The sequence below is a fragment of the Novosphingobium sp. genome, from assembly GCF_030696665.1.
Taxonomy (GTDB): domain Bacteria; phylum Pseudomonadota; class Alphaproteobacteria; order Sphingomonadales; family Sphingomonadaceae; genus Novosphingobium.
The window spans coordinates 1-57,671 of sequence record NZ_JAUYRV010000039.1; the positions used below are offsets into that span (position 1 = coordinate 1).

The following is a 57,671-nucleotide window of genomic DNA, read 5'->3' on the forward strand; positions in this document are numbered from 1 at the left end:
CGTCTCGAAATCGGCGGGGACTGGTTCGGGGCCGAATATCTCGGCATTCGCTGCATCTGCTCCAAGACGCCCTGCGGGTGCTGCCAGCGTCCATGCCAGCACGGTGCGGGCAATTGGCGAACTCAGATCGAGCGCCTTGAACACTTGCGGGACCGCCTCGATGGGCTGCGTGAGCGGTGCGAGCAGTGCAAGGCCACTCGTCTTTCCGGGATGGCTGAGCGCCATTGCCAAGGCAATGGCACCACCGAGCGAATGGCCCACCACCAACGGCCGGTCCAGCCCAAGTTGGTCCATCAACTCGACAATCATCGCCGCCTGCGCGGCAAGACCACGATTTCCGTCGCCTGCGTAGGTCGAATATCCCGAGCCTGGCCGGTCGACCAGGATAAGCCGGTGTTGCGGCGATAGAAGCTCACTCAAGGCATACGTGAAGTTGCGCAACTGACCGCCAAGACCATGAACCAGAACGATCGGCGCTCCTTCACCAATGTCGAGGTAGTGCAGACGACCACCCTTCACATCGGCAAATTGCCCTTCGGGCGGCACCAATTGTTCGGCGCGCTTGCCGTTCCATGCGGTGAACGCCGCCAGTCCTGCGGTCGCTACAAGCGCGGTGGCGCCACTGCCCATAATGGTCTTGAGAAGCCCCACCATTGTTTCGCCGTCCTTCCGATTGCCCAAGGCTAACTACATCTCATGCCCATGCCATTTTGACGGTGGATTACAAGGCACATGGCCTCGGTACGAAAGCCCGCAAGTGCTCATTCCATCCGAAAACGCTTCAATGGTTTGACAACGCTGAAAGTCTCGGTCGAAAGTTTCCCTTCAAGCGCTGGCAGTTCCACTATCTCTTCAGCAACGTTATGGTCTGGTATGCTGTCCAGAAGATCGCGGATCAATGTCAGGCGACCCACCTTCTGATCGTTGAAATCCACCAACGTCCATGGCGCGCCGGGCCTGTGCGTTGCTGCGAGCATGACCTCACGTGCCTGCGTATAGGCATCGTACTGTTCGCGCGCCTTCACGTCGATCGGTGACAGCTTCCAACCTTTCAGGGGATCTTTGTGCCGTTCGGCAAATCGCTCTTCCTGCTTGGCCTGATCACAGCACAGCCAGTACTTGAGCAGAATAATGCCATCATCAACCAACATCTTCTCAAAGCTGGGCACCGCTTCGAGGAAAGCATCGACCTGATCTTGGGAGGCATAGCCCATGACCTGTTCGACCCCGGCGCGATTGTACCAACTGCGATCAAACAGCACGATTTCGCCAGCGGTCGGAAGGTGTTCCACATATCGCTGAAAATACCACTGGCCGGCCTCACGCTCGGTCGGCTTCGCCAACGCAACCGTGCGAACCTGGCGCGGGTTGAGATGCTGGCGAATAGCGGCGATCGCCCCGCCTTTGCCAGCACTGTCACGGCCTTCCACAATAACCACCAGTCGTTTCTTTTCGGCAACGATCCACCGCGCAAGCCCGACCAGTTCGCGCTGCAAAGGCTCCAGTTCAGCCTCATATTCCTTACGCTTCAACCTGCTCACCGCTATCTCCTGTGACCTGTCCCCCGGCAGTCCCTCGATCGTATTGAGAGTCTTGCGGTTGAGTATTCCGGCACGTTCGCCTGCACAAGCGCGTCGGACGTGATGCTATCATCCTGGCCGCCCTCAAATGGGCAACCTTACCACTGGCCGGTTTTTACTCCGCCACGCTCAGCACAATACCGGCGTTCCAGTCGCTTATTTCATCACCGCCGTGCACACTCTGCCGCAGGACAGAGGCGCATCCTACGGACGGTCTCTTGCCCAACGGATCGGCTTTGCGTTTTTCTGCATCTCACAAGGGTAGTGCTATCCAAGGCTGCCTTTGCGACAAATCTTGTTCAAATGCCGTGATATCAGCATCAAAACCAAGAGTGAGGCCAATCTCGTCCAATCCCTTAAGCAAGCATTCTTTGCGAAAAGGATCGACGTGAAATTCCACGTTCTCGTCGCCGAAAGTAATCGTTTGGGAAAGTAAGCTGATCGCAATTGCGCCTACCTGCGCCCAATCCAGTAGCCGCACAATGTTGTGGCGCGGCTGAGTAATCGTCACCATTCCATTCTTGAAGGCATTGCCTGAAAAAATGTCGGAATAGCTCTCCGCGATGACAGCCAGAATGCCCAGATCCATCATAGCCCAGACGGCATGCTCCCGACTGGAACCGCAGCCGAAATTCTGACCGGCGATCACGATAGGCGCGCCTTTCCAGACCGGATTTTCGAAAATATTTCCTGGCTCGGCCCGGATCGATTCAAAGGCAGCACTCGCCAGCCCGCTACGTGTAATGGTCTTGAGGAAGCGCCCAGGTAGAATGATGTCCGTATCGACATTATCCCGACCCAGCGGATAAGCACGCCCAAAAACTTCCTTGACCGGTTTCATCAAACCACTCCCATCCAGTCGCGCACATCGGCAAGGCGGCCCGTGACGGCAGCGGCGGCGGCCATGATCGGCGACATCAAATGGGTGCGCGATCCCGGCCCCTGCCGCCCGACGAAGTTTCTGTTGGAAGTCGAGGCGCACCGTTCTCCCGGCGGCACTTTGTCGGGGTTCATCGCCAGACACATCGAACAGCCCGGCTCGCGCCATTCAAGGCCGGCCTCGATAAAGATCAGGTCAAGCCCTTCTGCCTCCGCCTGACGCTTGACCAACCCCGAACCCGGCACAACAATCGCCTGGCGGATCTCTGGCGCGATATGCCTGCCCCGGACAACCTGCGCGGCAGCGCGCAGATCCTCGATCCGACTGTTGGTGCAACTTCCGATAAAGATGTTCTGCACAGCAATGTCCTGCATCCGCTGACCCGCCGCTAACCCCATATAGCCGATAGCCTTGCGCATCGATTCTCGCCGTGCCGGATCGGCCATGCTTTCAGGATCGGGCACGCAGCCGGTGATCGGCACAACATCATCGAGGCTCGTGCCCCAGGTCACGGTGGGGGCGATAGCTCCGGCATCGAAGATTTCCACTTTGTCATAGCTCGCCCCGGCATCGGTTGCCAGCGCGCACCATGCCGAAACGGCGCGCTCCCAATCCGCGCCCTTGGGAGCAAAACGACGGCCCTTGAGATAGGCAAATGTCGTTTCATCGGGCGCGAAGACTCCGGCCCGCGCGCCGGCCTCGATCGACATATTGGCGATCGTCAGGCGGCCCTCGACCGACATGGAGCGGCAGGTCGATCCGGTGTATTCAATGACATGGCCAGTTCCGGCACCCGCACCCATTCGCCCGATCACGGCCAGAATGATATCCTTGGGGGTGACCCCATAGCCAAGACTGCCATCAATGCGCACTTCCATCGTCTTGGAAGGGGTAAGCTGGAGCGTCTGCGTGGCCAGCACATGTTCGACCTCGGATGTGCCAATGCCAAAGGCCAGAGCGCCAATGCCGCCATGCGCCGAGGTATGGCTATCGCCGCACACAATCGTGGTGCCGGGCAAGGAAAAGCCTTGCTCGGGGCCGACGACATGGACGATTCCCTGCTCCGGCGCTGTCGCGCCAAAATAGCGGATGCCGAATTCGGGCGCATTGCGCTCCAGCGCTTCGAGCTGCGCCGCCGAATCCATGTCGGCAATAGTCATGCGCGCTCCGCTGCCGTCAACGCGCGGCGTTGTCGGCAGATTGTGGTCTGGCACCGCAAGGGTAAGGTCGGGGCGCCGCACCGACCGTCCATTAGCGCGCAGCCCGTCAAACGCCTGCGCGCTGGTCACCTCATGGATAAGGTGGCGGTCGATGTAGAGCAGGCATGTCCCGTCATCCCTGCGATGAACAACGTGGGAATCCCAGATTTTTTCATAAAGCGTACGTAGGCCAGACACGGCGAAGTCTCCACAGAGAGGCGTGGGCAAGTGGATGCTAGGCGCAGGCGTCCATCTGGGCGCAAGCCATGGCGATCAGCGCGGGCAGCGCTTTGACGCGCTCGCTGGCATTATTCGAAGCCGCAGTGCCGCGGATAACCCGGCCTTTGATCCCATGAAAAATGGCCGCCAGCCGAAACAGATTGAAGGCAAGCGCGAAATCAAAGCCAGCGATGTCGGTCCGGCCCGTGCGGCGGCAATAGGCCTCGATATAGTCGGCCTCCGAGGGAATGCCTAAAACTGACAAATCCGCCCTTGCCAGCCCTGCCACGATGTCGGGCGGCATGCGATACATCATGGCATGATAGGCAAAGTCGGCCAATGGATGGCCAAGCGTAGACAATTCCCAATCGAGCACCGCCAACACGTGCGGCTCGCTAGGATGGAAAATTAGATTATCGCAGCGGAAATCGCCATGCACAACGCTCGTCTCGTCGCCCGCCGGGATGGCGGTGGGTAGCCATGCGATCAAACGATCCATACCTTCATCGTGCCCGGCATCGGCATCTTCATGGTATTGCCGCGACCAGCGTGCGATTTGGCGGGCATAATAATTGCCCGACTTGCCATAGTCGCTCAGGCCCGCCACTTTATAATCGACATTGTGCAAGGCAGCGATCGTGGCGTTCATCGCGTCAAAATAAGCGGCGCGATCCTGACGCGGCACATCGGGAAAAGTCGCGTCCCAAAAGATGCGGCCTTCGACCATCTCCATCACGTAAAACCAACTGCCGATGATGCTGTCGTCGGTGCAAAGCCCATAGACTTTCGCCACGGGCACACCCGTGTCCGCCAAAGCCGACAAGACCTGCGCCTCGCGCTCGATAGCGTGGGCACCTTTGAGCAGATCGCCCGGCGGCTTGCGGCGCAAAACATAGGTTCTGGCGGGGGTCACCAATTTGTAGGTCGGGTTGGATTGTCCGCCCTTGAACTGTTCAACCGCCAGCGGGCCTGCGTAGCCCTCGACATGCGCCCCCATCCAGCGGGCCAACGCATCCTCGTCAAAGCTGAAACTCTCGCGCACAGCAGAGGTGCCAAGATTACTGATCTGATCGACTGCGGAGTGCGCCTCTGTCATTGCGCAGCTTTCCAGTCACGCTTGATCTTCTTGGCAAGCGACCATTTGTGGACCTCGGTCGGCCCGTCATAGATGCGGAATGCACGCACTTCGCGGAACACCTGCTCGACGATTGTCTTGTCGGTTACACCGGTCCCGCCCATAACTTGCACGCATTTGTCAGCAATGCGCATCAGGGATTCTGATACCGCAACCTTGGTCATGGAGCTTTCAACCGTGCCAAGGCTGCCTGAATCAAGCACACCAGCGCACCAATCGATGGTCAGTTCTGCTTGGCGAATGTCGATCAGGTTCTCTGCCAGCATAAAACCTACGCCCTCGTGATCGATAAGGTGTTTGCCAAAGGCCGTGCGGCGATTGGCATAATCTACAGCTATTTCGTTGGCACGGATGCAGGCGCCCAGCCAACGCATGCAATGCGATAGGCGGGCCGGTGAAAGGCGGATCTGTGCATACTTGAAGCCTTCACCCGCCTCGCCCAACATCTGGTCTACCGGGATGCGCAAGTTGTCGATGGAGACCGTGGCGTGACCGCCCGGCATCGAAGTGTCGATGGTGTTGGGCACATCCGTGATCCGGATTGCCGGATCGGGCAAATCGACAAGGAACATGCAAGCCCCGCCCAGACTGTCCGGGTCTTCCGACTTGGCCATGACGATGCCCACTTTTGCGCCATCTACACCGGTAATGAAGCACTTTTTGCCGTTGACGACCCAGTGGTTGCCGTCCCTACGACAAGTCGTGATCATCATTGAGGGATCGGAACCCGCGCCGTTCAATTCAGCCGGCTCGGTCATGAAGAACGCCGAACGCGCGCGCCCCTCGATCATCGGCTTGAGGAATCGCTCTTTCAGAGCGGCATCGGCGACGTGACCGATAAGGTACATGTTGCCTTCGTCGGGTGCCATCGTGTTGCAGGCAAGTGGGCCAAGCGGCGAAAGACCCGACGCAATCAACACCAGTGCTGTTTCGCGCTGACTCAGGTGTTCACCCGAAGGACGAATGTGCGGGGTCAAGACTCCCGCCTCCCGCGCCTTGGTCCTCATCTCCATCACCAGCGCATCAGTTGGCCCGCCATGATGATCGCGCCTGGGATCAGACTCGTAAGGGATCACGATATTGCGAACAAACGTTTCTACCTTATCGGCGATTTTCGATGTGCGAGCGTGCCCAACACCCTGAATCTGACCACTCACGATCTCTCTGGTCCATTGGCGCGAAGAAGCGCCCGGATCGTCCCTGATACGAAGTTCACGCAGGTCCCTTTCGTCCATATGCTATTTTGTCGTGGTCGCATCGGCAGCGCTGGCGCCCGCTAAAACCAAGTGACGCTGATTCTCGGGAGCGTCGGATCGCCCAACGACGAAACCGGTTAGCGGATTTCAAAGTCGTCAAAGATAGGATCGCGCAGCCGGGCGAAAATCTCGGCCCCGCGCCACGGCGTGTTAATGAACGAGCGGCCCTGCGCGGTCAGGTAGTAGAAGCCCTGACCGAATTTTTCCCATACCAACTCGCTGGTCTTGGCATCGACCTCACGATTGAACGCATCGAATGCCTCGCGGCGGACCTCCACGGCGCGGCCATTTTGCTCGATTGTCCTGACGATCATTTTCAGGGTGAAGCGGGTCCAGGATTCGGCCATCGAATAGAACGATCCCGAACGCCCTTGCGAATTGGGGCCGAAGAACATGAAAAAGTTGGGAAAGCCCGGCGCAGTCAGCCCAAGATAGGCGCGTGGGCCATCGGCCTCCCACAATTCGTCGAATGTAGCTCCATCGCGCCCGGTATAGTGCGCGGGCCACAGATAGCGCGTGGTCGAAAACCCGGTGGCACAGACCAGCACATCGGCCTCGTGGAGGGTACCGTCGGCAGAGACGAGACCGGCCGGGGTCGCGTGATCTATGGGATCGGTGACCAGCGTCACATGGTCGGCCTTGAGCGCGGCGTACCAACCGTTGTCCACGGTCGGGCGGCGGGCCATCGGCGGGAACTTGGGTGTGACTTTCTCGATCAGATCGGGGCGGTCGGCCAGTACTTCATTGATGTATCCGAGTGCCGTATCGCGCAGGCTGTCATTGCGTTCGTTGACCACCCCGCCCCGGCTTTGCCATTCCGGGTCCTGTTCCTGCAGCAGTTCAAGCTGGGCATTCAGGAAGTGCATCCCGTAGCTGTGCCAGTGCCAGTAAAGCGGGTAATTCTCGAACATCCACTGCAGGTCCGCCGGGAAGCTTTCGCGATAGCCCTCCATCGGCAGGACATAGTTGGCCGAACGCTGGAACACCGTCACGCTTTTCGCAGTGCGCGCAAGATAGGGCATGAACTGGACGCCGCTGGCACCGGTGCCAATCTGGGCGATCCGCTTGCCCGCCAGGACGATGTCCGAGTTCCAGTTAGTCGAAAAGATCACGTCGCCGGCAAATGTATCGATCCCTGCGATATCGGGTAGCTTGGGCGTGCTGAACATCCCGCCCGCGCTGATAACGAACGCGCCGTCCATGGTGCGCAAGGCGTCATCACTGCCGCGCAACGTCAACTGCCACTTGCCCGAAACTTCGTCCCAAGCCCCTTTCTCAACCGTGGTGTTGAACACGATCTTGTCGGCAACATTGTATTTGTGGGCGCAATATTCGAGATACTTCAGCGTCTCACCAGCTGAAGCAAAGAACTCGGACCATGGGTATTTTTTCTCGAACTTGTACTGGTAGATCAGACTGGTCGAATCTACCCGGGCTTCGGGGTAGTTGTTGAAATGCCAGGTTCCACCCAACCCCGATCGGCGCTCGATGATGGTATAGCGCATCCCCAGCTGCTCAAGATGAATCGCGGCGCAAAGACCGCTCAACCCCGCACCGACAATGATCACGTGATAGCGGTCAAGTACCTCCGGCGCGGGCTTCTCCGTCCACCTCACCTCACGCGGGAAAGCATCAAACGCGGCCTCTTCGTAACCCATCAGGAATTCAGGCTCAGACAGCGGGCCGTGGCCGAACAGTTCCATTGTCGGTCGCACGCTGGCGGGAGACTTGAACGCGTCCTCGTCAACGGTCCCCCAGTTCCGGGTGAGGTATTCGAACGCCAGTTCGCGTACCTCGTCATGGTACTCAGGCGCCAGCGTATACGTAAATAGCGCGCCGGCCCAAAGCGGCGTACCAGCCACCTGCATTTCAGCCAACCGGGGATTACCGGTCAACTGGTGCAACGTCAGGCGCAGCAAATTGGGATCAGCCACGGCAATCGCAGCGCGAATGCGGGCATCGTCAGGCCTTCCTTTTTGCGAACCGACCAGACCGCCTGCTTCAAGCTCTGACATTTACATCCTCTCCAGATCGCTCCGGCCCGTTTTCGCGGGCTGCAGGTACCCCGCATAGCGGCGGTGCCGACCGCTTCGCTGCAGAGTTGTATGCATAGCAGTCCGTACAGGCAACAATATTTGCTCTCTAAAGCAAATTGAGGCCCATTTCAGCCGCACCTAGACCATGATTGCATACATAAATCGATTATGGCATTGCGGAGCGATGGCGTTGCGTGATACCTCGGCGGTTATACAAAACACCCGACATTCCGGCGTAATTCGGGTTGGCGGCAAAACGACCGGCTTAACCCAGTAAGCCTGATGGAGAGTTTTTCATGAACGATCTGGCTCCGGTAACATCCATTCCCCAGCTGGAAGCGGACCCATTCGACCTAGCCAATATCCTCGACCCCTACGATTTTCACGAGCAGTTGCGCGAAACCGGCGCTGTCGTTTATGTCGAAAAGTACGATACTTACGCAGTGGGCCGCCACGCCGAAGTGCGATCAGTGCTTAGCGACTGGGAAACATTCACGTCAACCGCAGGGGCTGGCCTCAGCGACATCCGCAAGCCGGGCGGCTGGCGTGAGCCCGGTCCGCTGGTCGAAGCCGATCCCCCTTTGCACACCTCACGTCGCGGCGTTGTCAGCAAGATCATCTCGCCCAAGATCATCAAGAGCTGGCAACGGACTTACGCTGCGGGGGCGGCCGATCTTGTGGCCCGGCTGTGCGACCAGCAGGATGTGGATGGCGCACGCGACATCGCCGAAGCTTTCGTTATCGAAAACTTCCCCGCCTCGCTTGGGCTGGAGCCCCACCGCGAAAACATGGTGATCGTCGGCAATTTCAACTTCAACGCACTTGGCCCCAAGAACGCGCTGTTCGAACAGTCGGCCCGGCAACTTGAATCCATCTCGGAATGGTTCAACGCCGTCCAAGGACGCGAAGGTATCACGCCGGGCAGCTTCAGTGAACAAGTCTATGACGCAGAAGACGCAGGCGAGCTTGAAGAAGGTGTGGCGCGCGGGCTGGTCCGCACGGTCCTGCGCGGCGGCATGGACACGACCATCAGCGGCATTGCCAGCACGATCAGGATCATGTCGGAGCGCCCCGAATTCTGGGCAAAGCTGCGGCAGGACCGCTCAAAGCTCAAGCTGATCTTCGATGAGGTGATCCGCCTCGAAACGCCGATCCAGAGCTGGTACCGCACGACGACGCGCGAAGTCACGCTGGGCGACTTCAGGCTCGAAGCGGACAAAAAGATCCAAGTCTTCGCTGGCTCTGCCAACCGCGACCCGCGGCGCTGGGAACGGCCTGATGAATTCGACATCACCCGCTCGGCGGCGGGGCATCTCGCGTTTGGCCAAGGCATTCATTTATGCATCGGGCAGTTGATCGCGCGGATGGAAGCCGAAAGCGTGCTCAATGCGCTGCTTGACCGGATCGAGCGGATAGAACCGGCGGGCGTGCCGACCTACCGCCCGCTCAACACCATGCGCACGCTGCAAACCCTGCCGTTGCGGTTAATTCCCGCCTAAGCTGCCCCGCGGGCCGATCACAGCCAGTAAACATGGATACGCCAATGAACGCGGTTTCGGCCGAATGGGTACACGTCGCCTACCGTGAAACCAGCGCCATGCGCGAAGTATACGGGTTTCAGGGCACGCAGGGCTTCGTCAATCTCGAAGGCATCCTGTTCAAGCCTGCAAAGATCCCGTCGCGTACGCTGCTGATTTACATGCACCCGGCGTCCACGCTCCAGTTGCTGCCTGTGCCACGCGCCATGGCAGCCGCCGGAATGCACGTGCTGTGCGCTGGCAGCCGCTACGCTCGCAACGACACGCCGCTGATCATGGAAAAGATCCTCCTCGATTATGCCGCTTACGTCCGGCACGCCAAGGAGGTCTGGGGCTACGAGAAGATCATTGTCGCGGGCTGGTCGGGCGGCGGATCGCTGTCTGCCTTCTACCAGGCGCAGGCCGAGCGGCCCACGGTAACGCAAACCCCCTCGGGCGAACCGGTCGACCTTAGCGGGCTGATACCGGGCGATGCGATGATCTGGCAGGCCGCGCACCTTTCGCGCGCCGACGTACTCGCCGATTTCATCGATCCGTCGGTGCTCGATGAGCATGATCCCACGCTGCGCGATCCCGAACTGGACCTCTACGACCCGCGCAATCCGCACAAGCCCCCCTATGACCAGACCTATCTCGACCATTTCCGCGCCGCGCAACTTACCCGCATCCGGCGGCGCACTGTGCTGGTCAAGGAACTGCTCGACGATCTCAAGTCGGGCCGCACCGGCGAGATCGAACGCGGCCTGCTGACGCACCGCACGATGGCGGATCCGCGCTGGCTCGATGCCACCATCGACCGGAATGATCGCAAGACCAGCTGGTGCTTCATGGGCGATCCACAAGCATCAAACAGCAGCCCCGCTGGTGTCGCGCGGTTCTCGACCTTGCGCGCGTGGCTGTCACAATGGTCGTTCGACGATACCCAGGCAAAGGCGCTGGACAACGCGCCTCAGATCACCGTGCCATTGCTAGCGATCGAAAACTCCGCTGACGACGCGGTTCCGCAGCCCCATACCCGGCTGTTCCACGACGCGGTATCAAGCGTGGACAAACAGTTCGGAATGATCCACGGGGCCAACCACTATTACTCGGATCAGTCTGCCGAACTCGGGCAGGCGGTCACCATGGTGCAAAGCTGGCTGCGCGCGCGCAACTTGCTGGAATGAAAGATTGGCGGCTTAGCCAAGCCGCCAGCTGGGCAGATAGTCCATCCTGTCGAACTCTTCCCACAGCCCACAACTCGTAAGCGCACCCTCGCTGTGCCCGAGCGCGGCCGCAAGGCTTGACGGCACGGGCATTGCGGCCAGCCGCACCATGCCCTCGCGGCGGACGTTGGCGTCTGGCCAGCTCACGATGATCATGGCCGCCGGCAACGGTCCGAACACCAGATCGCAGACGTTAACCCCAATCGCTCCGGCATCGGCAAAGATGTCGGTGGCCGCGCCGCTTAACGCCTGTCGAAACGCAGCGCCCTGCCCGATTGGCAGTTGAGGATGCCAGGCGCTCTCGCATGCATCCTGCGCGGCAGGAAACGCAAATGCGCGGTCCGGCCACGGCGCAACCAGAGTCAGGTCGGTGCGGGTGACAAACTCCTCGCCAGTCTCCAGCGCGCGCGCGGCGTAGAAATGCGGGTAGAAATTCGCCCACAGCGCCTGCCGCGCATCGAAGCTCGGCCACTCGATCAGCCAAGTCAGAAGCGAGCTCCCGTCGCGGTCCTCCCAGATGGCGATGGGCAACGGAATACCGTGCTGAGCGAACATCGGCAGCAGCATTTGCTGCATCCGATGGTGCATCCTGTCCATCTGCCCGCGGGCGATAGAATAGCGGCGCCGTTCAACGATCAAGGCGACCTCCCGTGTTTACAGATAGCGCCAGTCCGGCGTCAGTCTTTCGCAGCACTTCCACGGCGCGCCGGTGCGGCACTGCCATGTGCTTCAGCCGCCTGCGCGGTTTCGTCCAATCGTCCGGCCTTCACCAGTTGTTCCCGGATCTGTTCGGCTGCATTGGCAATATGACCGCGCATGATCGTCTCGGCGCGATAACCCTCACCGTTGCAAATCGCCTTGTAAATCGCGTGATGCTGAGCGTGGAAAGCACGCAGCGAATACAGCCCATCGGGGTCGTCCTCGCGGAACCAGTGCGCCACCCGGCTTGACGAATAGGGAATGTTGGTCGCGGTCTGCAAGGCCTGCGTCAGCACTTCGTTGTCCGCAGTCTGAAAGATCAGCTGATGAAACCGGTGATTGTTCTCGCGCAGCGCAGGCTTGTATTCATCCTTGAGGCCGCCTTGCGACAGTATCCTGTCCGCATCGATTAGCAGCGCCTTCATTTCGGCGCGAACGTCCTCACTAGGTCCTTTTTCGGCGGCGAGCCGGCACGCCACACTTTCGATGGCCTCGCGCGTTATGTACGCATCCAGTACATATTTAATCGTAAATTCGCGTACCGAATACCCCCGGTTTAGCCGGTATTCAACAAGGCCCTCTTCAGACAAGACGATCAGCGCTTCGCGAATGGGCGTCCGCGACACCCCCATCCTTTCACTCATCGAAACTTCAGTAAGCTTTTCCCCGGCTCCCAACTCCCCAGCAAGAATCATCTCGCGTATCTGGTTCACCACCATCTGTTGACGAACGAGATTGGATTGCTGCTCCTGCACCCGGTCAACAGTCAACGACGGCGATCGATCGCCGTCGAAAGACGTCCTGGACTGCACCTTGGAACTGGTCATTCGGCCCTCTTGTTTCTCACGCCTGCCTGGATTGCATAGACCCTGCCAAAAAGGCTGGGACAATGCACGGAAATTGGTCAGGCTGCGTCTGTCACGTCAAGCGCACCGGACATTCCGGGCAAACCCGGAACATCATAGCGCTGTAGCCCGTCTTTTTCGGTGAACGCCATCCACACCGGGCCGGGTGCATCGCTGGTGACGATAGTAGCCACCGAGCGTGCAATGAAGGCAGGGTCTTCCTGATGAACCACTTCGCGTACGTCGGGCGCGGTCAGGCTGGTATCGATCGCGCCCGGACAGATCACGTCGATCCGGATGCCGCGTGCCGCCAGCGGCTTTTCCAGTGCCAAAGACAGCCCCAGCACGGCATACTTGGTCGCCGTATAGCACGGATCGATATCGAGCGGCAGCAACGCGGCGCCCGATGCGGTCACGATAATCCGGCTCAGCCCCGGCACCGCCATCCCCGCTATGATCCCGAACGCCACCCCGTCAAGATTTACGCTGCGCACCTTGCAGAATGTTTCGGGCGTAAACCACGCCAGCGGGTCATCCATGATCGCCGCGCCCTTCGGCCGCATCATCACGCCTGCGTTAAGGTGCAACACGTCCAGCCGCCCGAGGCGATCGATAATCGCGCCCACGATTGCGTGCCATGCCGCCGCATCGCGCACATCAAGCATGCGGAATTCATGCGGTGCGCCAAGCTCCGCGAACAGCGCCTCGCCCGCCGCTCGATCGATATCGGCACCCACAACCGTGAAGCCACGCGCGACAAATTCGCGCGCAGTCGCCGCGCCGATCCCGGTCGCTGCCCCAGTTATCAGAATGACTTTTTCTGCCGCTGACCCGTTCATCACCAAACTCCCGATTATCGTTTTGCGCCCTTTGGCATTTTGCAAATCAATCCGGCCCCGCTGCCTGTCAGGCAAAGGCCCGGCGCAGTGCATCGTCGCGGTCCGCCAGCATCCGCTTTGCCTGATGGCCGTCCGGATTGTGCACGTCGAACCCATGATGCACCGCCGGGTACATGTGGAACTCGGTCGGCACGTCCGCTGCCAGCAGGCGCTGGGCATAGGCAAGATTCTCGTCAACAAACAGGTCAAGCTCGCCTGTCAGGATCGTCGCCGGAGCCAGCCCGCCAAGGTCTGATGCCCGCGCAGGAGCCGCAAAAGGCGAAACCTCGTCGGTGCCATAGGCCGCGCCCAGATAGGCCTGCCAGGCAAGGATATTGTTGCTGCGGTTCCACAGTTCCGGATCGGTCACCAGATGGCTCGACCGTGTGGCGTTACGATCGTCCAGCATGGGATATATCAGCAACTGGTGGCGCAACGGCAAACCTTCGTCGCGGGCGCGCAGGGCAACCGAGGCTGCTGCGCCGCCGCCTGAACTTGCCCCGCCAACCACGATCCGCCCGGCATCCACCCCCAATGTCGCCGCATTGGCAACCATCCACCGCAGCGCTGCAAAGCAATCATCATGTGCCGCGGGGAACGGATGTTCGGGCGCGCGCCGCCAGATCACAGACGCCACGACGCATTGCAGATCATGTGCAATGCGCTCGCACCACACATCGTCCGGATTGGCCGACGTCAGAACATATCCGCCGCCCTGAATCCACACCAACCCCGGCAGGTCCCCTGTCACGCCACGCGGTCTGAATAGGCGCATCAGGGCATCAGGCGCGCCGGGCGCGTTGGGAATCGCATGATCGGAACGATCCACACCAGGGTGCGGATCGGGCGTTCCGGCCATCGCGAATACTGCCTGCAATGCGGTTCGAGCCGCTGCAATATCGGCAAGGTCTATCGGCGGCACCAGCTTAATCACCGGCAGGTATTCGGCATCCACGCGATCCAGTACGGACACTTCTCGGCTCCATCACAATAAGGGGGGCGATACTCAGGAAAAGATCATGTCGCCCTGATTTTGCTCGCGCAGCATTTTCCACAACTCACTGGGGCCAAACGGACACATGACCGAAGACCGACGGTAATTGTTCATAAAGAAATTCTGCGCGCGATCATCGGTGTAGATCTTAAGCCGCTCGCGCTGGTCCAGCTTTGCGTTGTACGCATCGAACGCAATCTGGCTAACCTCTACAGATTTCTGGCCAGTCAGGATCAGGTTGGCAAAGCATTCGAGCGCAAACCGCGTGACCATTTCCTCGTGGTTTACGATCCCGCCGCCCTGCGCCGGGTTGGTGTTGGGGCCATAGATCACGAACATGTTGGGAAACCCCGGCATCGTGCTGCCCGCCACATGCGCGCGGCATCCGTCCTTGGCCCACAATTGCTCAACCGTCAGGCCGTCGCGGCCAGTGATTTCCATCGGCCACAACAGGTCGTTGGCGCGGAATCCTGTAGCCTTGACGATGATGTCGGCGGCATACTCCTGCCCCGCAACCACCAAGCCATCTTGTGTGATGCGGTCAACCGAACCGCTGGCCAGCGTCACCTTGTCGCCCAGCAGCGCATCATAGATGTTGTATCCGGCATCGACCAGGATTGGCCGTGCCGAAAATGGCGGATGCGGCGGCGTCATCGCCGCGGCAAGATCGGGCCGCCCAGCAAACTTTTCCGTGATGTAAGCCTTTCGCCCAGCAATCACGTCGGCATTCAGGGCGCTGCGACTGATGCCGTCGTCGCTCGTCCACGCCGGGTCCAGGTTGAACACCTCACCATAAACATGCTCGCCGGTCAGCCAGTTGGTGCGGAACCGCATGAAGTTGATATGATACGGCAGGTTGCGATCAAGCCAGGTCACTTCGGGGTTGAGCGGTGCCAGATAGCCCGGAACCTCGAATATCCACTGTGGCTTGCGCTGCACCATCACCACATGTTCTGCCTCTCGCGCCATTTCCGGCACCATCTGGTAGCCGGTCGCGCCCGTTCCGATTACGGCCACGCGCTTACCCGTGTAATCTAGGTCGCGCGGCCAGCGGGCTGTGTGGAAAATCGGTCCTTTGAACGCTTCCTCGCCTGGGAATTCGGCGATGTTGGGCCGCGCCAGCAAGCCCGTTGCCGAAATCACCCCATTCGCGCGCCAAGTGCGCGGACCATCCGGGGTCACCGCCTCAATGATCCAAAGCGCCTCGCTCTCGCTCCACGTCATGCTGCGTACTTCGGTCCTGAATTCGACCTTGCGGCGCAAGTCGTGCGTATCGGCGACCCAGCGGAAATAGTCTTCGTTTTGGTCCTGCGGCGAAAACGGGTAGTCAAACACGTAATCCGCGCCAAAAATGTGGGTGTAGGCCCGGCTCGGCGTATCGACGCGCGCGCCGGGATAGCGGTTTTCGAACCACGTCCCGCCAACATCGTCGTTCTTTTCAAGGATGACGAACGGGATGCCCGCGCGTTGCAACTGCACCGCTGCACCAAGTCCGCCCATCCCCGCCCCAATCACTGCCACGGAAAAACCGTTCAACGCCTCGGGCGATGGCGTGGCCGGCCAGACCAGCGACCGTGCCCACGCATCGATCGCCGTCTCTTCGATCCACATGTCCAGTTCATCGGGATTGAGCGCTTGGCCCGCCGCCAGCGCAAGGCTCTTCGCCAGACGGTCCTCCGGGCCGGGGCCAATCGGCAGCGCGCCTTCGTCGCGGTAGCGCTTGAGGAACGCAGCGGCACGCGTAAAGATCGCCTCGGCGTCTGCGGCCGTAGCCGGAATCGCGGCCTCGGCCATGAATATCCGCTGCCGCACTGTGTCCAGGCTGGCCAGCGCCTCGTCGCCCGTGAGCTGGTAGATCAGCCCACGCAAGGCCATGGCATCCGACGTTCGTACTGCAGCATCGATCTGCTCATCGGATGCTCCAAGTAATTCCTCCCGCACCCGCCCTTGATCGATAGCCTTTGCTGACGGGCGATCCATTGCCTTCGTTCCCACACCCAAACTCCCAAACCGCCGGTCGCACAGAAAGCCTGTGCGCCAGAATGAACATTTCTCCCAACCTTCGCGACTGCCGAAACTTGCCGAAGATTGCACACCGAAGTAGGAAACCTCACGATTCGCCGCCTTTTGGTTTTCCCTTGTCGCGATTCCTGCAGCTGTCGAATGGTCAGTTTTTCCCATCCAGCACCCGCAAGAACTGTGGGTTTTCCGCCACTTTCCTTCACATTCCAAAATGGTTGCCCAACCATCGGCTTCGCACCCTACCGATAGGCGCTTGGACCGTGGAACAATTCAGTTGTGTCTCTGGCAAACATTGCATACAACTTTGCAAGCAGCAAGAACTGTGTCGTACTGGCGTGGAACATACACGCCGGACAGGGAGAGGGAATCGAGATGAAACGCATTAAACTGCACTTGTTATTGACTGCAGGCGCGGCGCTCGCCGCGGCAACCCCAGCGTTTGCGCAGCAAGGTTCGGATGCACAGGCCACAGCAGAAAACGCCGCGGAGGCCTCCGACGGCACAGCACAGATCGCCGACATCGTCGTAACCGCCAACCGCCGCAGCGAAAAGCTGCAGGATGTCCCGATCGCCATCTCCGCATTCGGCGCAGCCGATCTCAACGCCACCGGCACCGCCAATGCGCAAGATCTGGCTTCAGTGACCCCGGGCTTGATGATGGCCAACCAGTCTGCCGCGCTTACCCCGTTCATCCGCGGCGTCGGCGCCACTGACAACACCGTCGGGCAAGAAGCCGCTGTCGCCACTTACGTTGACGGCGTCTACATCAGCTCAGTCTACGGATCGCTGTTTTCCTTCAACAATATTGAACGTGTTGAAGTACTCAAGGGTCCTCAGGGTACCCTGTTCGGGCGCAATGCCACAGGGGGCCTGATCCACATCATCACGCGCGATCCCAGCCACGACACCAAAATCGAAGGCGGCGTTTCCTATGGCAGTTATAACACCGTCGGTGCCAGGCTTTATGGAACCACCGGCCTTGGCGACAACGCTGCTGCCGATATCGCGGTAATCTACAAACATCAGTCCGATGGCTGGGGCCGCAACATCAACCTTAACCGTGACATCGGTTTTGGCGGGAATGACTTCGCTGCCCGCAGCAAGTTCGTGTTCACCCCCACCGATGCAACCACGATCAAGCTCAGCGCCGATTACAGCCAGACAAAGGGCATCGACATCGGTTCGGTCAAGAATATCCTGCCAGGTGCCATCGGTGCCGATGGCAAAGGTCCGACTGCAGGATTTTACAACAACCGTTCCGGCTACGACGAATACGTGAACACCAAGCAGGGCGGCGGCTCGCTCAACATCATGCACGATTTCGGCGCGTTTAGCGTGAATTCGATCACTGCCTATCGCAAGACCCAGGTCGTGCAGGCGTTTGACAACGACACGACCCCGGTCCGCCAGATCGATGTACTGATCGACAACCAGACCTATCGCACCTTCACGCAGGAATTGCAGCTGCTTTCCCCATCCTCCAGCCCGATCGGCTGGATTGTCGGCGCGTTCTATATGCGCGACAAGTCCGGCTTCGACGGTCCCGTCGGACTCGGCCTCTACGGTGCCGACGTGGGCGGCACGGGCGTGCTTATCAAGGGTGACATCGTAACCCAGTCTTATTCGGTCTTTGGTGAAGTGACCGTGCCACTGGGTGAAGCCACCAAACTGACCGGTGGTATCCGTTACACGCATGACAAGCGCACCATCACCGGCAGCACCGATCTGGTCGGCACCAGCGATCCGGGCGACAACAACGTCATCCTCAACCTCGCGCCACGGACGACTTATCCGTCGTTCTCTGAAGGCAAACCCACCTGGCGGGTGAGCCTTGCGCACAATTTCACTTCCGACGTCATGGCATATGCATCGTACAATCGCGGGTTCAAGAGCGGAAACTTCAATACAACAGCACCATTTGCCCCGCCTTTCCGTTCGGAATCGATCGATGCCTATGAAGTCGGCTTCAAGATCGAAGCTCTCGATCGCCGCCTCCGTCTGAACGGTGCCGGGTTCATCTATAAGTACAAGAACATCCAGCTGACCAAACTTTCGGGCAGTTCCTTGTTCATCACCAACGCGACCAGCGCCGACGTGAAGGGCATAGATATCGACGGCGAACTGGTCGCCACCGACTGGCTGCGGTTGCGCTTTGGCGCGGCCTTCCTCGACACCAAGTATAACGAGTTCACCGGGGCGCAGTTTTCGGTCCGCAATCCCAACGGCACCACCAGCATCCTGCAGGGCGGTACACTGACCGGAAACGACCTGACCCGGTCGCCGCACACGACGTTGAATGTCGGCGCTTTCATGTCGCACCCGATGGCTGGTGGCAAGGTTAACGCCAATGCCAACTACGTGCACAATTCCGGGTTCTTCTGGGAGCCAGACAACCGGCTCAAGCAGCCTTCCTACGGGTTGCTCAATGCGCAGCTCGGCTGGTCTGCCGAGGATGACCGCTGGGGGATCAACCTGTTCGCCAAGAACCTGACCAAAACCAAGTATTCGGTCTGGCAGGTGGCGACCACCAACGGCGATCAGTATGCTCCTGCTGCACCGCGCACATGGGGCGCTGAGTTGACCTTCAAGTACTGATCCAGCACTCCTCTCCGGGGGCGATGTTGCCCCCGGAGACAATGCTGCAAACCCGTTTGGGCCAGTTGCCTTGCAGCATCGTCAGCTTTGCCAAAGGAGTTCCCCACCATGACCGATCAATTAGCCGTCGCCGGTGATGGCATTCCTGAAAGACTTCGCCAGATCGAGGACCGCCTCGCCATCCAAGACGTGATATGCGCGGTTACGATCAATTCTGACCTCAATGAACCAGCTGCCGCACTGGCATGCTTCACCGATGATGCTGTGATCGATTACAGCTCGGTCATGGGGCCAGGATCAGCAGGCGTGCCCGTAAAAGAGCACCGCGAACGCCTTGCCACTTTCTTGCCCGGCTTCGACAAGCGGCAGCATCAGGTCACCAATTTCCAGGTCAGCCTTCAGGGTGATGAAGCCAGTTGCATTTCGCAGTCACGCGCCGTCCATTTTCTGAACAGCGAAGTGTGGGAAGCATGGGGCACCTATCATCACAGGCTCCGGCGCACCGACTTGGGCTGGAAAATCACTTATCAGCGCGCCGACCTGCTGCATCAGATCGGCCAGCACCTTGTCCCGCTGGCCACCGAAGTCGTTGCCAATCGAAGCGCCTGAACTCAGTCGGGTGAAAGCCCCAGTTCCCCCAGGATGTCGGCGGTATCGGCACCCAGCATTGGCGCATGGCTGCGGATCGAGGCCGGCGTTTCGCTGAAGCGTACCGGGTGGCGTGGCTGGCGATAGCCACCGGTCGCAGGATGGTCGAAGTCTTCCAGAATGCCCGCCTCTGCAATCGCTCGGTCTTGCAGCAGGTCATCGGGCGAATTGACGGGCGCAAACACCGCATCGGCAGCTTCAAGCAACGGCACCCATTCCGCCGTCGTCCGTGAAAGGAACGCGGTCGACAAAATGCGGTTTACGTCAGCGATGTTCTCCAGCCGATCTTTGAGCGTCCGAAAGCGAGGCTCGTCGATCAGTTCGGACATGCCGGTGACATTGCACAGCGCGGCCCATTCGTCCGGCCCGAAGAACCCAACCACGATGTGCGTGTCTTTCGTTGGATGGATGAACTTGATCTCCGCAGGCGAGGCCAGCTTGATCACTCCGTCCCCTGTGAATGTAATGCCCGTCATCGCGTCAGGCCACAAAAACGCCAACGCCGCATCAAGCATACTAACCTGAACATGTTGACCGAGCCCGGTCCGCTCCCGGTGCAGCAAGGCCGCAGTGACCCCTTGCCAGACATTGAGCGCGGTAATCTTGTCAGTGACGGCATTGTTTACCAGTGCGGGCACACCCGTTGCGATCGGAGCCTGCGTGGCGGCGAAGCCGGACATCGCCTGGATGACAATATCATACACGCGCCGCTTTGCCGCCGTGCCTGCCGTCCCCATTCCGTCGATCGAAACGTAGACGATATTAGGCCTTAGCGCCTTGATCGCTTCATAGCCGATGCCCAACCGGTCGGCGACCCCAGGCCGGTAGTTCTGGATGACGACATCGCACGTCGCAGCCAGCGCGCTCACTGCTGCAAGCCCATCGGCCGCCTTGAGATCGACCACAATCGAACGCTTGTTGCGGTTGACATTCATGAAATACGACGAAATCCCCGCAACGCCGGAACGCAGGCTGCCGGCACCACGGGTTTGATCGCCGCCTGCGGTTTCCACCTTGATCACGTCTGCGCCCTGATCGCCAAGCAGCATCGCGGCAAACGGGGCCGAGACATTGGTGCCGAATTCGAGCACGCGGTATCCCGCTAGCGGTCCATTCGCTGTCGCTGGCGCCAAGTCGATCAATTCAGGTTCCTCTTCCCAGCAAATTCGCAGCCCAAGACATACGCGACGGGCCGTGGCAGGCGTCATCGCGGTTGGAATCCACCCGTCCGATTGTCAGTCTGCACAATTGCATGCAATTTTGCAATGAAAGTCGACCGCACGCGCCCGATTAAATACAAACTTCTCGACCCACGGACCATGTCCGCCTGACATCGCCACCTCAGGTTCTGCGCGAGGTCGCCTACGTCATCTCACCTGATATTGTTTTAAAAAGATTTTTTATACGATTAATTGATATGCGTCCTGCCTTCTCCCCGATATAGTTCACCCATTTAATGCATACATTTTCCAACAAATAGCGAGGCGACGATGACCAGGTTGCACGGACGGACCGCGATTGTTACCGGCGCAGCACGCGGCCTTGGCGCGGGGATCGCACAGGCGCTGGCGGAAGATGGCGCGGCGGTTGTGCTGGCCGACGTTCTGCCACAGGTCAATGACACCGCCGCAGCACTGGCAAGCGCGGGCCACCGTACGCTCGCGGTGCATCTCGACGTTACTAGCGAAGAAAATTGGCATCTTGCCCTCACAACTGCCGTCCAAAGCTTTGGCGAAGTGTCAATTCTGGTCAATAACGCCGGGATCACGATCAACAAGGATTTCGAATCCGTTTCGATCGATGAGTTCCGCAAGATCCTCGACGTCAACCTGCTCGGCGCCTTTCGCGGCATGCAGGCCGTGCTGCCTTCGATGAAGCGCGCGGGCGGCGGGGCGATCATCAATGTCGCCTCGACCACCACCGATCAGATCCTCTCGATCGCACCGTGCTATGGCGCGTCAAAATCCGCGCTCGCCAATCTGACCAAAAGCGCGGCGCTGCACTGCGCCGAGCAGGGCTACGGCATACGGGTAAACAGTGTTCATCCAGGCACCCACGCTACGCCGATGGTCATGGGTGATGGCATGGCAACCGAACATCCCGCAGCGCGCGCCATCATTGAAGCCATCCCGATGAAGCGTATGGGCCAGCCGTTGGAACTCGGCCGCGTCGTGGCATTCCTCGCGTCGCAAGACGCCAGCTACATGACCGGCGCGGAAGTGTTCAGCGACGGGGGAGCCGTCATTACTTAGATCAATCCTGCACGCAGGAGGCCGGGGCATAGGGCTGCCAGCCCCTCGCACCCGTTCAGCCAACCATCGTCAATCCGCCGGAAACACTTATGATCTGGCCTTGCACGTAGGACGCATCGTCCGTGGCCAGGAATGTGATCATCCGCGCCACTTCGCCCGGCTCGCCAATGCGGCGCAGCGGGATCTGGCGTTCGTTCTTGGCATCGAACTGTTCGGGGTCATCGCGACTGTACTTCACATTGTCATAGCCCGCCGTGCGAGTGGCGCCAGGACTGACCACATTGCAGAGGATATTGTGGCGTGAATGTTCGCGCGCCAGTGCCTTGGTAAAAGTGATCACAGCGCCCTTGCAGCCCGAATAGACCGCTTCGTGTGCTGCACCAAGGCGGCCCGCGTCCGAGGCGACGTTGATCACGCGGCCTCCGCGTCCAGCCGCCACCATCAACTTTAGAACCACCCAACACATGTTGAGCACGCCCTTGTAATTGATAGCGATGAGCTTGTCCCAGAACTCGGGCTGGGTATCGAGGAACCAGAACGCCTGGTCCCAGCCAACGTTGTTGACCAGGATGTCGGGCGATCCGCCAGCATCCTCAACGAACTGGGCCACGGCTTGCTGCACGTTGGCCGTATCGGCTACGTCAACCTTGTAGGCAAAGACCTTGGTCGTGCCGCTGCCGATGATCTGCAAGGTTTCTTGCGCGCCTTCCAGATTGATGTCGAAAATCGCCACGGCCGCGCATTCTTCTTCAGCAAATTGCTTGCAGATCTCGCGTCCGATCCCTGATCCGCCGCCTGTGACGATTGCGATCTTGCCTGCCAGTTTTCCCACGAAGCACTCTCCCAATGTTCTTGTTACAATGATTGTATGCAGCATACCCAAACGCGGCTGCGCCGCACAAACCCAAAGGCGCGCGCTTTACAGGCCGCTGACCAGATGCCCGCCATCGACCACGATCACCGATCCGGTCATGTAGCGCGAAGCATCTGACGCCAGCAGCAGCAAAGGCCCGTCAAGGTCCGGCAAATGGCCCAGCCGCCGCTGCGGAATGCGCCGCACCAGCGCCTTGCCAGGTTCCGATTCCCAGAATTCGGAATTGATCTCGGTCGCAAAATACCCGGGCGCAATCGCGTTTACGCGGATGCCGTACCGGGCAAGTTCAAGCGCCATAACCTTAGTGAACTGGATTACGCCGGCTTTCGACACCGCATATGGCAGCACCCCGCCGCCCTGCCGGATGCCAAGGATCGAGGCGATATTGATGATCGAGCCACCCACGCCGCGCGCCTTCATCGCCCGCGCTGTCGCCTGTGCCAGCAGGAACAGGCCTTTCAGGTTGGTATCCACTACGCAGTCCCAGTCGGCCTCTGACTGATCCAGTGCATTGGCTTCGCGCACGACGCCGGCGTTGTTGACGAGAATGTCGATGGTGCCCAACGTCGGGGTGATTGCCGCAATGCTGTTCGGGTCGGCAACGTCAAGCTGCACCGCATCCGCCTGCCCGCCGCAGGCCGTGATCGTTTCGGCCAGTGTGGACAAAGCGCCGATCCGCCGCGCGGCAAGCACGACCTGCACTCCTTCGCCTGCCAGTACGCGCGCGAAATGCGCGCCAAGCCCGGATGATGCGCCGGTGATGAGCGCGCGGCGACCAGCAAGATCTCCCATGACGATCAGATATCTCCATCAGCTAAAGCGGCAAGGATGGCATTACCCATATCCGCCGTCGATGCGCTGCCGCCTAGGTCGCGGGTGCGCAAACCGTTGTCGAGCACCCGGCCAACCGCCGCCTCGATGCTCGCGGCAAGGCCTCCGGCATCAAGGCTGTGGCGGAACGCCATGGCAAGGCTGAGCACGCTGGCACACGGATTGGCGATCCCCTGTCCTGCAATATCCGGGGCTGAGCCATGAATCGGTTCATACAGGCCGGGCCGGCCTGCGTCGCCGATCGCGGCCGACGGAAGCATCCCGATCGATCCGGTGAGCATCGCCGCCGTGTCCGAAAGCAGGTCGCCAAACAGGTTGTCAGTCAGGATAACGTCAAACTGGCGGGGGTTCTTGACCAGTTGCATCGAACAGTTGTCGGCCAGCATGTGCGACAGTTCGACATCGCCATATTCGGCTGCGTGCAGCGCGGTCACTTCCTCGCGCCATAGCAGCCCTGCCTCCATCACGTTGCCCTTCTCGACCGAACAGACCCGACCCTGCCGTGTCCGTGCGCTCGCAAATGCAATCCGGGCGACGCGGCGGATTTCGTCGGTGGTATAGACATGCGTGTTCACCCCTCGCCGCTGCCCGTCAGCCAGCGTCTCGATCCCGCGCGGCTCGCCGAAATAAACCCCGCCGGTCAGTTCACGAACGAACAGGATGTCGAGCCCGGCAACCACTTCGGGCTTGAGCGTCGATGCCCCCGCCAGCGGTGCAAAGCAGATCGCCGGACGCAGGTTTGCATACACTTCCATTTCCGCACGCAACCGCAGCAGCCCCGCTTCGGGCCTGCGGTCGTAGGGCATGGTCGCCCAGCGCGGCCCACCGACCGCGCCCAGCAACACCGCATCGGCGGCTTTTGCTGCGGCAACGGTCACATCGGTCAGCGGCTCGCCGGTTGCGTCAATCTGCGCGCCACCAAACAGAGCGCTGGCGATCTCAACGTCGATTCGCCCGGACTCTCGCGCCCACTGCGCGATCTGGGCGCTCACTTGCGTAACTTCGGGGCCGATCCCGTCGCCGGGCAACAAAAGAAGCGTTTTAGCCATGTTCAAACCCCCAACAGTCGGAGCGGTTGCAGGCGGGACTGTAGCCCGCGCAGCGCACGTTTAGGCTGGCGTAGTGTGAGAGTACATTGTATGCAATGTTCAATTGATGCGGCCGCAAAAATTTCCGCGCAATGGCAATGCATGGTTTAAGGAGAGGTGCTGATGACCCGAGACGCTTGGCGCAACCAGGTGGGCGAAGATGCCATCGAGCCCGCCCTGCCGATCATCGACGCGCATCACCACGTCTGGGAAAACGAGCCGTTTCCCCCATTCGATCCCTATGACGAAAATGGCCTTTTCGCCGACAAGACCGCCAGCGGCCACCGCATCATCGGCACGATCTACGTCGATTCGCACACCAGTTATCGCACGACCGGGCCGGACCATCTGCGTGTGGTTGGCGAAACCGATTATGCAGAACGCGTCGCGCAGGTCGGGATGGGGCGCGGCGGTGCCTTTGCTGGGGTCTGCTGTGCGATCGCCCCTCGCGCAGACCTGACGCTGGGCGCGCGGGTCGGGGAAGTGCTCGATGCCCACGCGCAGGCATCATCCCGGTTTCGCGGCGTACGGCACATGACCGCCCATGATGGCGATGTGCCCGCGAGCGCGGCAACCGGCGCCGGCGTGATGATGCACAGCGCCTTCCGCGAAGGCTTTGCCGAACTGGGGCGGCGCGGGCTCAGCTTCGATGCGTGGTTGCTGCAACCGCAATTGCCCGAAGTGATCGATCTGGCGCGCCACTTTCCCGATACGCCGATCATCCTCAACCACCTCGGCGGCCCGCTTGCGATCGGTCGCTTCGCCGATCGTCGGGATGAAGCCTACGCAAGCTGGCGCGCTGACATGGCCACGCTTGCCACTTGCGAAAATGTCCGGGTGAAGCTGGGCGGCCTCAACATGGGGATGGCAGGCGTCGATGCGCTGGCACGCGACGTCCCCTTCACATCGCAGGAAATGGCCGCGGCGCAGAAGCACTTCATCCTCACAGCCATCGACCTGTTCGGCCCTGCCCGCGCGATGTTCGAAAGCAACACACCGATCGATACTTACGGCGCGGGCTATGGCGTGATCTGGAACGCGTTCAAGCGCATCACCGCAGACTTCACCCCGAACGAACGCGCGCTGCTATTCTGCGGCACGGCAACAAAAACCTACCGCATCGACCCGACGCAGCTTCAGTAGGCCGGCTGGCTGCCCGCCTCGTGCAGCGCGCGCAGGGCTTTCTTGTCGATCTTCCCGGTCGCGCCAATCGGAATTGTGCCGATAATTTCGACCTCGTCTGGCACCCACCACCGCGCGATCCGCGCGGCCAGATAATCGCGGAAAACCTGCGCCAGATCGCGGCCATCGCCCTCGTCCAATGATGGGCGAAGCTGGACGTATAATTTGGGCCGCTCGCCCCACTTGTCGTGCGCAATCCCGATCACGGCTGCCAGCGCGACATCGGGATGGGTCAGCAAGGCGTTCTCGACATCGACCGAACTGATCCACTCGCCGCCGGATTTGATGATGTCCTTGGCTCGGTCGGTTATGCGCACATAGCCGTGCCGGTCAATCGAAGCGATATCGCCGGTATCGAACCAGCCGTCGTCTGATAGCGCGGAATGTGCATGTCCGACATAGCGTTCGATCACTCCTGGCCCGCGCACTTCCAGATGACCGACGGCAGACCCGTCGCGCGAAAGTGCGCGACCTGATTCATCGACAATCCGGGCATCAATGCCGATCGGACGCCCTTGCTTAAGCGCTTGTTCGCGCTGTTCGTCCGTGCTCAGCGCCAACACCGATGGTGTCGGCGTTGCCACCAAGCCAACCGGTGAAAGCTCGGTCATGCCCCAAGCGTGGATCACCGTTGTCCCCAACGCTTCCAGCGCCGCGATCAACGACGCCGGGCAAGCGGAGCCGCCGACCACCACCCTTTGCATCGATGTGCGCGCGATACCGCGTTCTCGCAGATGATCGACATAGCCCTGCCACACCGTCGGCACGCCCGCCGCAAACGTCACACCTTCGGCCTCGATCAAGGCGTGAAGTGAGCCTCCATCAAGCTGCGGGCCGGGCATCACCAGCTTGGCGCCCACCGCCGGACCGCTGAACGCCAGCCCCCACGTATTGGCATGGTACATCGGAACCACCGGCATGATCACATCGCGCGCCGACAACGCAAAAGCATCGGGCGCCATCGTGTTCATCGCGTGCAGCGTGTTTGACCGGTGGGTATAGGCCACGCCCTTGGGATCGCCGGTTGTGCCCGAAGTATAGCACAGCCCGGCAGTCAGGCGTTCGTCAAAACCTCCCCACGCGCAGTCCGCCCCATCGCAACCAACGATGAACTCGTCCAGATGCGGATATTCGCCAAAGCCGCCACTGCGGGGATCGTTGATGGTCACGATGGTGCCGATCCCCGGCGCGCGCGCGGCTATCCGACCAGCCTGCGCTACCAGCATGCCATCGGCAAACAGCCAGCGGTCGCCGGCATGGTTGGCGATATAGGCAAGCTGGTCGTCATGCAGGCGCGGGTTCAGCGTATGGCACACAGCGCCAATGCCCATCACGCCGTACCACACCGCCAGATGATCCAAACTGTTCGATGCGAGCGTTGCGATGACATCGCCTTGGCCTACACCTGCCTTGCGCAACGCCTGCGACACGAGCCGCGCCCGCAACGCAAGGTCGGCATAGCTTGACCGGAACACGGAACCATCGGGATACCGGGTTACGATTTCGGTAGCGCCATGCCACTGCGCCGCGCCGTCAAGCAACCGGTCCACGGTCAGCGGCCAGTCCTGCATCCTTCCACCCATCGGCAACATCGCGACACCTGCTCCCCGATTGCGCCCATTGCCCCCGCTTCTTTCACGATGACAACGCATTGATCATCGCGACAATTGCACACAATGGTGAGTCTTGTCCATATCCGCGCATATGCCCGCGCTGCAGCACGCCCACCCCGGAGAAACCACAAGCCCGCACCAGAAAACATCATTATAGTATTGTTTTATATATGTTTTTAGTGTCACCTCTACCATCTCGACACTCATTTCCAGCCCCAACCCCATCTCACTACAGCAAAACGACAATCATTATTGTGTGCAATGTATGTTTCGGTATAGTAGTCACGATGACAGCGCATTTACAGCCAACTGATCGGGGTCTTCCTGTCGGAGAACTGCACATAATGCGCCAAAATGTCGTGGGGAGTATCAATCTTGAGCCAGGAAGAACGACGATCCGCCGCGCAAGGCAGCCCTGCCGGAACCGTCTATCAGTCCGGCTTTGCCAACCAGTTTGCCACCGAAGCGGTCGCTGGTGCGCTACCGTCAGGGCAGAACAGCCCGCAGCGCCCACCATTGGGCCTGGTTTCCGAACTTGTATCGGGCACCGCGTTTGCAGCGCCGCGCGCCTCTAACCGCCGCAGCTACCTGTTCCGGGTCCGGCCGTCGACGCACAACTCGCCGTGGAAGGAAACTCGGATTCCCCGCTTCCTCACACCGCCCCTCGATTTCGGCCACTATCCCGGCCCACTTCGCTGGTCGTCGATGCGTGACGACGCGGTTCCCGGCAATTTCCTAGATGGCATTCAGACCATCAGCGGTAACGGCTCGCCAACGGCACAATCGGGTATGGCAATCCATATCTACAACGCCACCGCGCCGATGTCAGGCAAGGCGTTTGCCAACAACGATGCCGAAATGCTACTGGTTCCTCAAACAGGCACGCTGCTGGTCACTACAGAGCTTGGCATCCTGTCTATAAGCCCCGGCGAATTTGCCGTCTTGCCCCGGGGCCTTAAGTTGCGTGTCGATCCGGTGGAAGGGCCATCCTACGGCTTCCTGTGCGAAAACTTCGGCCTGTCGTTCGAGCTCCCGGAACTCGGCCTGATCGGATCGCATGGCCTTGCCAACACGGCCGATTTCCAAACGCCGGTCGCCGCCTTCGGCAATATCGACGACTCTGTCGAACTAGTCCTGAAATCCTGCGGCCGGTTCTGGTCGACCCACCTCGATCACGGCGTTTTCGATGTTGTTGCATGGCGCGGCAACTGGGCACCGTACAAGTTCGACATGATGAAGTTCAATACCATCGGGTCACTGTCCTACGATCACCCGGATCCGTCGATCTTCTGTGCGCTCACTTCTCCGTCCAGCGCAGTTGCGGGCGGAAATATCGATTTCATGATCCTGCCTCCGCGCTGGGTTGTGTCTGAACACAGCTTCCGCCCGCCGGGGTTTCATCGCAATTCCGTAGCCGAATTTCTCGCGCTGGTCCAAGGCTCGCACGATTCTCGCAATTCTGCATTCCCCCCCGGATCGTTCAGCCTGCACAATTGCTGGACGCCGCACGGTCCCGATACCCAGACGCTGGAGATCGGGCGCAAAGCCGAACTGGTTCCGCAAAAGATCGATGATACGATGGTGTTCATGCTGGAAACGCGCTTTCCGCTGGAAATGGCCAGTGGCGCGATGGCTGCGCCACAGCGCCAGATCAATTGCGCCGATGGCTGGGCGGGATTTGTAAAACGTTTCCCCGATGGCGAATAACGCGCCGCATATGCCGGCTCACAGGAGAATTTGGTCATGACGCGCGTTGCATTGGTCATCGGCGGTGCCAGCGGGATCGGCGCGGCATCGGCCCGCCTGCTGGCTACAGACGGGCTCACCGTGGCCGTCGCCGATCTTGCGTTGCCTGCGGCCGCACAAGTCGCAACGTCGCTTGACGGCAACGGCCATGTAGGATTTGCTGTCGATGTCGCCAACGCAGAAAGCATCGCAGCGCTGTTCGATGCCGCTGAAAACCTGCTCGGCCCGGTGTCGGTGGTGGTGATCTCGGCCGGCACCAACGGCTATGTCGACGGCAAGCGGCCAACTTTGCGCCAGACCAGCCTTGAAAGCTGGAACCGCGTGCAGGCGATCAATGCCACCGGGCCATTTTTGGTGATTGGTGAAATGCTGCGGCGGCGCGAAGCCTTGCCCGTCCAGCATGGCCGCATCATCCTGATCGCGTCGATGTCCTCGCAGAATGCTGCGGTGAACAGTCCGGCCTCCTACATCGCATCCAAGGGTGCTGTCACAGCGCTGACCAAAGCGGCGGCGGGCGAAGGCGCACAATTCGGGTTGACGGTAAACGCCGTGGCCCCCGGCGCGATCGATACGCCGATGCTGCGCGCTGTAATGCCGCCAGAACGTGACGCCGCCTACTTCTCCACCACCGTCGCAGGGCGTGCCGGATCGCCCCACGAAATTGCCGCAGCGGTGGCCTTCCTCGCTTCGCCCGGTGCATCCTATGTCAACGGTGCCTGCATCGATGTGAACGGCGGAATGTTGATGCGCTAAACCGTCCCAGCTCCTGCACGATACCTACGGAGGCCTTGTGCAACGATACTTACTGACCACCGACACGATCGCCCCTGCCGATTTCGAAGCCTATGTTGCGCACCAGCGCCAGACCTTTGCCAGCCCGCCGGACAGTTGCATTGCAGCTTGGCTGCCCAAATTTGGCACGCCCAACCAGATGACGCTGGTGCAGGATATCACCGACCTCCCCGATCTTCCCGCCGTGCTGCCGCTTCCGCCAGGCGCCCGCCTGCTGGCGCGGGCGCGCGAAGCTGTCGATGTCATCCGGCCCTTTCCGGTAGCCCTTGGCGACCGTAAGCTGTGCGAACTGCGCACCTATCGCATCACGCCCGCGTTACGCGACGAATTCCTGGCATTGAAGACCGCGATATTGCCACTGCGCGAGAGTTATTCCCCCAGCTACGGCGTGTTCACCCCGGTCACCGGCGATACCAGCCTTGTGATGCACTTGTGGGGGTACGCCAGCCTCGATGATCGTGATGCGGTGCGTGCGCGGCTGAAAGGCGATGCCGCGTGGAGCGAATACATCAGCCTCATCCTACCGATGATCGTCGAGATGCAATCGAGCCTGATCATGCCCATTCTCGCCGGCTAACCTGTCGGCTGCCGGCGCCGGGGCCTCAGCCGGGCAGGAACACTGCCTTCCCGCCCGTCTGCCGGTCAAACCGTTCGAACGCCTGCTGCGCGCTGGCAAGCGGCCAGCGATCGGTGAACAACGCATCAAGATCCAGCCCATGCTCGATCACGAAGTCGGCGCAATCCTTTTGCCCGATGCTTGACATCGTCCACGATGTCAGGACCGTCAGTTGCTTGCGCAGCCGGGCATAGACATCGAAGTCCACACGCGCGCCTACGCCGACGAAGCACACCGTCGCCCATGTCCCGGCAATCTCCAGCGCAGCGTCTGCAGCCGGTTGGCTCCCCGATGTCTCAAGCACCATCGGCGCACCTTGGCCTGCGGTCAGGTCGCGAATCTGCGCCATCGCGCCGGGATCGCCTGCATTCAGCGCGTGCCACGCCCCGGCAGCCCGGGCCGCCTCCAGCCGCGCGGGCTGCACATCCAGCGCGATCACGCGCGCGCCTTGCGCCGCTGCCAGCATCGTGGCCGACAGCCCGACCGGACCCTGCCCGAAGATGACAATGGTGTGCCTGCCATTCAATCCCATGCGGTCCAGCGCACCCCACGCCGTCCCAGTGCCGCATCCGATCGCCGCGCCTGCCGCGAAACTGAGGCGCTCGTCCAGCGGCAGCAGCGTATATGCGGGCACTTTCATGAACGGTGCAAAGGCTCCGTGAGCATCGCGCCCGTGCAGCTTCATCGCGCCTGACGAACACATTTGCGTCCATCCCGCCCGGCAATCGGCGCAGGCGGTGCAGCCCTCGTAATGGTGCACCATAACGCGCATACCTTCGCGCGCCAGCTGTGGCGGCACGCCTCGCCCCACCGCAACCACGATTCCGGCAGGTTCATGCCCAGCAATTACCGGCGGTCCTGCAACTGGATCGGCCGCCGCGCGAAAGCGGTGCAGGTCGGTGCCGCATACGCCCGCAGCGCAAATCGCGATCACCGCTTCGCCGTGGCCGGGTGCAGGGTCGGCGAATGTCTGCAGCGAAACAGTCCGTTCTCCGGTGATGACTACGCCCTGCATATACCGCTTCCGTATTTGAAATTCCCACCCTCCAGATTGCATACAAAGCTGATTGACGCAAACATGCATACAATCTACCAAGATGAAACAGGCGCGAGTTGACGACAATCACGATGGGCAGGATTCAACCAAGCGACATGCATGAAAACTCTTCGTCGGCGCTGAACATTCGCCTCGCGAAAATGTTGTCCGAACGCCGTGCGGTGATCGTTCCGGGCGCAGCAAATGCGCTCTCCGCGCGCATCATCGAAGACATCGGTTTCGAAGCGATCTACATCACCGGAGCGGGCGTCTCGAACACCACGCTGGCGCTACCCGACCTCGGGTTCATCGGCCTTTCCGACATCGTGCAGCATACAATTGCCATCAGGCAGGCCGCCACCTTGCCGCTGATCGTCGATGCAGACACCGGTTTCGGGAATGCGCTGAACGTGCACTACACTGTCCGCGCGCTCGAAGCCGCAGGTGCGAACGGCATCCAGCTTGAAGATCAGGTCATGCCCAAGAAGTGCGGACACTTCGCCAGCAAGGCCGTCATATCGCGCAGCGAAGCGGTCGAACGCATCCGCGCCGCAGTCGAAGCACGGCGCGATCCCAATTTCCAGATCATCGCTCGTACCGATGCCCGCGCTGTACACGGCCTCGACGAAGCGCTTGAACGCGCCGCGCTCTTCCGCAAGGCTGGAGCGGACGCGTTGTTCGTCGAAGCTCCGGAAAACCGCGCCGAAATCGAAAGCATCATTGCGGGGACCGACGCGCCGCACATCGTCAATCTGGTGATCGGGGGCAAAACTCCCACGGTCGGCCAGGAGGAAGCGCGCCAATTGGGCTGCGCGATGCTGCTCTATGCCAACGTGGCGTTGCAGTCCGCCATTTTCGGTATGCAATCTGCACTTTCTGTCCTCAAGGCCGATGGTCGCGTCGATGAGACTACGCAGGGCATTGCGAGCTTCGATGACCGGCAGCGTCTGGTGCGCAAGCCGGAATTCGACGAACTCGATCGCCTTCACGCCATTTCATGACATTAAGCGGCAAGGCCTGACCATGCGTGGCAAGAATGCCATTGTCACCGGCGGTAACGGCGCGATTGGACGGGCGATTGCGCTCAACCTCGCCCATGCTGGCTGCAACGTCGCGGTGATCGACCTTGCCTGTGCCGACGACGTCTGTGCAGCCATTGCTGCCACCGGAAACTATGCCGCCGCGGTTACCGCTGACCTGAGCAATCCCGCCGCCGCAAGGGCTGCGATTGCCAGCGCTACAGAGGCACTGGGCGGGTTCGACATCCTCGTCAATGCCGCTGGCATCGTCTCGGCTGGATCATTTGCCAAGCTGGCCGGGGCTGAATGGGACCGTGTTCTTGCCACCAATCTGACCTCGGTGTTCACATGCTGTCAGGCGGCGATTGCCCCCCTGCGCCAGCGTCAGCTCGACAATAGCGGTGAGTGCGGAGGGCGCATTATCAACATCGGCTCGGTGTTGGCCAAGAATGGCGGCAACGCCCGCCCGTGGATCGACCCTGCCGAACAGGACCGCTCGGGCAACGTCGCTTATGCAGTGAGCAAGGCTGGGGTCCATACCCTGACCAGCTATCTGGCGCGTGAACTTGCGGCAGACGGCATTACCGTCAATGCCGTAGCCCCCGGACCGATCGCAACGGCGATGACCACCAGCTTTCCCGAAGCCCTCAAATCGCTGATCCCGGCAGGCCGGATGGGCACGGCGGCAGACGTCGCGGCAGTAGTCGCCTTCCTTGCCGGCGCGGGCGCTGCCTATGTCACGGGCGAAATCATAGACGTCAACGGCGGGCTCTGGTCCGACTAATCTCAGGAGAATTTCCGTGGTAACGAAAACCGCCCTGCTGCTGCTCGACCTCCAGAACGAAATGGTCGATCCGAAGGGCAAGATCGGCGGGGGCGGCCTTGCCAAGGTCGTCCATGATCGCGGCGTGTTGGCAAAAGCGGCCAAAGCTCTGGAATGGGCACGCAGTAACGACCATGCGATCGTCCATATTCGCCTCGGTTTCCGCGCAGACTATGCCGATTGCCTCAGCGTTGCACCGCGCATCGCCAAGCTGAAAGAAAACGGCGCGGCGATCGTGGGCACTTGGGGCACCGAATTTCCGGATGTCATTGCGCCACTCGCGGACGAACTGGTCGTGACCAAGAGTTGCGTCAATCCGTTCTACAACACTGGCCTGCTGAACTGGCTGTTTGCGCACAGCATCACCCACATCGTCATTGGCGGCGTGGTGACCAATCTTGTCGTCGAAGCGACCGCGCGTGCGGCTGACGACGCCGGGCTGGCGATCACCGTCCTCGAAGACGTGTGCGCCGCGCCCAATGCCGAATGGCACCGCTTCTGTGTCGAGAGCATCCTGCCAATGTTCGCCACGGTCACCACTACCGACACGCTGGCCTGACCCCCGCCCGAGAAAGGCACCACGGCCATGACCAAGCACCCAACGGCATCACCTGTCGCTACCGGCCGGTCATGGGCCAACCGGCACGATGATCTCATCCTCGTGCCGGTAAGCTGGTATCGCGGCGGTACCAGCAAGGTCTTCTTCGTTGAACGCTGCGAGATAGCAGACCTTTCTCCCGACGAACGCGATCGCTGGATTCTCGCGCTGTTCGGGTCGCCCGACCTCCGGCAAATCGACGGAGTAGGTGGCGCCGATCAGGTCACCAGCAAGTTCGCAATTGTCGGCCCGCCTACCCGGCCCGGTGCCGATATTGACTACAACTTCCTGCAAGTCGGCATCGAGAACGGCTTTGTCACCGACGACCTGAACTGCGGCAACGTCTCAGCTGCGGTTGCGCTTTACGCGATAGATAGGGGCTATGTCCGCCCCGCACAGGATGGTTTTGCGCAAGTGTGCATCCACAATCTCAACGATGGAAAGTTGTTGTATTCGCGCCTTGAAGTGCGCGGCGGCAAGGCCGTCACCGAAGGCGATTTCGTATGCGAGGGCGTGCCCGGAAGCGGCGCTCCGATCGCGCTCGATTTCCGCGACGCCGTGGGCGGGCGCACTGGCAAGCTGTTCCCGACCGGCAACTTGCGCGATACGTTTGACGTACCGGGATATGGCGAAGTCGAAGTCTCAATCACGGAAATCGCCAACCTTATCGCTTTCGTCCCGGCATCCGCGTTCGGGCTGCGGGGCAACGAAGATCCGGTCGTGCTGCAAAACACGCCCGGCCTTACTGCAGCTGTCGAATGGCTGCGCGGAGCGGTGGCGACGGCGCTTGGCCTCGCCACATCACCTGCCGAGGCGAAAATCCAGTCGCCGGGCACGCCGTTCGTGGCGCTGATGTCCGCGCCGCAAGACTGGAAAACCTTCGGCTTCGGTGTTGAGCGGCAAGCCGGGGAATGCGACATTATGGGCCGTGGTTACAGCCTTGAAGCGTTTACCAAAGCCTATTGGGGCACTGGCAGCGTCTGTACGGGCGTGGTCGCGGCAACGCCCGGAACCGTCGTCAACGATCTGGTCCGCGGGTCTGCAATCGAAACCGGCGTAATCCGCATAGCCCACCCGTCTGGTGTGCTCAGCGTTGAAATCGGCCTGGATTGCGGCACCGGAGGCGGAACCGATGCGACCGTACGCAAAGCCGCACTGTTGCGTACTGCGCGACGGATGATGCTGGGTACCTCCGAAGTGCCCACGGACCGGGTTTTCACCGATTAACGCAGGCGCCCCTGCTCCTTGCGCCATGCCAATACCCATTTAAAGACCGATATCCTGACGCGATATTCACCGCCCTGATCGCCAAGCAACGTTTCCTGCTCGACCATGTTGTCCGGCTTGCCCGCAAGGGCAGCGACGAAGCTGCCGAGATGGTTGATCCTGAAATGGTCGATGCCATCCTCGAAGGTGTCGGCACCTTTGCCAGCGGGCAATGGGCGCCCTTGAATGCCGTTGGCGATACCCGCCCGCCGCGTTGGGCCGATGGCCGGATGACGATGCCCCCCGGCTTCATTGCGGCTTACCGCACATTTTTGGAAGGCGGCTGCGGAACTATCGCTTTGCCAGTGCAATTCGGCGGACAGGGCGCTGGCCACGCACCTCATCGTTGCTCCAGTCGATGACCGGCTCTCCGCCGGCACTCCGTTTCTGACCATAGTATCGGATATGGTCTGCGGGTAGCTGATGAAGCGCCAAGGCCTGATCGCTGAGGCGCAACTGGCAAGCGCGACGTCAGGCGAAGCGCCTGCGCGGCAAATCAGCAGTCAGCCGCTGATACTTGCGTCATATCGTGCCCGAGGCTCTCGGTCTGGAAGCCTCGGCCGCAGCGGCTGCTGCTGACCTTTATACTTTGAGCGCCGAAGAACTGGCGATTTGATAACTTGTGGACAATCGCGGCGCAGGAGCCGTCCCATCCGGACCGCGCCTGCCTGTCGCATCTCATTTCTGGTAAGTGATCACCGTATCGGCCGTAAAACCGCCGTCGCGCCAAGCTTGCAGGATACCGAAATATTCGCGCGCACCGCCGCCATAGGTATTGGCAAACAGCACCGGTTTCGATGTGTCGCCCTCGTTGTTGAAATAGCCGGGCGTGCAATCCTCAGCGAATTTCGTGCCATCCTGCGCTTTCCTGTTCATCTCGTCGTTCCAGCGATCTTCCGCATCTTTTGTAACCTCGATTGACGCCATCCCTTCGGTAAGGGCGCGCGAGATCATCGCTGCGGCATGGAGCGCATGCTCTTTTGCAAGCCACATGTAGTTGAAGCTGACCCCGGCTTGCAGAATTGTGCCGACCACCTGAAAGTTGGGAAAACCGCTCGCCCACAGGCCGTGCACCGAATACACCCCATTGGCCCATTTCTCCGCCAGCACCTGACCATCGCGGCCGATGATCGGAAACGTTGCCGTGGCCGGTTCATACGCGCCGATCTGAAAGCCCGAGGCGACAATGATGCAATCCACCTCAAAATGTTCGCCATTGGCGACCAGCCCGGTTTCGGTAATCCGCTCGACGCCGCGCCCGTCTGTGTCGATCAACCGCACATTGGGGGAATTGAAGCTTTCCAGATAATCATCGGCGTAAAGCGGGCGCTTGCAGTAAAGATTGTACCACGCCTTCAGCTTTTCAGCAGTGGCAGGATCGGTCACCACGCGGTCAACACGATCTCGAATGCCTTGCATGGTCTGATAATCACGAAGCTGCATGGCTTCACTGGCCGCCAGTTCGTTTTCCGGATCAATTACCTGCGCGTTCTTGAACAACGGCCCTGCGGCATGTGTCCAGCAATCGTCTACCAGATCGACATCTGCGGGCATGCCGGTGATCACTGCATGGAAGTTATCCATGCGTTCTGCATGCCATCCCTGCTTCTGGTTCTTGAACCAGTGGGTATCGGTGGGCCGATTGTTTCGCGCGTCCACCGCAGCAGGGGTGCGCTGGAACAAATAGGCCTGCTTCGCACTCTTGGCGAGATGCGGCATGATCTGGATGCCCGTTGCGCCGGTGCCGATCAGCGCAACCCGCTGATCCTTCAAACCCGACAAATTACCGTTGGAATCGCCCCCGGTGTACTTTGCATCCCACCGGCACGGATGAAACAGCTTGCCCTTGAAATCACGGATGCCGGGGATGTTGGGGAACTTCGGATAGTGCAGGTAGCCGCTTGTGCCGATCAGGAACCGCGACCGGATCAGATCCCCCCGGTCGGTGCTGACATGCCAGCGCGAAGTCGCCTCGTCCCACCGCGCTTCAGTGATTTTCGTCTGGAACAGCGCCTTGTCATAAAAATTATAGTGTCGTCCGATCGCTTGGGCATGTTCGAATATTTCCTTGCCGGTGGAGTACTTTTCGGTCGGGATTGTCCCCACTTCTTCCAGCAGCGGCAAGTACACATAGGATTCAATATCGCAGCGGACACCGGGATAGCGGTTCCAATACCAAACCCCGCCAAAATCGCCCGCAACATCGATCATACGGATGTTAGCGATGCCAGCGTCATGCAGGGCGGCTGCCGACACCAGCGCCGAAAGGCCAGCGCCGGTCATCAACACATCGACGTCTTCAGTCAGCGGTTCACGCTCGATTTTATCCGCGATCCAAGGATCACGATCAAAGTCGGGAAACGAGCCGACCGGGTCGATATAATCGCGCTTCACCGAAAGGCGCTTATCGCGCTCCTCCAGATACTTTTGACGAAGCTGCTCAGTATTCAGCCCGCTGCTCATTGACCTTCTCCCATAATTTTCAATTATTTCGGCACTTTACGCCGTCAGCCGCCCGGAAAACGTTTGGTGAACCCGGCCCAAGTCTGCGCGCAGTTTACGCGGCGATTGCCCGCCTCCATCGCCCGCCGCGTCAATTGCAGTGGGAAGCGCGTCTCCAGCATGAACACCAGCGTGTCGTTGTCATATCGCGGCTCAAGCGGTGCAGTACGCGCCACCTCGAAGGTCCGGGTATCTGGCCCATGCGCCACCCAATTGTTGGTCAGGCTCATCGAACCCGGTGCAAAATCGCTACTCCGCGCGTCATGCGATCCTTCGATCAGCCCCAGAATTTCGGCGACAGCGTTGCGATGGAAACCGGGCGGACGGAACGTGTGTTCGGCCACCACCCAACGTGGCGGCAGGATCATGAAATCCACATTACCGCCTGCAACGGCATCTGACGGCGATGACAACGCGCAGAATATCGATGGGTCGGGATGATCGTGCGACAGTGCACCAATCACTGCAAAGTTGCGCATGTCGTACTTGCACGGAGCCCAGTTCCCGCGCCATGCGACGACATCGAATGGCGAATAGCCAATGTCTGCTGACCAGAAATTGCCCGCAAACTTATGGATCAATGTGCAGGCCACATCAGAATCCTCGAATGCTGCGACCGGCGTCATGAAATCAATCGAATTGGCCAACCCGTGCGATCCGATCAGGCCTAGATCGGGCAGGACGAATGGCAGTCCGTAGTTTTCGCAAATGAACCCGCGCGCCTCTGCACCAGTCAGATCGACCCTGAATTTCAGACCTTTGGGCAAAAGCGCAAATTCACCGGGCGCAACGTCGATCACCCCAAGTTCGGTTACGATGCTCAGCGCACCTTGCTGAGGCAGCATCAGCATGTCGCCATCGCCATTGCTGAACACCCGACCTTCCATTGACCGTGTGGCGCGATAGATGTGCAACGCCATGCCGGCGTGCCCGCCCGGCGAACCATTGGCCGCCACGGTTTCAATGCCGTCCAGAAAATCGCACTCTGCCTCACCCAGTGGAAATGGCCCCCACCGCAAAGCGCCGGGATAAGGCGCGATAGCGAGCGGCGGGGTCTGGAAATTGTCGAGAGCGAACGGGGTAAAAGCATGCGTTCCGGTTGATGGCCGAATGCGGAACAAATAGCTGCGCCGGTTTTGCGCGCGCGGTGCTGCCAGCGATGTTCCCGAAACCAGTTCGCTTACCAATCCGTAAGGGGCATGCTGCGGGCTGTTCTGGCCGCGCGGCAAAGCACCGGGCAGGGCCTCAGTCGCAAATTCATTGGCAAATCCATACTGATACTGACGTGGCAAAAGCTTGCTCCTTCCGGGAATTCCGGCGTCTGCCCCCTTGCTTTCTCATCATGTCTCCACGGCCCAACCAGTGCAGACAAAGCTGCTGGTGTTGTCGAAGAGGCGATGAATCAGCACATTTCAGAAGATTGCATACTTTTATAACCGCGATAAATCCGGCGTATTTGACATACATCAAGCGCAGTCGCGAGCACGGCGCGCCGCACAGCCAGCTCTTTCGTCAAATTTCGCCGAATATTGTATGCGATCATATGTGCAGCGCGCGGCCAAGTGCCTTCAAGGCGCTTTCATGCGCAGCCTCGCCCAACGTCGGATGGGCGTGGATCACGCCCGCCATGTCGTCCAACGTCGCACCCATCTCGATCAATGCGGTAAATTCGCCCGCAAGTTCGGAAATGTGCTTGCCCACCGCCTGGATCCCCAAGATCCGCCCGCTTTGCCGATCGGCAATGGTGCGAACAAAGCCACCGTCGTCGCCTGAATCCATAGACAACGCGCGGCCATTGGCCTGAAATGGAAACTGCCCGGTCACGTGCTGCTCACCTGCAACGTCAAGGCCGACCGATACGATCTCTGGTTCAGTAAAGCATACCGCCGGGATGGCTGCCGGATCAAACCTGCGCTTGTGCCCGGCAATGATCTCGGCAACCATCTCGCCCTGCGCAGATGCCTTGTGTGCCAGCATCGGTTCGCCCACCAGATCGCCGATTGCCCAAACATTCGTGGTGGCCGTGGCGCAGCGATCATCCACTTTCACAAAGCGTCCGTCCATCGCCAGCGCCATTGCTTCACAACCCCAACCTTCGGTGTGCGGCTTGCGGCCAACCGTCACCAGAACCTTGTCGGCCGGCAAGGCCAGTCGCTCGCCCAGCGCAGTTTCGATGTTGAGGTTATCGCCTGAAATGCCGTTCACTTTGCTGCCCAGATGCAGCACCACGCCATGCCGTTCGAGCCATTTGCGCACCGGATTGGTCAACGTGGTGTCGTATAGGGGCAGAATGCGGTCTTGCGCCTCCACAATCACCAATTCCGCGCCCAGTTTGGCAAAGGCAATACCCAACTCCATGCCGATATAGCCCGCCCCTACCACCACGAGCCGCTTGGGCACTTCAGTCAGTTCCAACGCTTGGGTCGATGAAATCACTTTCCCACCAAAGGGCAGGAACGGAAGTTCGACCGGCCTTGATCCAGTCGCCAGAATGACATGTTCGGGCCGGATCGTGATGACACCCTCTACTGTTTCGACGTGGCAGGTCTTGGCATCGGAAAACTTGGCCCAACCGGACACGACATTGACGCGCGCCTTGCGCAAAAGCCCGCTCACACCGTTGCTCAACCGTTCGACAACACCGTTCTTCCAGCCAATCGTAGCCGCAAAGTCCAGTGAGGGGGCCGCCCCCAGATGAATTCCATAGCGGCCCTTTTCACCGGCTGCCTTGACCATTTCATCATACAGGCCGGCCACGTGGATCAACGCCTTGGATGGAATGCAGCCGCGGATCAGGCAGGTCCCGCCCAGCCTGTCGCCATCTACCAGCACCGTGTCCAGCCCCAGTTGGCCCGCGCGGATTGCCGCGACATAGCCACCCGGCCCGCCACCGATGATCAGAACTTCTGGGGTCAGAACGCCATTTGCAGCAAGCATCGGGTTCACGCGGCATCCTCCATGAAGATTAATGCAGGATGTTCCAGCAGGCGCTTTACCCGCTGAATGAACAGCGCCGCATCATAGCCATCGACAATCCGATGATCGAACGACGATGAGAGATTCATCATCTTGCGTACGGTAATGAAGCTGCCTTGCACCACAGGCCGGTCAACCAGCTTGTTGGGGGCGATGATGGCGACTTCGGGGTGATTGATCACCGGGGTCGAGACAATTCCGCCCAGCAAGCCCAGCGATGTCAACGTGATCGTCGATCCCGACATCTCATCGCGCGTTGCGGTCCCTGCCTTTGCAGCACCGGAAACGCGCGCGAGTTCACGTGCGCAGTCCCATATGTTGCGCGCTTCGGCATGATGCACCACAGGCACCATCAAGCCTCCCGGCGTTTGCGTAGCGATGCCGATATGCACGCCTTCAAATTTGTGCAGCACGCCTGCATCATCATCATAACGGGCGTTGATCTGCGGGAATTCAGGCAGAACCCGCACAAGTGCTCGGATCAGGAACGGCAGCAACGTCAGCTTGGGCTGGCCCTCGCGCCGCCCTGCGTTCATTTCGGCGCGCAAGCTTTCCAACTGGGTCAGATCACATTCTTCGACATAGGCGATATGTGGAATGCGGCGTTTTGCGTCCTGCATCTTCTCGGCAATCTTGCGGCGCAAACCGATGATCCGTGTATCTTCGATCCCCGTTTTTGCATTCGATCCGCCCGCCGCCGCGGCGGTCTGGCCCCCCGAAGCGATATAGGCGTCAAGATCGTCCGAAGTGATGCGACCTCCCGGACCGGAACCGGCCACGTATTGCAGTGGAATACCCAGATCAAAAGCGCGGCGGCGCGTTGCAGGCGCTGCAAAAGCTGTCTCTCCGGCTTTCCGGAAAGACGGCGTTGCTTGCTCGGCAACGGAAAAGCCGGCTGCTGGTGCAGGAACTTTTGCGGGGGCTGGCGTGAGGGCTGACGTTGGGGCTGGAGTTGGGGCTGCGGCTGGCGGCGCGGCGGCAGGCCTTGCTTCCGCCGTGGCCGAAACATTGCCTTCGCCCTCTACCTCCAGTTCAACCAAGACCGACCCAACGGGCAACATGGATCCAATCTCGCCGTGAATCGCGGTGACAATGCCATCCACCGGCGATGTCATGTCCACTGTGGCCTTGTCGGTCATTACATCGACAAGGCTCTGGTCCTCCTTGATCCTATCGCCCGGCTGCACATGCCAGACCACGACCTCCGCTTCGGCAACACCTTCGCCCACATCAGGAAGGCGGAAATGATAGCGGCCCATCAGTTGTTCTCCATCACGCGCGTCAGCGCTTTGGCAAGGCGCGCAGGGCCGGGGAAATAATCCCATTCAAAAGCGTGCGGGTATGGCGTGTCCCATCCGGCCACGCGCTCGATCGGGCTTTTCAGCGCCCAGAAGCAGCGCTCCTGCAGCAGAGCCGACAATTCGCCACCAAACCCGCCAAAGCGCGATGCCTCGTGCAGGATCACGCAGCGCCCGGTCTTTGCCACCGATGCCACGATCGTATCGATGTCGAGCGGCACGATGGAGCGCAAGTCGATCAGCTCCGCATCGACGCCTGCCTGATCGATGCCCGCCTTGGCGACGTGAACCATTGTGCCATAGGCGATCACCGTCGCATCGCTGCCTTCGCGCACGATCGCCGCCTTGCCCAGCGGCACGGTATAGTGCCCCTCGGGCACATCGGCCGCCGGATCGCCCGCCCAAGTCTTCAGCGCCTGATCGTGGCGCCCGTCGAATGGCCCGCTATATAACCGCTTCGGCTCAAGGAAGATCACCGGATCATCGCATTCAATCGACGCGATGAGCAGACCCTTGGCATCATAGGGCGTCGACGGGATTACCGTCTTCAGCCCGGTGATGTGGGCGAAGATCGCCTCCGGGCTTTGGCTGTGGGTCTGCCCACCAAAGATGCCGCCGCCATAGGGGCTGCGCACGGTGATCGGCGCGGAGAACTCGCCATTGGAACGATAGCGCAGCCGCGCCGCCTCACTCACCAGTTGGTCGAACGCGGGCAGGATATAGTCGGCGAACTGAATTTCGGGCACCGGGCGCAAGCCGTATGCACCCATGCCGATGGCCGTGGCGATGATGCCGCCTTCACTGATCGGCGCGTCGAAGCAGCGGGTCAGGCCATGCTTTGCCTGCAACCCCTCGGTCACGCGGAACACGCCGCCGAAATAGCCGACATCCTCGCCAAAGATCAGCACGTCGGGATCGCGCGCCAGCATCACATCAAGCGCGGAATTGATCGCGTGGATCATGTTCATGGTCGGCATGATCTCAAATCCCCAGTTCGCGGCGCTGTTCGATCACGCGCCAATCGGGTTCGGCAAAAACGCCCTCGAACATTTCCGCAACCGATGGCTTGGACTTGCCCAGCGTCCCCACGGCTTCGGCTGCGCGCTGGGCGCTGCGCAGCACCTCGGTCAGTTCGGCCTGCTGTTGTTCGTGACGTTCATCGGACCATTCGCCCAGCGCGATCAGGTGGGCTTTGAGCCGTTCAATCGGGTCGCCCAGCGGCCAATGCTCAGCCTCGTCGGCGGGGCGGTATTTGGTTGGGTCGTCGCTGGTTGAATGGCCCGATACGCGGTAGGTCACGAATTCGATCAGCGTCGCGCCCAGATTGGCACGCGCGCGCGCCGCAGCCCATTGCGTTGCAGCCCAGACCGCCAGAAAATCGTTGCCATCCACGCGCAGGCCCGGAATGCCGTAGGCCAGCGCCTTGGCGGCGAATGTCGTCTGTTCTGCCCCTGCAACGCCAGAAAAGCTGGAAATCGCCCATTGGTTGTTGGTAATCGCCAGGATCACCGGCGCGCGGTAGACAGCGGCAAAGGTCAGGGCTTCGTGAAAGTCACCCTCTGCCGTCGTCCCTTCCCCAATATAACCCAACGCGATCTTGCGGTCACCCTTGTAGGCCGAAGCCATCGCCCAGCCCACGGCATGGCCAAAGCGACTGCCGACATTGCCCGACAACGAATAGAACCCGTATTCGCGCGCCGAATAAAGGATCGGCAATTGCCGCCCCTTCAGCGGATCGTTGGCGTTGGAATATATCTGGTTGATCATCTGTTCGATCGGGTAGCCCCGCGCGATCAACCAGCCCTGCACCCGGTAAGTTGGGAAACACATGTCCCCGGCATCAAGCGCCAGCGATTGCGCAACGCCAATCGCTTCCTCGCCGGTCGATTTCATGAAGAAGCTGGTCTTGCCTTGTCGGTGCGCGCGAAACAGCCGGTCTTCGAACAGGCGGGTCTGCACCATGGCCCGCAAACCCTTACGCATTGTGTCAGCGTCCAGACCGGGATCCCACGCACTGTCCTGTTGGCCAAGCACGCGCACCAGCCCGTACGGATGATCACGCATCTCCTTTTCGGGCGCGTCGAAACTGGGCCTCACGATTGCCGCGCCCGGGTCTAGTGCAATATGATCGAAACGCGCGGCGTCTCCGGGGCGTGCCGAAGGTTGCGGAATGTAAAGTGCAAGCGGGGGCTGGGTTGTCATTGCGAATCCTCATCGAATTGACATGATCATGTCGCTGCGATGAAATTTATATACCTCATTGTTGCGCTCAGACGATTTTCGCGCAATGATATGAGCGGTTTTTATCCATTTTTAGGATGAGCGTTGCGTGGACAAAATCGACCTGCGAATTCTGGCAACTCTGCAGGATCATCCCGACATTTCGACCAACGAACTTGCTGAAAAGGTAGGCCTGTCACATACGCCCTGCTGGCGGCGATTGAAGCGTCTCGAAAAAGATGGTGTGATAAGGGGACGCGCAGTCCTGCTTGATGCCCGACTGCTTGACCTCAACGTCAATGTCTTTGCCGACATCACGCTGAAACAACACGACGAAGGTACCCTGCTCGCACTCGAAGCCGCGCTAGGACAGCAGCCCGAAATCGTCGAATGTTTTTCAGTCAGCGGTAATAGCGATTATATACTGCGTGTGGTCACCAGCAGCATCGAAGCTTACGAACAATTCCTCAAGAAAGTGCTGCTGCACCTGCCCGGCGTTGCGGCGGTAAACTCCCGCTTCGCCCTCGGCTGTATCAAAATGACAACCGCACTGCCGATTGGCTAGGTAACTGAATCGGAATGTAATATTAACCCCGGCTGCGGCTACCAAGCTGCCCGGCCAAAGCCGTCTCGACGTCCTCCAGGCAAGCTAGAGCTGATCAGGTTTCAACCATTCGGATCGGCGACCAAAACGGTGACGTTGCTGGGCGTGCATGGTCGATGCAGAGCCGGCAGACCACCGATGTGGTGCTGCAGGCGCTGCACGTGGCGGAGCGGCGACGTAAACCGGATCTACTCGGACCAAGGTTCGCACTTCACCAGCATGGACTGGGCTGCGTTCATCCGGGCTCACAATCTTGAGCACTCGATGAGCCGACGTGGCAACTGCCACGACAATGACGTCGCGGAGAGCTTCTTCCTGTCGCTCAAGCGCGAGCGTATCCGGCGCCGCACCTACAAAACACGCGAGGAAGCCCAGCAGGACATGTTCGATTGCATCGAGACTTTCCATAACCCGGTGCGCAAGCACGTCAGGAACGGGATGCTGTCACCCGTCGAGTTCGAACGGCAGCAGTCCGTGAAAGCGGAACGCGTCTAGAAAACCAGGGGCTACTCACGGTGGCAGGCCATAGGGCCGCCGCTGATGTGCCGAATGGCACTGACATTGGCGCAAATTGCGGTTAACCATTTCCGCTCAAAGGCCGTGGTTCAACGGGGGCGATAGATGTCGAAGATGATCTGGGCGGCGTTGCTTGCAGCAGCGGTGCCAAACGTTTGCCTTGCCGCCGAAGCCACTAGCTCTGCTACTCCCACCGATTTGGCCGCTCGGGTCAAAGCGCTGTGTGCATTGGACACCTCTGGCAATCCGGCCGAAGCACTGGCCGAAATTGATGCCACGCTCGCACAGGCATCACAGCTCAAGGATATAGACCCGAACGATCTCGCCAACGCGCGGATTGCGCGTGCCCATGCGCTCTATGCGCTTGATCGCTACGATGAAGCACTGCCCATTCTGCAGGAAGCAGAACGGGTGGTCGCGAATTCTTCACAGGGGCAGTCGGTAGACCATGCGCGCTTGCTCGATGGCGTCGGCTCAACCCTCGCAGGACTTGGGCGCAACGACGAAGCGGAAACCTGCCTTTCCCGCGCGCTGACGATGGCCGAAAAGGCCGCAGGGCGTCGCTCCATTGCTTATGCCTCTGCCGTGTACGGTCTCGGGCTGATCGATTTCCAGCGCGGCCAGCCTTTGGCGGCGATCCCGAAAGTCCGCGAAGCTTTCGAAACAGCCCGCGCCGTGTCCGGCACGCTTTCTGCACGCGATATCGAATTGCCTGCCGAATTCGGGATCAGCCTCTCGGCACTTCTGGGCGCGACTGGAGACACGCCCGGCTCCATCGAACCTGCCCGCGAAGCACTGGTTTGGGCAGAAACCCGATTGGGCGACGATCACCGCGTTACTATGGCCGCTCTCAACCGGCTCGGCTCTGTCTACAACGACAATGGCCTGTTCACCCTGTCGATACCCATATTGCGCAAGGTGCTCGATCAGCGCGGCAAGGTGCTCGATCCTGATGACCCGCAACTGGGGTTCACCATCGAAGCGCTGGGCTTCGCGCTGGACAATTCGGGCCAGCGCGATGCAGCCTTTCCCTTCTACGAAAGGGGTGCGCAGATCTTCGAGAAGTCCGTCATGCCCGGACAGCCTGCCCTCGTCACCACTGCCATCGGGCAACTGGCCCGCGTCACGCGCTGGCGCGGCGATCTGGCCGGATCGCTGGCGCTGCGCGAAAAAGCCGTGCGGCTGGGCCGCGAACGGGCACCATCGCCAGAACATCCCGACGTGTTGTTCGCCGAGGTCAACCTTGCGCGTGAACTGCTCTATGCCAACCGGCAGGACGAGGCCAAAGCCCTGCTGGATCACGCAAACGCGGCCTATGCAACACGCGCGCTTGAAACGAGCGCGCGCCGCATCGGAGGCCTAGTCTACGACAGCCTGATCGAGGCGTCTCGCGGCAATCCGCAGTCCGCCCTTGCGCGGGCAAGCCGGGCATTGGCCCCCGCCCGCGCCCGCCTGCTCGATCGCGCCACCCCACGCGCGGAAGTGACGCGGCTGGCCGAGCAATATCACTACCTTTTCGTCCAGCACGCCCGCCTTGCCATGTCGGCAGGCGATGCGGCGCAGGCGTTTGAGGCGCTGCAACTGGCCAACTTGGGCGATCTGCAAAGTGCGATGTCCAGCCTCGCCCTGCTCCGCGCGGCTGACAGTCCCGAAGCCACCGATGCGATCCGCCGCTACCAATCGCTCGCTACCGATGGCGCGCGCCTGCGCCGCACACTCAACGCGCAAGTCGTTGCGGGCAAAGGCGATGCAGCCGCAAACATAAGCCGTCAGTTGGACGAAATCGACGCAAAGTTGCGCGCCGAAGACGCCCAGCTCGCCGCGCTGATCCCCGGCTATTCGGCGCAGACAGCGGTTGAACCGGCCACCCTTGTCGCCGCCCAAGCCTCGCTGGCCAAAGGGCAAGCGCTGGTCCTTTACGGTCAGGATGAAGACGGCCTCGTCATCCTCGCCATCACACCAAACAAGGCTGTCATTGCCACCACCGCCATCGCGCCCCGCGCCCTGCTTGGCCTTGAAAAGCGGTTGCGCGGCTCGATTGAAAGCGGGCTGATCGAGAGCGGCAAAAGCACCTTTGATCGCACCGCCGCGCACGAACTTTATCTGGCGCTGTTCCCCCAGCCGATCCGCGATGCGGTGAAGTCCTCACCCGATCTGCGCATTCTGGCCACCGGCAGCCTTGCCGCCCTGCCCTTTGCCGCGCTTGTCACGCAGGTCCCGCAGGGTGCCGACGATGCCCCCGAAGCCCTGCGCCGCACGCGCTGGCTGGCACGGACTCATGCCGTGTCGGTGCCCCTTGCCGCCGTGCCGCTGCCCACAAATCCGCGCGGCAGCAAAGCGCGCAGCTTCGCCGGGATCGGCGCGCCCATGCTGGGAGAGCCGGTCCGCCTTGCCACACGCGCCGCCCCCCTGCTCCGTTCTGGCGATACCAGCACTCGCGCGCTGCGCCAGCTTGCCAGCCTGCCCGGCGCGGCGGACGAACTGCGCAGCATGGCCAGCGGCTTCCCCGGACAGCCCGCGCTTCTGATCGGCGCAGATGCCACCGAAACAGCGGTCAAAGCCGCGCCGCTCCATCTGGCCAGCGTCATCGCCTTTGCCACGCACGGCCTTGTCGGCGGTGCATTCCGCGATCTGGTGGAGCCTGCGCTGGTCCTCACCCCGCCCGATCAGCCGACCGAAGCGGACGATGGCCTGCTCACCGCGTCTGAAATCGCCAAGCTGCGGCTCGATGCCGATTGGGTGATCCTGTCCGCCTGCGATACCAGCGCGGGCGATGGTGAAAGCGCGCCCACGTTCTCCGGCCTCGCCCGCTCGTTCGTGGCCGCCGGTGCGCGCTCGCTGCTGCTGTCGCACTGGCCCGTGCGCGATGATGTGGCCAGCCGCCTTACGCTCGATACGCTGAACGGCGCGGCCAAAGGCCTGTCCCGTGCCGAGGCTTTGCGCCGCGCGCAACTGGCCATCATCGCCGATAAAAAGCTCGCAGGCGCAGCCCATCCTGCCACATGGGCACCTTTCGTGCTGGTCGGCAACTGACGTGGACACGAATCGCCTTGAATCGAAAGTCCTCCCCGCGCACTAGGCGCACATGCGGATTGCCATTGTCGATGAAAGCGCCAGCCGCGCGGCCGTGATCCGCGAAGGCCTCGCCGCGCTCGACGATTGCGAGATTTTCGTGGTGACCGAACGGCGCGGCCTCGTTGCCCGCATCGGCGAAATCGGGCCAGACATCGTGCTGATGGACCTCGGCAATCCCTCGCGCGATGTGCTGGAAGAATACTTCGCCGTCAGCCGTGTGCTGGGCCGCCCCATCGCCATGTTCGTGGATGAAAGCGACGAGGAATCCATCGCCGCTTCGGTCGATGCCGGTGTTTCATCCTACGTGGTCGATGGCCTTGCCCCGCACCGCATCCGCCCGATCCTCGATCTGGCCGTGCGCCGCTTCAACGCCTTCTCGCGGCTCCAGTCCGATCTGGCCGAGGCCAAGGGCAAGCTGGCGGACCATGAAGTGATCGCCAAAGCCAAGCGCATCCTGATGGACAGCCGAGGCTTCACCGAACCGCAGGCCTATACCGAACTGCGCAAAACCGCGATGAATCAGGGCAAACGCATTGCCGACATCGCCGAAGCAGTCGTCACCGCGCACCAGTTGATGGGAGGGAAATGATGGCCGAAGACGCCACGAATGGCGAACTAACGGTCGGCTTCCTGCCACTGGTCGACGCCTGCCTGCCCATCCTCGCGCTGGAGCATGGCTTTGCCGAGGCCGAGGGCCTGAGCTTGCGCCTCGTGCGCGACATGAGCTGGGCCACGGTGCTTGACCGCCTGCTCTATGGCCACAGCGATGCCGCCCACATGGTCGCCCCATTGGCCATCGCCACCACATTGGGGCGCGGTCGCCCTGCCCAGCCGCTCTCGGTCCCCTTCGTCCTCGGCCTCAACGGCAACGCTGTAACCATGCGCCCCGATCTGGCGCGCGCGGTAAACCCGGCGGGCGGGTTGGGCGAACCGGCAGCAGTCGGCGCGGCCCTGAAGGCCTATATCGCAGCCTCCGGCCAGAAGCTGCGCTTCGGCGTGGTCCACCGCTATTCCAGCCACAACTACATGCTGCGCTACTGGCTCGCCGCTTGCGGCATTCGCCCGGACGTGGATGTTGAAATCACCACCGTCGCCCCGCCATTCTGCGCCGATGCGCTCGAATTTGGCGAAGTCGATGCGATCTGCGTGGGCGAACCGTGGAACAGCGTGGCGGTGGAACGCGGCACCGGCGAGATCGTGATGGTTACCGCGCAAATCTGGCGGCGCGGCGTGGAAAAAGTCCTCGCCTTCCGTGAACCGGTAATGGAAGCGCGCCGTCCGCAGGCCGAAGCGCTGGTTCGCGCGCTGCGCAAGGCGGGCGAACACTTCGTCGATCCCGCCAATCTTGAAACCAATGCGGCGATTCTCGCGCGGGCAGAGTACCTTGATGGTGATGCCACACTGATCCGCCGCGCCATTTCAGACCGGCTCCTGCTCCGTCAGGGCGGCGCTCTGCTGCACTACCCCGATTTCATGTTCCAGCACCGCGAGGCGGCGAACTTCCCGTGGGTCAGCCAGGCCGAATGGCTCTACAGCCAGATGGTGCGATGGGACGGACTCGCGTTTGACTCAGGCGATGCCCGAAAAGCGGCCCGCGTATTCCGCCCCGATGTCTACCGCAGCGCACTATTGGGCACCGGAGAGCCTTTGCCCGGCGCCAGTTCCAAGGTCGAAGGAAGCCTTGCCGGGCCGACTTCGGTATCGATGCAGCAGGGCCTTATGACGCTGGAAAACAACAGTTTCTTCGATGGAAAGCCGTTCGACCCAGTGTTGCTCGAATCCTACATTCAGGGGCAACGCTCTGCATAAAATTCTATTGCGGTGCAAAAAACGCTTGCCGAATGGCAGCCGAATCACATAGCCTTAGAGCCAAGCCGAGTGGTGCCGCCCAAGGATGGACGGAAACAGCACAGCCCGGCTCAGCATTTTCATCGCGTGGCAACGTCGCCGCCCAGACCTCCCCATTTCGGGATGCGTTCGGGCGGCTTTTTCGTGTTTGCCACGTCACTTCAAAGGGGTGGTCGAAGTGAACGGACGGAACACATTTAACCGGCGCAACATGGTCGCAGCGCTGCTCGCCGGGATCGCACTGGCCAGTTGCGGCAAAAGCGCCGACGCGCCTGAAAAGGCCGCCGCTTCGGCCAATGGCATTGAAAAGCCGGTCCTGAAGCTTGGCTTCATCAAACTGACCGACATCGCCCCGCTGGTCGTCGCGCAGGAAAAGGGCTTCTTCCGCGAAGAAGGCCTCACCGTCACGCTCGAACCGCAGGCCAACTGGAAAGTCCTGCTTGATGGCGTCACCGGCGGCCAGCTTGATGGCGCACACATGCTGGCGGGCCAGGTTCTGGCATCGGGTGCTGGCATCGGCTCCAAGGTTCCGCTGGTAACGCCGTTCTCGCTCGACCTTAATGGCAAGGGCGTGACCGTTTCCAATCAGGTGTGGGACATGATCGCCCCAACCCTGCCAAAGGGACCGGACGGCAAGGTGCAGATGCCGATTTCGGCCGCCGCGCTGAAGCCGGTCGTCGCCAAGTTCAAGGCTGAGGGCAAGCCATTCAAGATGGGCATGGTCTTCCCCGTATCCACCCACAACTACGTGCTGCGCTATTGGCTGGCCGCAGGCGGGCTGAACCCCGGCTTCTATCTGCCTGCCGATACCGCTGGTGTCACCGGTGCCGACGTGCAGCTTTCCGTCACCCCGCCGCCGCAGATGCCGGCCACGATGGAAGCTGGCACGATCAACGGCTATTCGGTGGGTGAACCGTGGAATCAGGCCGCCGTTGCCAAGAAGATCGGCGTGCCGATCATCGTCGATCCCGATATTGCCGGGACCACGGGCGACAAGGTGTTCGGCCTGACCGCTGATTTCGTGAAGAAGAACCCCGGCACGGTCAAGGCGCTGACCCGCGCGCTGATCCGCGCATCGATGTGGCTCGATGCCGAAGGCGGCAAGAACCGGCCCGAAGCGGTGAAGCTGCTCGCCAATTCCAAATATGTCGGCGCCGATGAAAAGGTGCTGATGGCCTCGATGACCGGCAAGTTCACGTTCGGCTCGGGCGACACCCGCGATACGCCCGAATTCAACCTGTTCTTCGATCAGCAGGCGTCGTATCCCTTCTATTCCGACGGCATCTGGTTCCTCACGCAGATGCGCCGCTGGGGCCAGATTTCGGAAGACAAGACCGACCAGTGGTATCTCGATACGGTCAAGTCAGTCTATCGCCCTGATCTTTATGACGAAGCTGCCAAGTCGCTCGTCGCCGATGGCAAGGCCAGCGCCGATGCCTTCCCGCAGACCGATGGCTTCCGCGTCTATACCCGCAAAGCCATCGATGGCGTGGCCTTCGATGCCAAAAAGCCCGCCGCCTATGCCGCCAGCTTCGCCATTGGGCTGAAGCCGGGCCAGAAGGTTACGCCTGCGGGCGTCAAGTAAGACAGGACCAAACCCATGAACGCCGTTCCGCTTCGCAAGGACGAGTTCCTCCAGACCCTGCCGCAGGATAAGGAGGAGAGCCAGTCTCTCCTCCCCACCCCAGAGGAAACGCCCGTGACCGCATCGCTCAAGCTTCCCTTCGGCATCAAGCTTCCGGCAGGGCGGGCAGTGTTTGAATCGCTGTGGCCACCGCTGGCCGGGATTGGCGGCTTCCTGCTGCTGTGGGCACTGCTGGCACCACTGGTGCAGACCTCGCTGGGGGCATTGCCGGGGCCGGGCGATGTGTGGACGGCGTTTGGTGGCCTGATGGAAGAAAACGCCGCGGCGCGCGTGGCGGAAACCGAGGCAATCGCGTCCGGCTATGGCTACACCGGCCCGCCAACCTTCATCGACCAGATTTTCACCTCGCTGGAAACGGTGGCCGCTGGCTTCATTCTGGCCACGATCTTTGCGGTGCCGCTGGGCCTTGTTGCGGGCATGTCAAAGCGCGTGAACGCGGCGATCAATCCGCTGGTGCAGGTCATGCGCCCGGTCAGCCCGCTGGCATGGCTACCCATCGTCACAATGGTCGTCTCGGCCTCCGTCACCAGCGACGACCCGACTTTGGCCAAAAGCTTCATCATCTCGGCCGTGGTGGTCATGCTCTGCTCGCTCTGGCCAACCCTCATCAACACCGCCATCGGCACGGCCAGCATCGACAAGGACTTGATCGCGGTAGGCCGCGTGCTGCGCCTCGGCTGGTTTGCCAAGCTCACGCGCCTCGTCCTGCCATCGTCGCTGCCCTATATCTTTACCGGCATGCGCCTTTCGCTCGGCACCGGCTGGATGGTGCTGATCGCGGCCGAAATGCTCGCCCAGAACCCGGGTCTCGGCAAGTTCGTGTGGGACGAATTCCAAAACGGCTCTGAAAAGTCGCTGGCCCGCATCATGGTGGCGGTCGTCGTGATCGGCCTGATCGGCTTCGCTCTCGACCGTGTGATGATGGCCATGCAGGCCTTCGTCAGCCGCAACCGCAACGTCTGAGGAGCACCCATCATGGCCACGATCCTCTCGCTCAGCAATGTCCGCAAAAGCTTCACCGGCAAGGCGGGCGGCGTTTCCGAAGTCCTCGGCGGCATCGACCTCGATGTTGAGGAAGGCGAATTCATCGCCATCCTCGGCTTCTCCGGCGCGGGCAAAACCACGCTGATCTCGGCCATCGCTGGCCTTGTCGAACCCGATGCAGGCGAAATCCTGCTGCGTGGCAAGGCAATTGACGGGCCGGACAAGGATCGTGGCCTCGTCTTCCAGTCCTACTCGCTGTTCCCCTGGCTGACCGTGTAACAGAACGTCGCGCTGGCCGTGGACTCGGTCCACAAGGATCGCAGCAAGCAGGCACGTGCCGATCTGGTGCGGCAGAAGGTTGAACTGGTCGGCCTTGGCCATGCGATGGATCGCAAGCCCGGCCAGCTTTCGGGCGGGATGCGCCAGCGCGTTGCGGTGGCTCGCGCTTTGGCAATGGAACCCGAAATTCTCCTTCTGGATGAACCCCTTTCGGCATTGGACGCCCTCACCCGCGCCAAGCTGCAGGACGAGATCGACCGCATCCGCGAGGAGGAAAAGCGCACGATCATCCTTGTCACCAACGACGTGGATGAAGCGCTGTTGCTGGCGGACCGTGTTGCCGTGCTGACGCCTGCTCCTGCGGCGCACATCGGCAAGATCTTCTCCGTCAACCTGCCGCGCCCGAGGGATCGGGAAGCGGTAAACGATAGCGTGGATTTTCAGGCACTTCGCACGGAAATCGTCACCTATCTCGGCGGTCTGGCCGGTGAAAAGGCGGCGCTCGGCAGTGACTCCGGCAGCCTGCCCAATATCATCCCGCTCGATCTCGCCCCGCCGCCCAAGGCCTATCAGGACGCGGCGAAAAAGGGTGCGACGCGGCGTTACATGGAGTTCTGGAAACTCAATAAGATCTACCCGACACCCAAGGGTCCGCTGACTGTGGTTGAAGACTTCAACCTGTTGATGGACAAGGGAGAATTCGTCTCGCTGATCGGCCATTCGGGCTGCGGCAAGTCCACCGTGCTGACGATGGCAGCGGGTCTGAACGAAATCAGCAAGGGCGGCATCATCCTCGACAACCGCGAGATCGACGTCGCGGGGCCGGACAAGGCGGTGGTGTTCCAATCGCCCAGTCTGATGCCCTGGCTCACTGCGCGGCAGAACGTGGCGCTGGGCGTGGAGCGTGTCTATCCGCACGCAACCCGTTCGGAACGCAGGGAAATCATTGACTACTATCTTGAACGCGTGGGCCTTGCCGATGCGCGCGACAAGATGGCGGCGGAAATGTCCAACGGGATGCGCCAGCGCGTCGGCATCGCCCGCGCCTTCGCGCTCAGCCCGCGCTTGCTGCTGCTGGATGAACCGTTCGGCATGTTGGACAGCCTGACGCGGTGGGATTTGCAGGACGTGCTGGTCGAAGTGTGGAACCGCACGAAGGTGACCGCCATCATGGTGACGCACGATGTCGATGAAGCGATCCTTCTGGCCGACCGTGTGGTGATGATGACCAATGGGCCGAACGCGACCATCGGAAAAGTGCTGAAAGTGGACCTGCCACGCCCGCGCGACCGCAAGGAATTGCTAAAGCATCCAATGTTTTACGCCTACCGTCAGGAGGTGTTGCACTTCCTTGCGGAGTACGATCACGGGCCGAAATCAAATGCGGCCTGAACGACACCTAGATGCACCTACAAGCACCTAAGCGCACCTGAGGCGCACGAGAGGATGCCTGACCGGCTCAACTGAGGGGGATCAGGGAACATGAAGAAGACCACATTCGCGGCGGCGCTGCTCGCGTCGTCGATCGCATTCGCACACCCGGCGCACGCCGCCGGAAAACCCGCTTTCGGTGATCCAATTCCGGTCACCGATGGCCTGACGCTCGATCCGATCATCGACGCGCGCATCCGCTACGAGGGCATCGAGCAGCCGACCGTCGATGCCGATGCGCTGACCGTGCGGTTGCGTTCCGGGTTGGAGTTGAAGCACGCGCCTTCGCACCTTTCGGTGCTGGTGGAGGCCGAGGGTACGCTGGCATTGTCGAAGAGATACAATGCTTTCCCCTTTGCCTTGCCAGGCAGTCCGCAGCGTCGCACGCAGTTTGCCGTGGTGCCTGATGCCGAAAGCATCGACCTGAACCGCGCGCAGATCATGTACAAGGTGAAGGACTTTGCACTGACCGTGGGGCGGCAGCGGATAAACCTTGATGATCAACGCTTTGTCGGCTCGGTCGGCTGGCGGCAGAACGAGCAGACGTTCGACGCCGTGCGCGCCGAGGCGACGTTCGGGCCGATCAGCTTTGATGGCACCTACGCGATCCAGCAGGATTCGATCTTCGGGTCCGAAGCCGGGCCGCGTCGGTCGATGGATGGCGACTTCGTGTTCCTGCAAGCCAGTGCGAAGCTGGGACCGGTGACCGCCAAGGCGTTCTCCTATATCCTTGATTATGATGAAGCTTTTGCCTTCGCCAACTCATCACAAACCTATGGCGGGCGCGTTTCGGGCAGCATTCCGCTGTCCAAGGCGGTGAAGCTGAATGTGCTGGCCAGCTACGCCCGCCAATCCGGCATCGGCAGCGCGCCGGTGGCCTATGAAGCGGACTTCGTTCTGGGCGAACTTGGAATGGGTTATCAGGGCTTTACCCTGACCGGCGGCTACGAAAAGCTGGGTGCGGACAAGGCCGTGGGCAAATCCTTCCAGACCCCGCTGGCGACGCTGCACAAGTTCAATGGCTGGGCCGACCTGTTCCTGACCACGCCGGGCAATGGGCTGGAGGATTACTACGTCACGCTCGCCAAGGTTCTGCCGAAAGTGAAGGCTGTTCAAGGGCTTAACGCGAACGTGACTTACCATGAATTCCGCAGTGATGTGGGCGGGGTAAAGTTCGGCAGCGAATGGGACGCCAGCCTCGGCTTCAAGACCAAGAAGGTGGGCTGGCTGGTGAAGTATGCCAACTACAACGCCGACAAGTTTGGCGTGGATCGGGAGATCTTGTGGTTGCAGGCTGAGGTGGCGTTTTGATCTGAGGTTGGATTGCCCACCCCCGACCCCTCCCGCCTGCGGGAGGGGGGAAGTAAGGGCGGGTTGCCCCCTCCCGCAGGCGGGAGGAAGAATTGGAGGGTGAGTTGCCCCCCTCCCGCAGGCGGGAGGGCGAATTTGAGGATGAGTTGCTCCCCTCCCGCAGGCGGGAGGGGCTGGGGGTGGGCCTCTTCCGTTGCTGCACTGCAAAATAAAGCTTGCAGTGCAGCGCCCGAATCGGTTAGCCAAGTAGACGAAGGCCGATGTGCCGCCCAAGGTCGGGCGATCCAGCGCAAAGCCTGAACAATCAACATCGCGTGGCAATGTCGCCGCCCAGACCTCCCTTTTTCGGGATGCGTTCGGGCGGCTTTTTCGTGTTGCGCGTTTTGCCAAGGATTACGAAATTGAACGCGCCTTCGACCCTGATGGACAAGGACAACACCGCCGCCGTGAAAGAACGGCTGGTGGTGATCGGCAACGGCATGGCCGGGTGCCGCGCGGTGGAGGAAATTCTCGCCCGCGATCCGGCCCGCTTCGATGTGACGATCTTCGGCGCTGAGCCGCGCGTGAATTACAACCGCATCATGCTTTCCCCGGTTCTGGCCGGAGAGAAAGCGTTTGAGGACATCGTCATCAATGGTGACGACTGGTACGCCGACAACGCGATCACGCTGGTTTCCGGCGATCCAATCGTTTCCATCGACCGCGCGACGCAGACCGTTTTAGCCAAGTCTGGCCGGGTCGAACCCTATGATCGGCTGCTGATTGCGACCGGTTCCGACCCGTTCATCATCCCGGTTCCGGGCAAGGATCTGGCGGGCGTGGTGACGTTCCGTGATTTGGATGACGTGGACAAAATGCTGACCGCTGCTGAAAAGGGCGGCAGCGCAGTGGTGATCGGCGGTGGCCTGCTCGGGCTGGAGGCAGCGCATGGCCTCTCGCTTCGTGGCATGAAGGTCACCGTCGTTCACCTTATGCCCACGCTGATGGAGCGCCAGCTGGATGAAGCGGCGGGATACCTGCTGAAAACCGAACTGGAACGGCGCGGCCAGACCATCGTGACCGGCGGTGATACCGCTGAAATCGTTGGGCGCGATGGCCACGTTTCCGCTGTCCGCCTGAAGGATGGGCGAACCTTTGACGCCGATATCGTGGTGATGGCCGTGGGCATCCGCCCCGGCACCACGCTGGCCAAATCGGCCGGGATCGAGGTGGAGCGCGGCATCGTGGTGGATGACCACATGGTGACGAGCGATCCGGCGATCATGGCGGTGGGCGAATGTGTGCAGCATCGCGGGGCCTGCTATGGCCTGGTGGCACCGCTGTGGGATATGTGCCGCGCGCTCGCCGATGCGGCCTGCGAAAGCCCGAGCGGCTATGAAGGTTCAGTAACCTCAACCAAGCTGAAGGTTTCGGGGATCGACCTGTTTTCCGCCGGGGACTTTTCGGGCGGGGATGGGGCCGAGGACATCGTAATGCGCGATGCGGCGCGCGGGGTCTACAAGCGGGTGGTGGTGAAG

The 57,671-nt window shown here is 60.8% G+C and carries 47 protein-coding genes and 2 pseudogenes (1 of these 49 running past the window's edge); 24 read left to right on the forward strand and 25 right to left on the reverse strand.

Annotated features, from left to right (window positions below):
- The 7 genes from Q8R81_RS10180 to Q8R81_RS10210 all read right to left on the reverse strand — a co-directional run.
- On the reverse strand, positions 1-654 hold a 654-nt coding region (locus tag Q8R81_RS10180), incomplete at its 3' end, for an alpha/beta fold hydrolase (protein WP_305617458.1).
- A 107-nt stretch (positions 655-761) separates the two neighbouring features.
- Positions 762-1,496 (reverse strand): polyphosphate kinase 2, encoded by a 735-nt coding sequence (ppk2, locus tag Q8R81_RS10185; protein WP_371135352.1) that lies wholly within the window; start codon positions 1,494-1,496, stop codon positions 762-764.
- A gap of 337 nt (positions 1,497-1,833) precedes the next feature.
- Positions 1,834-2,421: a 3-isopropylmalate dehydratase small subunit gene (leuD, locus tag Q8R81_RS10190; protein ID WP_305617462.1), complete on the reverse strand. Its 588-nt coding sequence runs from the start codon at positions 2,419-2,421 to the stop codon at positions 1,834-1,836.
- Positions 2,421-3,857, reverse strand: coding sequence for a 3-isopropylmalate dehydratase large subunit (gene leuC / locus Q8R81_RS10195; RefSeq protein ID WP_305617464.1), 1,437 nt, complete (start codon positions 3,855-3,857; stop codon positions 2,421-2,423). Before leuC ends, leuD begins: the two co-directional genes overlap by 1 nt.
- 37 nt (positions 3,858-3,894) lie before the next feature.
- Entirely contained in the window at positions 3,895-4,974 is a 1,080-nt protein-coding gene (locus tag Q8R81_RS10200) for a phosphotransferase family protein (protein WP_305617466.1), read from the reverse strand.
- Entirely contained in the window at positions 4,971-5,990 is a 1,020-nt protein-coding gene (locus tag Q8R81_RS10205; protein WP_305617468.1) for an acyl-CoA dehydrogenase family protein, read from the reverse strand. The genes Q8R81_RS10200 and Q8R81_RS10205 overlap by 4 nt, the downstream gene beginning before the upstream one ends.
- A gap of 356 nt (positions 5,991-6,346) precedes the next feature.
- Entirely contained in the window at positions 6,347-8,284 is a 1,938-nt protein-coding gene (locus tag Q8R81_RS10210; protein ID WP_305617470.1) for an NAD(P)/FAD-dependent oxidoreductase, read from the reverse strand.
- 317 nt (positions 8,285-8,601) lie between these two features.
- Between Q8R81_RS10210 and Q8R81_RS10215 the strand changes: the two genes are divergently transcribed.
- Together Q8R81_RS10215 and Q8R81_RS10220 are read left to right on the forward strand one after the other, a co-directional pair.
- Positions 8,602-9,804, forward strand: coding sequence for a cytochrome P450 (locus Q8R81_RS10215; RefSeq protein ID WP_305617472.1), 1,203 nt, complete (start codon positions 8,602-8,604; stop codon positions 9,802-9,804).
- A gap of 44 nt (positions 9,805-9,848) precedes the next feature.
- Entirely contained in the window at positions 9,849-11,009 is a 1,161-nt protein-coding gene (locus Q8R81_RS10220) for an alpha/beta hydrolase (RefSeq protein WP_305617474.1), read from the forward strand.
- 12 nt (positions 11,010-11,021) lie between these two features.
- On the opposite strand, the gene Q8R81_RS10225 is transcribed toward Q8R81_RS10220, so the two are convergent.
- From Q8R81_RS10225 to Q8R81_RS10245, 5 genes are all read right to left on the reverse strand, one after another.
- Positions 11,022-11,687 carry an NIPSNAP family protein gene (locus Q8R81_RS10225; RefSeq protein WP_305617475.1) on the reverse strand — a complete coding sequence of 222 codons (666 nt, stop codon included), beginning with the start codon at positions 11,685-11,687 and terminating at the stop codon, positions 11,022-11,024.
- 38 nt (positions 11,688-11,725) lie between these two features.
- Positions 11,726-12,574, reverse strand: coding sequence for a GntR family transcriptional regulator (locus tag Q8R81_RS10230; RefSeq protein WP_305617477.1), 849 nt, complete (start codon positions 12,572-12,574; stop codon positions 11,726-11,728).
- 77 nt (positions 12,575-12,651) lie between these two features.
- Complete coding sequence (locus Q8R81_RS10235) at positions 12,652-13,431, reverse strand: SDR family oxidoreductase (RefSeq protein WP_305617479.1); 780 nt, start codon at positions 13,429-13,431, stop codon at positions 12,652-12,654.
- Between the two features lie 67 nt (positions 13,432-13,498).
- Positions 13,499-14,443: an alpha/beta hydrolase gene (locus Q8R81_RS10240; protein ID WP_305617481.1), complete on the reverse strand. Its 945-nt coding sequence runs from the start codon at positions 14,441-14,443 to the stop codon at positions 13,499-13,501.
- Positions 14,444-14,476: 33 nt separating this feature from the next.
- Entirely contained in the window at positions 14,477-16,444 is a 1,968-nt protein-coding gene (locus Q8R81_RS10245) for an NAD(P)/FAD-dependent oxidoreductase (protein ID WP_305617484.1), read from the reverse strand.
- Between the two features lie 414 nt (positions 16,445-16,858).
- On the opposite strand from Q8R81_RS10245, the gene Q8R81_RS10250 reads away from it, so the two are divergent.
- On the forward strand, positions 16,859-19,081 hold the full coding sequence (locus Q8R81_RS10250) for a TonB-dependent receptor (RefSeq protein WP_305617486.1): 2,223 nt from the start codon (positions 16,859-16,861) through the stop codon (positions 19,079-19,081).
- A 108-nt stretch (positions 19,082-19,189) separates the two neighbouring features.
- Positions 19,190-19,690, forward strand: coding sequence for a nuclear transport factor 2 family protein (locus tag Q8R81_RS10255; protein WP_305617488.1), 501 nt, complete (start codon positions 19,190-19,192; stop codon positions 19,688-19,690).
- A 2-nt stretch (positions 19,691-19,692) separates the two neighbouring features.
- Here the strand turns inward: Q8R81_RS10255 and Q8R81_RS10260 are convergent, their stop codons facing one another.
- Positions 19,693-20,871 carry a CaiB/BaiF CoA-transferase family protein gene (locus Q8R81_RS10260; RefSeq protein WP_305617490.1) on the reverse strand — a complete coding sequence of 393 codons (1,179 nt, stop codon included), beginning with the start codon at positions 20,869-20,871 and terminating at the stop codon, positions 19,693-19,695.
- Positions 20,872-21,219: 348 nt separating this feature from the next.
- Here Q8R81_RS10260 and Q8R81_RS10265 point away from each other — a divergent pair, with 348 nt between their 5' ends.
- A complete protein-coding gene (locus Q8R81_RS10265; RefSeq protein ID WP_305617492.1) occupies positions 21,220-21,981 on the forward strand; it encodes an SDR family NAD(P)-dependent oxidoreductase in 762 nt (253 codons plus the stop codon).
- A gap of 55 nt (positions 21,982-22,036) precedes the next feature.
- On the opposite strand, the gene Q8R81_RS10270 is transcribed toward Q8R81_RS10265, so the two are convergent.
- From Q8R81_RS10270 to leuB, 3 genes are all read right to left on the reverse strand, one after another.
- Positions 22,037-22,813, reverse strand: a complete 777-nt coding sequence (locus Q8R81_RS10270) for an SDR family NAD(P)-dependent oxidoreductase (RefSeq protein ID WP_305617494.1) — start codon at positions 22,811-22,813, stop codon at positions 22,037-22,039.
- Between the two features lie 87 nt (positions 22,814-22,900).
- Positions 22,901-23,647, reverse strand: a complete 747-nt coding sequence (locus tag Q8R81_RS10275) for an SDR family NAD(P)-dependent oxidoreductase (RefSeq protein WP_305617495.1) — start codon at positions 23,645-23,647, stop codon at positions 22,901-22,903.
- Positions 23,648-23,652: 5 nt separating this feature from the next.
- Positions 23,653-24,735, reverse strand: coding sequence for a 3-isopropylmalate dehydrogenase (gene leuB, locus Q8R81_RS10280; protein ID WP_305617497.1), 1,083 nt, complete (start codon positions 24,733-24,735; stop codon positions 23,653-23,655).
- A gap of 162 nt (positions 24,736-24,897) precedes the next feature.
- On the opposite strand from leuB, the gene Q8R81_RS10285 reads away from it, so the two are divergent.
- Positions 24,898-25,917 (forward strand): amidohydrolase, encoded by a 1,020-nt coding sequence (locus Q8R81_RS10285; RefSeq protein ID WP_305617498.1) that lies wholly within the window; start codon positions 24,898-24,900, stop codon positions 25,915-25,917.
- On the opposite strand, the gene Q8R81_RS10290 is transcribed toward Q8R81_RS10285, so the two are convergent.
- Complete coding sequence (locus tag Q8R81_RS10290) at positions 25,911-27,539, reverse strand: long-chain fatty acid--CoA ligase (RefSeq protein ID WP_305617499.1); 1,629 nt, start codon at positions 27,537-27,539, stop codon at positions 25,911-25,913. The genes Q8R81_RS10285 and Q8R81_RS10290 overlap by 7 nt on opposite strands.
- Before the next feature lie 405 nt (positions 27,540-27,944).
- Between Q8R81_RS10290 and Q8R81_RS10295 the strand changes: the two genes are divergently transcribed.
- From Q8R81_RS10295 to Q8R81_RS10305, 3 genes are read left to right on the forward strand one after another with little or no spacing between them, the layout of a single operon-like run.
- The gene (locus Q8R81_RS10295) at positions 27,945-29,276 is read left to right on the forward strand and encodes a homogentisate 1,2-dioxygenase (protein WP_305617501.1); all 1,332 of its coding nucleotides are present in this window, start codon (positions 27,945-27,947) and stop codon (positions 29,274-29,276) included.
- A gap of 36 nt (positions 29,277-29,312) precedes the next feature.
- Entirely contained in the window at positions 29,313-30,068 is a 756-nt protein-coding gene (locus Q8R81_RS10300; protein ID WP_305617502.1) for an SDR family NAD(P)-dependent oxidoreductase, read from the forward strand.
- Positions 30,069-30,105: 37 nt separating this feature from the next.
- On the forward strand, positions 30,106-30,684 hold the full coding sequence (locus tag Q8R81_RS10305; RefSeq protein WP_305617504.1) for an NIPSNAP family protein: 579 nt from the start codon (positions 30,106-30,108) through the stop codon (positions 30,682-30,684).
- 25 nt (positions 30,685-30,709) lie between these two features.
- Here the strand turns inward: Q8R81_RS10305 and Q8R81_RS10310 are convergent, their stop codons facing one another.
- The gene (locus Q8R81_RS10310; RefSeq protein WP_305617506.1) at positions 30,710-31,738 is read right to left on the reverse strand and encodes a zinc-binding dehydrogenase; all 1,029 of its coding nucleotides are present in this window, start codon (positions 31,736-31,738) and stop codon (positions 30,710-30,712) included.
- Between the two features lie 137 nt (positions 31,739-31,875).
- Here Q8R81_RS10310 and Q8R81_RS10315 point away from each other — a divergent pair, with 137 nt between their 5' ends.
- From Q8R81_RS10315 to Q8R81_RS10330, 4 genes are read left to right on the forward strand one after another with little or no spacing between them, the layout of a single operon-like run.
- Positions 31,876-32,760, forward strand: coding sequence for an oxaloacetate decarboxylase (locus Q8R81_RS10315; protein WP_305617508.1), 885 nt, complete (start codon positions 31,876-31,878; stop codon positions 32,758-32,760).
- A gap of 22 nt (positions 32,761-32,782) precedes the next feature.
- A complete protein-coding gene (locus Q8R81_RS10320; RefSeq protein ID WP_305617510.1) occupies positions 32,783-33,562 on the forward strand; it encodes an SDR family NAD(P)-dependent oxidoreductase in 780 nt (259 codons plus the stop codon).
- Between the two features lie 16 nt (positions 33,563-33,578).
- Positions 33,579-34,160, forward strand: a complete 582-nt coding sequence (locus tag Q8R81_RS10325) for a cysteine hydrolase (RefSeq protein ID WP_305617512.1) — start codon at positions 33,579-33,581, stop codon at positions 34,158-34,160.
- A gap of 27 nt (positions 34,161-34,187) precedes the next feature.
- Positions 34,188-35,426, forward strand: coding sequence for a PrpF domain-containing protein (locus Q8R81_RS10330; protein WP_305617514.1), 1,239 nt, complete (start codon positions 34,188-34,190; stop codon positions 35,424-35,426).
- Here Q8R81_RS10330 and Q8R81_RS10335 read toward each other — a convergent pair.
- The 7 genes from Q8R81_RS10335 to Q8R81_RS10365 form a co-directional block, all read right to left on the reverse strand.
- Positions 35,423-35,800 (reverse strand): hypothetical protein, encoded by a 378-nt coding sequence (locus tag Q8R81_RS10335; protein ID WP_305617516.1) that lies wholly within the window; start codon positions 35,798-35,800, stop codon positions 35,423-35,425. The genes Q8R81_RS10330 and Q8R81_RS10335 overlap by 4 nt on opposite strands.
- Positions 35,801-36,143: 343 nt before the next feature.
- Positions 36,144-37,928 (reverse strand): NAD(P)/FAD-dependent oxidoreductase, encoded by a 1,785-nt coding sequence (locus Q8R81_RS10340; RefSeq protein WP_305617518.1) that lies wholly within the window; start codon positions 37,926-37,928, stop codon positions 36,144-36,146.
- A gap of 44 nt (positions 37,929-37,972) precedes the next feature.
- Positions 37,973-39,259 carry a homogentisate 1,2-dioxygenase gene (locus Q8R81_RS10345; protein WP_305617520.1) on the reverse strand — a complete coding sequence of 429 codons (1,287 nt, stop codon included), beginning with the start codon at positions 39,257-39,259 and terminating at the stop codon, positions 37,973-37,975.
- Positions 39,260-39,506: 247 nt separating this feature from the next.
- Positions 39,507-40,904, reverse strand: a complete 1,398-nt coding sequence (lpdA, locus tag Q8R81_RS10350) for a dihydrolipoyl dehydrogenase (protein WP_305617668.1) — start codon at positions 40,902-40,904, stop codon at positions 39,507-39,509.
- A 5-nt stretch (positions 40,905-40,909) separates the two neighbouring features.
- Positions 40,910-42,202 carry a dihydrolipoamide acetyltransferase family protein gene (locus Q8R81_RS10355; protein WP_305617521.1) on the reverse strand — a complete coding sequence of 431 codons (1,293 nt, stop codon included), beginning with the start codon at positions 42,200-42,202 and terminating at the stop codon, positions 40,910-40,912.
- Complete coding sequence (locus tag Q8R81_RS10360; RefSeq protein WP_305617669.1) at positions 42,202-43,209, reverse strand: alpha-ketoacid dehydrogenase subunit beta; 1,008 nt, start codon at positions 43,207-43,209, stop codon at positions 42,202-42,204. The genes Q8R81_RS10355 and Q8R81_RS10360 overlap by 1 nt, the downstream gene beginning before the upstream one ends.
- A 13-nt stretch (positions 43,210-43,222) precedes the next feature.
- The gene (locus Q8R81_RS10365) at positions 43,223-44,443 is read right to left on the reverse strand and encodes a thiamine pyrophosphate-dependent dehydrogenase E1 component subunit alpha (protein ID WP_305617523.1); all 1,221 of its coding nucleotides are present in this window, start codon (positions 44,441-44,443) and stop codon (positions 43,223-43,225) included.
- 127 nt (positions 44,444-44,570) lie between these two features.
- Between Q8R81_RS10365 and Q8R81_RS10370 the strand changes: the two genes are divergently transcribed.
- From Q8R81_RS10370 to nirB, 11 genes and pseudogenes are all read left to right on the forward strand, one after another.
- On the forward strand, positions 44,571-45,026 hold the full coding sequence (locus Q8R81_RS10370) for an Lrp/AsnC family transcriptional regulator (RefSeq protein WP_305617525.1): 456 nt from the start codon (positions 44,571-44,573) through the stop codon (positions 45,024-45,026).
- 149 nt (positions 45,027-45,175) lie between these two features.
- Positions 45,176-45,560 (forward strand): annotated as a pseudogene (locus tag Q8R81_RS10375) (DDE-type integrase/transposase/recombinase); the annotation flags it as partial.
- 126 nt (positions 45,561-45,686) lie between these two features.
- Complete coding sequence (locus Q8R81_RS10380; protein WP_305617527.1) at positions 45,687-48,614, forward strand: CHAT domain-containing protein; 2,928 nt, start codon at positions 45,687-45,689, stop codon at positions 48,612-48,614.
- A 52-nt stretch (positions 48,615-48,666) separates the two neighbouring features.
- Positions 48,667-49,245 (forward strand): ANTAR domain-containing response regulator, encoded by a 579-nt coding sequence (locus Q8R81_RS10385; protein WP_305617529.1) that lies wholly within the window; start codon positions 48,667-48,669, stop codon positions 49,243-49,245.
- Positions 49,242-50,465 (forward strand): ABC transporter substrate-binding protein, encoded by a 1,224-nt coding sequence (locus Q8R81_RS10390; protein WP_371135353.1) that lies wholly within the window; start codon positions 49,242-49,244, stop codon positions 50,463-50,465. The genes Q8R81_RS10385 and Q8R81_RS10390 overlap by 4 nt, the downstream gene beginning before the upstream one ends.
- 217 nt (positions 50,466-50,682) lie before the next feature.
- Positions 50,683-52,089 carry a CmpA/NrtA family ABC transporter substrate-binding protein gene (locus Q8R81_RS10395; protein ID WP_305617533.1) on the forward strand — a complete coding sequence of 469 codons (1,407 nt, stop codon included), beginning with the start codon at positions 50,683-50,685 and terminating at the stop codon, positions 52,087-52,089.
- Between the two features lie 15 nt (positions 52,090-52,104).
- Positions 52,105-53,112 carry an ABC transporter permease gene (locus tag Q8R81_RS10400; RefSeq protein WP_305617535.1) on the forward strand — a complete coding sequence of 336 codons (1,008 nt, stop codon included), beginning with the start codon at positions 52,105-52,107 and terminating at the stop codon, positions 53,110-53,112.
- 12 nt (positions 53,113-53,124) lie between these two features.
- Positions 53,125-53,610, forward strand: a pseudogene (locus tag Q8R81_RS10405) (ABC transporter ATP-binding protein); the annotation flags it as partial.
- Positions 53,611-54,018: 408 nt separating this feature from the next.
- Positions 54,019-54,804: an ABC transporter ATP-binding protein gene (locus Q8R81_RS10410; RefSeq protein ID WP_305617671.1), complete on the forward strand. Its 786-nt coding sequence runs from the start codon at positions 54,019-54,021 to the stop codon at positions 54,802-54,804.
- Between the two features lie 90 nt (positions 54,805-54,894).
- Positions 54,895-56,154, forward strand: a complete 1,260-nt coding sequence (locus Q8R81_RS10415; RefSeq protein ID WP_305617537.1) for an alginate export family protein — start codon at positions 54,895-54,897, stop codon at positions 56,152-56,154.
- Positions 56,155-56,576: 422 nt separating this feature from the next.
- Positions 56,577-57,671, forward strand: the start of a protein-coding gene (gene nirB / locus Q8R81_RS10420) for a nitrite reductase large subunit NirB (protein WP_305617672.1). It continues 1,386 nt past the right edge of the window; 1,095 of the gene's 2,481 nt are visible here — the first part of the coding sequence; it begins with the start codon at positions 56,577-56,579; the stop codon falls past the right edge of the window.

What these genes read in the sequence shown, in the direction of transcription:
- Q8R81_RS10220 (WP_305617474.1), top strand. Translation starts at nt 9,849, where the DNA reads ATGAACGCGGTTTCGGCCGAATGGGTACACGTCGCCTACCGTGAAACC.
- Q8R81_RS10360 (WP_305617669.1), bottom strand. Translation starts at nt 43,209, where the DNA reads ATGAACATGATCCACGCGATCAATTCCGCGCTTGATGTGATGCTGGCG.
- Q8R81_RS10315 (WP_305617508.1), top strand. Translation starts at nt 31,876, where the DNA reads ATGCATGAAAACTCTTCGTCGGCGCTGAACATTCGCCTCGCGAAAATG.
- Q8R81_RS10400 (WP_305617535.1), top strand. Translation starts at nt 52,105, where the DNA reads ATGAACGCCGTTCCGCTTCGCAAGGACGAGTTCCTCCAGACCCTGCCG.
- Q8R81_RS10355 (WP_305617521.1), bottom strand. Translation starts at nt 42,202, where the DNA reads ATGGGCCGCTATCATTTCCGCCTTCCTGATGTGGGCGAAGGTGTTGCC.
- Q8R81_RS10415 (WP_305617537.1), top strand. Translation starts at nt 54,895, where the DNA reads ATGAAGAAGACCACATTCGCGGCGGCGCTGCTCGCGTCGTCGATCGCA.
- Q8R81_RS10210 (WP_305617470.1), bottom strand. Translation starts at nt 8,284, where the DNA reads ATGTCAGAGCTTGAAGCAGGCGGTCTGGTCGGTTCGCAAAAAGGAAGG.
- Q8R81_RS10250 (WP_305617486.1), top strand. Translation starts at nt 16,859, where the DNA reads ATGAAACGCATTAAACTGCACTTGTTATTGACTGCAGGCGCGGCGCTC.
- Q8R81_RS10200 (WP_305617466.1), bottom strand. Translation starts at nt 4,974, where the DNA reads ATGACAGAGGCGCACTCCGCAGTCGATCAGATCAGTAATCTTGGCACC.
- Q8R81_RS10265 (WP_305617492.1), top strand. Translation starts at nt 21,220, where the DNA reads ATGACCAGGTTGCACGGACGGACCGCGATTGTTACCGGCGCAGCACGC.
- leuB (WP_305617497.1), bottom strand. Translation starts at nt 24,735, where the DNA reads ATGGCTAAAACGCTTCTTTTGTTGCCCGGCGACGGGATCGGCCCCGAA.
- Q8R81_RS10230 (WP_305617477.1), bottom strand. Translation starts at nt 12,574, where the DNA reads ATGACCAGTTCCAAGGTGCAGTCCAGGACGTCTTTCGACGGCGATCGA.
- leuD (WP_305617462.1), bottom strand. Translation starts at nt 2,421, where the DNA reads ATGAAACCGGTCAAGGAAGTTTTTGGGCGTGCTTATCCGCTGGGTCGG.
- Q8R81_RS10290 (WP_305617499.1), bottom strand. Translation starts at nt 27,539, where the DNA reads ATGGGTGGAAGGATGCAGGACTGGCCGCTGACCGTGGACCGGTTGCTT.
- Q8R81_RS10365 (WP_305617523.1), bottom strand. Translation starts at nt 44,443, where the DNA reads ATGACAACCCAGCCCCCGCTTGCACTTTACATTCCGCAACCTTCGGCA.
- Q8R81_RS10330 (WP_305617514.1), top strand. Translation starts at nt 34,188, where the DNA reads ATGACCAAGCACCCAACGGCATCACCTGTCGCTACCGGCCGGTCATGG.
- Q8R81_RS10385 (WP_305617529.1), top strand. Translation starts at nt 48,667, where the DNA reads ATGCGGATTGCCATTGTCGATGAAAGCGCCAGCCGCGCGGCCGTGATC.
- Q8R81_RS10245 (WP_305617484.1), bottom strand. Translation starts at nt 16,444, where the DNA reads ATGGATCGCCCGTCAGCAAAGGCTATCGATCAAGGGCGGGTGCGGGAG.
- Q8R81_RS10285 (WP_305617498.1), top strand. Translation starts at nt 24,898, where the DNA reads ATGACCCGAGACGCTTGGCGCAACCAGGTGGGCGAAGATGCCATCGAG.
- Q8R81_RS10235 (WP_305617479.1), bottom strand. Translation starts at nt 13,431, where the DNA reads ATGAACGGGTCAGCGGCAGAAAAAGTCATTCTGATAACTGGGGCAGCG.
- Q8R81_RS10275 (WP_305617495.1), bottom strand. Translation starts at nt 23,647, where the DNA reads ATGGGAGATCTTGCTGGTCGCCGCGCGCTCATCACCGGCGCATCATCC.
- Q8R81_RS10320 (WP_305617510.1), top strand. Translation starts at nt 32,783, where the DNA reads ATGCGTGGCAAGAATGCCATTGTCACCGGCGGTAACGGCGCGATTGGA.
- Q8R81_RS10410 (WP_305617671.1), top strand. Translation starts at nt 54,019, where the DNA reads ATGGAGTTCTGGAAACTCAATAAGATCTACCCGACACCCAAGGGTCCG.
- Q8R81_RS10300 (WP_305617502.1), top strand. Translation starts at nt 29,313, where the DNA reads ATGACGCGCGTTGCATTGGTCATCGGCGGTGCCAGCGGGATCGGCGCG.
- Q8R81_RS10340 (WP_305617518.1), bottom strand. Translation starts at nt 37,928, where the DNA reads ATGAGCAGCGGGCTGAATACTGAGCAGCTTCGTCAAAAGTATCTGGAG.
- Q8R81_RS10390 (WP_371135353.1), top strand. Translation starts at nt 49,242, where the DNA reads ATGATGGCCGAAGACGCCACGAATGGCGAACTAACGGTCGGCTTCCTG.
- Q8R81_RS10310 (WP_305617506.1), bottom strand. Translation starts at nt 31,738, where the DNA reads ATGCAGGGCGTAGTCATCACCGGAGAACGGACTGTTTCGCTGCAGACA.
- lpdA (WP_305617668.1), bottom strand. Translation starts at nt 40,904, where the DNA reads ATGCTTGCTGCAAATGGCGTTCTGACCCCAGAAGTTCTGATCATCGGT.
- Q8R81_RS10380 (WP_305617527.1), top strand. Translation starts at nt 45,687, where the DNA reads ATGTCGAAGATGATCTGGGCGGCGTTGCTTGCAGCAGCGGTGCCAAAC.
- Q8R81_RS10215 (WP_305617472.1), top strand. Translation starts at nt 8,602, where the DNA reads ATGAACGATCTGGCTCCGGTAACATCCATTCCCCAGCTGGAAGCGGAC.
- Q8R81_RS10255 (WP_305617488.1), top strand. Translation starts at nt 19,190, where the DNA reads ATGACCGATCAATTAGCCGTCGCCGGTGATGGCATTCCTGAAAGACTT.